The sequence below is a fragment of the Shewanella sp. c952 genome, from assembly GCF_019654975.1.
Taxonomy (GTDB): Bacteria; Pseudomonadota; Gammaproteobacteria; order Enterobacterales; family Shewanellaceae; genus Shewanella.
Window position 1 is genome coordinate 1 of the sequence record NZ_BPEW01000020.1, and the last position, 57,671, is coordinate 57,671.

Here is a 57,671-nt window from a genome sequence, read left to right on the forward strand (position 1 = left end):
TCTATTCTTTTATGACTAGAATGTGTTATGAGCTTTTCACTTAGCCAGCTAAGCTTTATCGCTCAAGCCTTGTACTAGAAGCATTATTCCTTACGGTAAACAACCGAACAAAAACTAAGCTCGAAAGATCAACAGCCCCTAAATCATACGCACAAAAAAAGCACCATATGGTGCTTTTTTTTGATTATAAAATAATTCGATGTCCGTACTGCGATTATTTTATCTTCTTAATTTTTGCCGGTGAGGCATTTTTCACTTTCACGCGACGGCCTTGCATGTTTTTCTCGGCAATCACTTGAGCACCAGCATTATCGCTACGTTGTTGCTTCTTGGCGAAGCTACGACGAGTTTGCAGCTGTTTGATAAGTAAATCACGACTACCCACTTCGTAACCCGGAACCGTTACGCGACGTAGCTTTTGACCAATCAGTTTTTCAATGTCAGCTAAGGTGCGTTCTTCTTCACGGCTCACAAATGAGATGGCAACGCCAGATTTACCCGCACGGCCAGTACGGCCGATACGGTGAACATAATCTTCTGCAAGGAAAGGCAGGTCGTAGTTGACCACATATTCAAGGCCTTGAATATCGAGTCCTCGAGCAGCAACTTCGGTTGCAACTAGCACGCGCATTTTGCCTTCTTTAAATTCACGCAATGCACGACGTCGGCTACCTTGCGCTTTTTCACCGTGTACTACCGCCGTTGGGATCCCGTCTAGATTAAGCTCTTTCTCGAGTTTATCTGCGGCATCACGGGTGGCAGTAAACACCAATACTTGTTGCCAGTTTTTCTTACCGATAAGCTCTGAAAGTAGCTCGCGCTTACGGCGTTGCTCTACTGGGTATATGACTTGGCTAACGGTATCAGCAGTGGTGTTCTGTTTGTCAGCAGTGATGACGTTAGGTTTTACCATCATCTCACTGGCAAGCTTTTTCACAGGAGCAGAGAAGGTGGCTGAGAACATTAAGTTCTGACGCTTGCTATTCACTGCTTGTAGAATTTTTTGGATATCGGCACTAAAGCCCATATCGAGCATACGGTCGGCTTCGTCGAGCACCAAAAAGTCAACATTTGAAAGGCTAAGGTTACAGGCAACGATATGTTCAAGTAAGCGACCAGGGGTGGCGATAATAATATCGGCACCGCGCTTTAACTTAGTTGCTTGGCTATCCATCTTAACGCCGCCAAAGATAGTGACCACATTCACTTCTAAATACTTGGCGTAATCATTAATGTTGTCCGCAATCTGTGAAGCGAGTTCACGAGTTGGGGTCAAGATCAGTGCGCGGGTATTTGAGCGTTGCGTCGCGCTTGGGTTATCGAGCATTTTTTGCAAGATAGGTAGCGAAAATGCAGCCGTTTTACCAGTACCGGTTTGGGCGCTAGCTAACACATCCTGACCACGGCGAACTGCTGGAATTGCCTGCTGCTGAATAGGTGTCATTTTTTGATAACCACATTCAGAGATGGCGCGCAAAATCTCGGGAGCAAAACTAAAAGATTCAAATCTCATGATGAGGGTCCTGTAATCAACTATTCAACCGCTAGCGAACGGCGCTAACTTCTATCTTCCATTAAAATGGAGGCGGCGGAGTATAGCAAACTTTCGGTTAAAACCTGCACTTATTTTCTAAGTTACCGCAATTGTAATCAACAAAAAAGCAGCGCCTAGGCGCTGCTTTATCGAACCACGGCATTATATCGCTGCGGTAACCTTGTTAAGCCAAGTCAGTTCAGCGCCTTGCATGTGTGGAGATAGCTTTTCTCGTACTTGCTGGTGGTATTGGTTGAACCACTGAATTTCAGCGCTAGTCAGTAGGCTCTTATCTATCAGTCGAGCATCCATAGGGATAAAGGTCAGTACTTCAAACTCTAGCATGTCGCGTTCGCAATTGGCTAAGGTGACTGATGGACGCACAGCGACTAAGTTTTCCAGCCGTATACCGAACTCATTGGCGCGGTAATAACCTGGCTCATTTGATAACACCATGCCAGGCAGTAAAGCGACAGCACTTCTATGTTTAGCAATACCTTGCGGCCCTTCGTGAACGCTAAGGTAGTGGCCAACACCATGACCTGTACCATGATCGAAATCGAATCCATGTTGCCATAGATATTGGCGAGCGAAAGAGTCTAACTGTTGCCCTGATGTGCCCTGTGGAAACTTAGCTTGATCAATGGCGATATGACCTTTAAGTACCAAGGTAACCATCTTGCGTTGTTCATCCGTCACCTCACCAATGGCAATGGTACGAGTGACGTCGGTAGTTCCATCTAGATACTGAGCGCCAGAATCGACCAGATAGATACTGTTCATGGTCATCTGTGCTGGCGTGCCATCGTTATGGTTGTAATGACACATTGCAGCGTTGGCACCTGCGGCTGATATAGTATCGAAGCTTGGCTCTTGATATAGCGGATCTTCTAGGCGGAAGCTTTCTAGTTTATCGGCAAGTTGCCCTTCATCATATAAACGTTCAGCCTGTACTTCGCTATCGAGCCAAGCTAGAAAACGGCTAACGGCGACACCATCACGAATATGGCAGGCTTTCATGCCGCTAAGTTCAGCGTCATTTTTTTGCGCTTTAGGCAGCGCAACCGGATCGGCACCTGCAATAAGCTCAGCTCCGGCATTTCTTGCGGTGATCTGTAACCAAGCATTTGTAGTATCTGGACTTGCGAGCACTTTGGCGCCTTTAAGCTTGCCTAGCTCCGCTTCAAGTTCAGCTTCGGTTTTAAAGCTAACCCCGCTACCGACATGTTGCTCAATACCTGCTGGCAATTTAGTGGTGTCAGTAAAAAGCACCATATCGCCGTTGGCATGTAGCAAGGCAGTACCTAAAACAACGGGTAAACGTGGCACGTCTTTACCACGAATATTGAGCAGCCAACAGAAAGAATCCAGTGCCGCGATAATCGCCACATCAGCGCCAGCGGCTTTTATTGCAGCGCCAATAGTGCAGCGTTTTTCGATACTACTGCGGCCGGCACTTTGTTCGCTAAAGGCCATGATAGGTTCACTTGATGCTTGTGGTCTATCGCTCCAGTTAAGGTCAATGGGATTGTCTTTTACGGCAACTAATTCTATCTGCGCTTTGCTCAAGGTATTACGAGTGTTATTGAACCAAGAGAGGGTATGCAGTCTTGCATCAAAACCAACATTGGCATTGGCACTGAGTTTCTCTGTCAGCCATTGGGCTTGAGGTGTGTCATGCAAGCTTAGGTACTCAAACAGCTCAGCATCTACTTGTTGACGAACCTGCACCGTATAGCGACCATCGACAAAAATAGCTGCTGAGTCTTTTAACACAATGAGCATACCAGCAGAACCGGTAAAACCACTGCTCCATAACATGCGTTCATTATGGGCTGGAACATACTCTCCCAAATACTCATCTGCACGAGGAATAATAAAAGCATCGAGATTGGATTTTTCCATCTCAGTTCGAATTGCACTGAGGCGTGCGGCAATAGTATTTGACATGATGACTCCCAACTAGCACTTGATCAGCAAAAGGGTATTGGCTGAAGGTGATGAATTTTAGTTCTACTTTAGCGCGGAGGTTATCACAATCTAATATCGCTAGGGGAGTGGCTTACTCGCTTATTTGTATCATCTTTTTTACTGGCTTGTAGCATTGTCTGTGACTATAAGCCTATATTCAGAGGCTTACCTAGTGAGTTAACACTTAATTCGTGCCACTATGTCGCAACAAATTTTAGATAAATGTTACAGCTTCGCGTATTTAATGCGTTGTTGAAGGATAATAAAAAGCTTATGCCATTTAATGTATGGGTACTAACGTTGGCACAGGCTTTTGCCATGAGTGCCACGCCAATGATGATGTTGTTAGGCGGCATTATCGGCGCAGAGATCGCGCCATCACCAGAACTGGCAACCTTGCCGATAGCCTCTATGGTAATTGGTGTTGCATTGTCTATTGTACCAGTGTCCAAATTTATGCAGGCTTTTGGTCGTAAACCCGTCTTTATTTCTGGTGCATTAGTGGCAGCAAGCTCTGGCATGTTGGCAGCTTTTTCGACGTCACAGCAAAATTTTTTTCTATTTTGTTTAAGCGGCATGATGCTAGGTTCTGCAGGTGCTGTGGTGCAGCAATATCGTTTTGCTGCGATGGAGTCGGTGTCTGAAACCTTGGCAGCTAAAGCGGCTTCAAGAGTATTACTGGGTGGGCTGGTCGCAGCCATTATTGGACCTGAATTGGCAGTATTAGGTGACATCTTGTCAGAGCAAACTTATGTTGGCGCTTTTTTCTTTCTAACCATGGTGAGTTTGATTGCTGCGACTATTCTATGTTTCTATCGGGAAGCAAAAATCGAACGTAAAGCAACGATGGAGTTCACTGCTGCCACGGGTCGGCCTCTTGGTGTAATCTTGTCACAACCACGAATTTGGGTGGCTATTGCGGGGGCAACCTTAGGCTATGCCATGATGAGCTTTGTGATGACTGCCACTCCGCTGCATATGCACCATATCGAGCATCATTCGCTTGCCGATACCAAATGGGTTATTCAAAGCCACATTATCGCTATGTATCTGCCTTCATTAATCAGTGGCGCATTAGTGGTACGCATAGGTGTATCTAAGATGATGTTGCTCGGCTTACTTGCTTATGTGATCACCATTGTCACCGCGCTGCTTGGGCATGATCTACTTAATTATTGGGCCGCATTGGTATTACTTGGTCTAGGTTGGAATTTTCTTTTTGTGGCGGGCACCGCTTTGCTACCTCGCTGTTATAACAAGGATGAACGCTACAAAGTGCAAGCGTTTAACGATAGCTTTGTTTTTGGCGCACAAGCGATGGCGTCACTGAGCGCAGGTTGGGTGATTTATGTTCTAGGGTGGGAGATATTGCTAATCAGCTGTTTACCACTGATTGCTGCCTTACTGTTACTCATCGCTTGGTGGAAACTATCCAAAAGTCGCATGTTACAAAAAGATGGCTAACTAACCTGGTATTAGGTTTGTTGTGGTAAGCTATTTAATCGATATTTGTGAATGTCTTAGGAGTAGTTGGTGCAAACTTTAACGGTGGATATAAGTGGTTCAAAAGCCTTATTTGAGATCGAAACTCAAGGGCGAGTTGAGCAATATAAGATCGGTGCCAGCGATACGTTCAATATAGACAGTTTAAACACTCAAATTGCTGAGTTAGAGCAAGACTACGATCTCAATGGCTATTCGCTGGGTATTGCCGTTCCAGGTTTAGTGCAAGACAAGCAATTAGTCGCCTGTAAGTCATTACCCGGGCTTAATGGTTTGTCAGCTGAGCAGTTGGTGACACGGGCTAAACGGATCATCATTGCTAACGACAGTGATGCCGCAATGCGAGCATTGCTTGAGCCCAAGCAGCAGTGTGAACTGCTAGTAATGTGTGATACTGGTATTGGTATGTCGATTGCGATTAACGGTAAGCCTTTTACTGGGGCTGCGGGGATAGCTGGAGAGCTTGGGCATTGCAGGGTAATGACGGAATCAGGGGAATTTAGTTTAGAAAGGCTTGCGAGTGGCGAATCGATTGTGGCAAGAAACCTCAGTAGCAGCGCCGATCTATATCGCGCAGGCAGCTACTTAGGCATGGGACTCGCGTGGACTGTTAACCTTTTTAATCCGTCGCGAGTCTATCTTGCTGGCAGCATGATGAATAATCTTGATTACTACAAAGGCTGCGTCGACACATTAAAACAGATGGCATTAAGAGCGCCGTTGGCCAGCGCCAAGATTAATCGCGTCGATGACCGTGAAACCATAGTATGTCGCGGGCTAAAAGCGATGTTAGCTAACTAAAGACTAAATCGAAACATTTTTAAGGAGCGCTAGTCGCTCCTTTTTCATTGCTAATAAGCGATGTTTTCTGCGGTTAAACTAGACTTTCCGATAACTATTTATCAATTACCAGCAATTCTCAGTGAACTTCTGTATATTTTATGCTAGAAAGTGTGGCAGATATTTTAAGATCGATCTTCCTGTTTAAATATTGCAGAAGTAAGGGCATAAGATGGGGAGAGGGCTTCATTTATAATAAGCGCTGAACGCCGTGAGTGCGGAGTGACTTCGCCGCTTAGAGTTAACTTTTAAAGTAAGGGTAAGCAGATGACAATAGGTGTAGGCGGTTCTACCGCAGAACAAGAGCTAGCAAAGCTCACAGACATGACTCAAGGCGCAGCGCCAATTAGCCGTGATGAGTACTCAGCGCGTATCGCAAACGCGCAGTCAATTATGCAGGCTGAAGGTATTGCCGCTATTTATGTCAATGCTGGCACTAACCTATACTATTTTACTGGAACACGCTGGTATGCCAGCGAGCGTATGGTGGGAGCGATTATTCCTGCTAGCGGCGCTGTTGAATATATCGCGCCAGCATTTGAAGTTGATACCTTAAATGGTTACATGACGATTGAAGGTAAGGTAAATACTTGGCAAGAAGATGAAAGCCCTTACGCACTCTTTGGTGATATTCTGGCTCAAATGGGCATTAGCTCTGGTGATATTGGTATCGATGAGTCTGCAGCATTCTTTATTTTTGATGGTGTTCGTCAAGCGCACCCACAGTTTAATTACGTCAATGCAAAACCTGCGACAGCGGGTTGCCGAATGATTAAATCTGCGACAGAGCTAAGTCTATTACAACGCGCTAAAGATATGACGTTAGAGGTACATAAAGCTGTGGCGCGTATTCTTCGCGAAGGTATTACCACCACTGAAGTTGAAGCCTTTATTAATGCGGCGCACATTAAGGTTGGCATCCCTGCGGGATCGTATTTCTGTATTGTGCTGTTTGGTGAAGACAGCGCTTATCCTCATGGTGTTAAGTCTCCTAAAGCACTTGAGTTAAACGATACGGTATTGATAGATACCGGCTGCCAGCTATTTGGTTATAACTCGGATATTACCCGTACGTACGTTTATGGTGAACCAAGTGCGCGCCAACGTGAGTTATGGCAGTGTGAGCAAGATGCGCAAATAGCAGCATTTGAAGCGGCGCAGTTAGGTGCAAGCTGTGCCAGTGTCGATCGTGCTGCCCGTGATGTGCTAGAGGCTAAAGGTTTTGGTCCTGGTTATGACGTACCGGGTTTGCCACATCGTACAGGGCACGGTATTGGCTTAGATATTCATGAATGGCCATATTTAGTGCTTAACGATCAGACTCCACTCGCAGCAGGGATGTGTTTTAGTAACGAACCTATGTTATGTGTGCCTGGCGAGTTTGGTGTACGCCATGAAGATCACTTCTACATGACAGAGCAAGGCCCTGTTTGGTTTACTAAGCCTGCTCACTCTATCGATGATCCTTTTGGCTATGAAGCTTAGAGTGGACTGAAAAATATGACACAAAAAAGCCCGAATGGTTATCCGTTCGGGCTTTTGTTTAAAGTGGCTTCGTTAATCGATACTGATGAGCTCTACATCGAAAATCAGCGTTGAACCACCACCAATTTTACCAGCACTGCGATTGCCGTAAGCCAATTCACTCGGAATGAAAAAGCGCGCTTTCTCGCCAACAACCATCAGTTGCACACCTTCTGTCCAGCCCTTGATGACACGATTCAATGGGAAGCCAATCGGTTCGCCGCGCTCAACGGAGCTATCAAATACAGTACCGTCGATTAAAGTGCCATGGTAGTGAACGGTTACCGTATCACTTGCCTTGGGATGGACAGTACCATCGCCCGCCGCCAATACCTGATATTGCAGCCCTGATGCGGTGGTCGTTACGCCTTGCTCTAATTTGTTTTTAGCAAGAAAGGCATTACCCAATTCAATATTTTCTTTAGCAGCTTTTTGGTTATTCATTGAAGTAAAAAAGTAAAAAATTACACAGGCGATGACGACTACGGCGAGGATCATTTTCATTATGGTGTCATTTGATTAATAGAACGATGGAGCCATCATAACCAATCTAAATCTTAAGTTACATCGTCGCCATCTCAGATTGCTGTATAGAGATAGAACTTCGCATTTGCACGCAGCATATTAAGATAAAAAACTTCCGTTCTTATATAACTATATGCTTAATATTTAAACTGAAAGCTGGTGAAATACTAAATAGGGTTTAGACTGAGTATTCAATAGTTGTTAGCCACTCTGGTGATTGAATTTTCTTGCTCAAGGAAGAATATATGTCAAAGTTGATCGTTATTAGTTTTTCTTTCTTTACGCTGTTTAGCGTGATGTTTTCATCGGCTGCATCTGCAAACCCTAATGACTCTGAGTATGCTCAAACACCATCGTTTGAGTCATATTTCTACGCTGGCGCTAAAGTTGGTCAAATGCATTATCAAAATGCCTGTGAAGACTGGAGTATTAGTTGTGAGGCTAACGATACGGGTTATGGTGTTTTTGCTGGGTACCAGTTTTGGCAACACTTGGGATTTGAAACTGCATATTTAGATTTAGGTGAAGCGGTTGCGGATTATTCTGAAAGTGGTGTTGATAACCGATATGTCGGAACAATGAAAGGCTGGGAGCTTTCAGCTATCACTCGTATGAACTTGAGTGAGAACTTTGAACTGTTTGCTAAAGCCGGCAGTTTATACTGGGATGGTGACAATCAAGGTCCGCTGAATACCACATCGGACTCGGACTGGGCGCCAATGGTAGGTATTGGCTTAGAGTACGCAATGACACCATCTTGGATTGCGCGAGTTGAATATCAATACATAGACTCGCTTGGAAGTGAGCTTATTGGTGGTAGCAATGGCCACTTGACGACTTTAGGTATTAGTTATCGTTTTGGAAGCAGTCACTCTAAGACAAAATCTGCGCCGCAACCAATGGCAGAGCCCGCGATTGTTGAGCCAATAATTCCCGCTGTTATTACCTTACCGGCTCTTGCTGTGACCACTCTGTTTGAATTTGATAGCAGTGAAGTTAGCGAGGTCGCACCTTTAACGTCAGTACTAGAACGTTTGTTACAACAGCCTACAACCATCGCTAATATAAAAGGCTACACCGACTCCAAAGGTAATGTTGAATACAATCAAGCTTTATCAGAACGACGGGCTCAAGCCGTTGCTGATTACTTTATTTCGCAAGGTGTTAAGCCTCAGCAAGTTGAGGTGCACGGTTATGGTGAACAATCTCCTATTCTCGATAACAACAGTGAAAATCATCGACATGAAAATCGTCGAGTACTTATCTATATCCCGCCTATGACCTTGCCTGCAAAATAAGGACTGATAACCATGAAAATGTTGCAATCGATTTACAGCTATTTTTTGTTGATGAGCCTACTTTTTATTGCTGGTTGTGGTGGAGATGACGATGGCTTTCCAACAGGGCAATGTGGCGGGCCAGATAATCCGTGTGCTGCCTATGCTGTTGGGCTGGAGGTTACGCCTAAGTTAGCAACGTTAGCAGTCGCAACTCAAACCCCATATAAGGCGGTGGCCACATATAGTGATGGTGTGCTGCTCGATGTGACAGATGAGGTTATGTGGTCTAGCTCTGAAAACGTGATTGCGACAATATCTAATGTTGGAGTTGCTATAGCAACTGCTGCAGGGCAGACACAGATAACCGCAACCTTGCCGCCAGAGCAACAGGGTGGGAAAACGCTTGTCGATTCAGGGATTCTGAATGTGACAGACGCAAAACTTACAGCGCTAAATATAGAGCCTGGTCAAGCCGAAACTCTTGTGGATATGCAGCAAGCTTTTTCGGTGCATGCACTTTATGCTGATGGCCATCAACAAGATGTTACTCAAGATGCAACTTGGTCGGTTGATGATGCCAGTATTGCGACAATCTCCAATGAGCCAGCAATGCAAGGCGTGGCCAAAGGGCTTAATGTTGGCGTTACCAGTATCAAGGCATTATGGGCTGAACAAACCGCAACAGCAGTATTGGCAGTGCTAAGTGCGCAGCCAAGCCAGCTCATTATCAATCCAATCGATCAAAGTTTGCCAAAGGGAACAAGTCTGCAGTATCAAGCTCACCTGTTATTGGATAACGGTTTAAGCCTTGATGTCACGCAGCAATCTCTATGGCGTTCAAGTAGTGCTGAAATCGCGAGTATTGACGACGGTGCTTTTTTAACGGCGAGTCAACTGGGGGTGACGAATGTTAGTGCGAGTTTAGTCTTTGCCGATATCAGCCTAAGTGCAGCGACAACTGCCACCGTGACAGATGCTGCAGCTGAAAGCTTGCTAGTAACTCCTAGCAATGGCGCGTTCCCACAGGGTACCAAGGGGACTTATATCGCGACAGCATATTTCTCTGACGGACAAGTGAAGGATGTTACCCGAAATTCACTGTGGTCAACGTCAAATGACAGTGTTATTGCTATTGAAGCTCAAGGCTCTCAAGCGGGGGATGCAACTGCACTGAGTGTTGGTGCAACTGATATTATGGCGACCTATGGCGAGCTTACCAGCACTGCTAATGCAGAGGTGACAAACGCGACGCTTGCAGCAATTCAACTATCGCCGCTCAATGAGCAAGTGCCTGCTGGAACGAGTGTGCAATATCAAGCAAACGGTATATACAGTGATGGTAGCGTTAGAGACCTGACCCAATTAGGCTACTGGCAGAGCAGTGAGACGAGTGTTGCCAGTATAGGGTTGACGGGCGGGCTTTCGGGGAGAGCTGACACTTATGTTGCTGGTAGCACGCAAATCAGTTTTACCTATATGGGGGTTGAGCAAGTAACGGGGTTAACTGTTACTGCAGCAACAATGACGGCGTTACAGATCTCGCCGATTAATGAGCGAGACCCTATTGGAACCGAAGGTCAATATAGAGCAATTGCGTTTTATTCAGATGGTCATAGCCAAGACGTTACTCAAGATGCTAGTTGGGTGTCAGATGCGCCGAATATCGTCAGTATTGTTAATACTGGCGCTAATGGTGGTTTTGCCTCTGGGCTTGCCGTTGGCAGTACTAATATTTCCGCTAGCTATGGAGGTATAAACACCGGAAGTGCATCTGCAGCATCGGATAAATCAGTTGGTGTAGCATCTCCAAATAGTGCCACGGTGAGCAATAAAACTCAGGCAACTGTCACCTCTGCTATTTTGCAGAGCTTGGTTATTACGCCAAGCAATGCCTCAATTGCGAAAGGAAATTATCAACAATATCGTCTTTATGGCCTCTTTTCTGATGGTAGTAGTAAAGAGGTCACCCCTTATGCGTTTTGGCAAACAAGTGATGCCAAGATAGCGCAAATTTCGCGTTTCGGTCGAGCACATGGGCTTGCTACTGGTGAAGTACAGATTGCAGCTCGTTATCTGGGGATGAAAATCACAGCAACACTAACGGTTACAGATGCTGTGATTACATCATTACAAGTTGCACCTGCTGTCAGTACACTCATTTCTGGTTATCAGCTGCAACTGGTTGCGACGGCTTATTATTCTGATGCGCACAGTAGTGATGTGAGTGAGTTGGCAAACTGGGTGTCGACTCGGTCTGATATTGCAGAGGTCGGCGCAACGGGCAACATTGGCGGGCTTGTCCATGGACTCGAGCAAGGCAGCACTCAGATTGAAGTTAGTTTTGATGGGATGCAGGCCGATGCGAGTGTTGATGTCACTAGTGCCATTTTAGAGTCTGTCAGCTTAACACCAACTGATGCATCAATTGTCGCTGGCAATAGCCAACAATATAGCTTTATTGGTTTCTTTTCTGACGGGACCCACCAGGATTTAACTCAACAGGCGAGTTGGCAATCGAGCGCTTTAGATATTGCAACGATAGACAAGCAAGGCTTAGCCACAAGTTATAAAGAGGGGGTCAGTGAAATTAAAGCCTCCTATATTGGTTTTTCTTCTATAGCTAGCCTAAGAGTGACTCAAGCGACTGTTACCGCTTTGCAAATTACACCTAATAACGTGGTCGTGCCATTAGGCACTAAAGGGCAATATCAAGCCGATGCTTTTTACTCGGATGGTTCAAGAAGTGATGTGACCAAACTAGCCATTTGGAGTGTTAGTGACCCTAGCGTTGTCAGTATGACGCCTGCTGGAACTGGTGCGGGACGTGCTGAAGCGGCTAAGGTTGGTACTACTGAGGTTCAAGCCGTGTTTGACGGGGTAAGCAGTACTGCGAAGGCAACCGTTAGCAATGCGATTATCGAACAGCTAATCGTCTCTCCGAGCAGTGCATCGGTATCGCTGGGTCTAACTCAAGCTTATCAAGCTGTGGGAATTTTTTCAGATGGAACTCATAAAAATCTAACTCGACAATCAAACTGGTTTAGCTCTGTTGCGAGTATTGCGACGGTTAGTCGATTGGGAGTTGCTCATACATATGCGGTTGGCGAAGTTACAATCACTGCAAACTATGCCGGCCTGATGGGCACTGCAGCATTAATGGTCAGCGCTCGGTCGTTAGACTATATAAAAATGACACCGACGCTAGTAGAGGTTCCTTTGGGCACTGAAGGACAGTTCACGGCTCGTGCTTATTACACCGATAAGTATTCTGAAGATATAACCCAAATAGCCACTTGGAGAAGTGCTGATAATGCTGTTGTTCAAGTTGCAACCGAGGCGCCTAATGCTGGCTATGCCAAAGGTGTCGGAGTTGGGCAAACAGCAATAACGGTCGAGTACAAGGGGCGCACAGACACTGCGGTGGTAAGGGTTAATGATGCCGCGGTGGTTGAACTCAATGTTTCTCCGCACGATAAAACGATACCTGCAGGTTTAGAACAAGCTTATCAGGCATTTGCTGTCTTCTCTGATGGTAGCAATAAGGATGTAACTTTAGCATCGAGTTGGCAAAGTTCTGTGCTCAGTGTGGCATCTATTGATGCCGAAGGAATCGCGCACACGATTGTTGAAGGCCAAACAGGAATAAAGGCAAGTTACCGAGGAAAAACTGCAACAACGACCTTATTTGTCACAGCCGTGGAGCTGTTGGAAATACAGGTGACGCCGAGTATTTCGCAAGTCAATATTAACGAACAGCAGCAATATACAGCGCGTGCTTTCTACAGTGACGGTCATAGTGAGGATGTGACTCAGCTGGCGACATGGAGTATCGGCGATGAGATTATCGCTCACGTTGTAACTGCAGGCAAAGAAGGTGGCTTAGTTTCGGGAGAAAGTCATGGTCGCACCTCTGTCAAAGCCAGTTTTAAAGCTATTAATGGCTTGGCTTTGGTAACCGTTACTGATATTGAATATTTGGGCGTTAATATTGAACCTGCAGACAGTAGCATAAAGATTAATGATACCCGGCAGTATATTGCCTATGCTGTTTATGAAAATGCGGCAGGTGATCTTTCAACTAAGAATGTCACGCTATTGAGTGATTGGTACGTCAGTAAACCCAATATTGCTGCTATTTCTGAGCGAGGGCTTGCGACGGGTCATGAGGTGGGCAAGACTGATGTATTTGCGATTTATAACAACATTGAAGGCCAAGCTAATTTAACGGTTATAGATACCTATGTGGTGAGAGTTAAAGTATCACCAGAGCATTTAAAAGCACCGGTGGGATCAAAAGGGGGTTATCGCGCAAGGGCTGAATATAGTCATGGTTTACCACCTGAAGATATAACTGAAAAAGCGAGTTGGGTCTCTAGTGATCCTGATATCGTCCATATCGTTGCTTCTGGCTATAAAGGCGGTAGAGCAACTGCTGTTGCTGTTGGTTCAAGTGATATCACCGCGACATATCAAGGTGTGAGTGATACGACTTTAGGCACAGTAACGCCAGCCGTTTTAGTCAGCGTAGAGATAACCCCTAAAGTTGATTCGCTTTACACTCAGAGCTATTTTCAGTTTACGGGGCTTGCGCACTATTCGGATGGAAGTACCAGCGATATCACTTTAGATGCGAATTGGAAGAGTGATGATCCAAGCGTTATTGAAATTGATACTGGAAATATTAATGCTGGCCGCGCCATAGGTTACGCAGAGAGTAACAGCGCGACTATTAGCATGAGTTATCAAAAGTTAACCGACAGTATGGAACTGCTTGTTAAACCTGTTGAGCCAACAAAAGTTGAGATTATTCCAAGTAGCATGACAATTGCTAATGGCAGTTATCAAGAGGTACAAGTAATGGTCACTTTTACCGACGGTTCAGTGTTTGATTATGCTGATTATGTTGATTGGAGTTCAACGGACAACGATGTTGCATTTGGGGCGAAAAGTATTGTCACGGCCTCAGGTGTTGGCACTGCTACTGTTACCGCAAAATTTGGCGCTATTACCGGTAGCGCATTAGTGACAGTAACGCCTAACAACTAGACATTATGCCGGGGTTACTTCAGTGGTAACGTGCTTTTTCTAGGTAGATTAAATGCAGCATTAAATACATTGCTGCATTTTTTGCTCTAAATATTATGGTTAAAAAAGTGCTCTAATAATAGATAGACAGTTGTTAGGTTGACGAGAATACTTAACCAAAGCACTATTTTAAATGAGGTTTTTGCTGACTTATGCCTTAATGTCTGCTGCGCCAGTAACGCTCCAGGCCAACCGCCGAGCAGTGCTAAAAGGTGCAGTCTAGACTCTTGTATACGCCAGCTTTGTTTTTTTGCTGCTCGCTTATCCAGTGCGTAAGCGATAAATGTAATGCCAGATGCCGCTAGAAAATAAACTGCGGCAGCAAGTGGTATTATACAATCAGTATAAAGATTTGATCGCTCAGCGAGAGTTTAGCGGCTTTGAAGCAAGGCGATGAATGAAGAGCATAGTTATTCTACGCTTAAGTTCATTAACACAGCATCAAAGCCTCTAAAACTCGCCTGTAAGGAGTGTTTTTGGCTTCCTACTTCTGCGTTGAATAAACTCATAAGGGAATAACCATTGTGTCATTACTCACTTTGGATTAGCCTGCCTTGAATTAGTTCGCCAAAAACACTCTGAGTAGATCAACTTCTTATACTGATTGGTATTATCGTCATGTAGTACAGAATGAAAATGCCGATAATCGCTAAAACGGCAAATAGACTCACAAGATTTAGTCGGCTACTGGTTGTTCGGCGCTGGTGGTGTTTATTTGCATTTTGCATCGACTAGAGCTCTACACACTTCTAATTTGAATTCCCGCGGAATGGTCAAACTTTTAAGGTAATTGGTATTATTCATAATATACCCATCATATACGGACTTCGACAGTTTAACTGTACTCGTTATAATTAGTGCCATTTAATTGGGTTTATGCTGTCATCGAAATAACTAAGTAGCAAAGGGGAATTTAATGTTAAATATGGATTTAAGCCAGCGAGTCGTTATTAGCACCCAAGAGCAAGCTTGGTTAGATAGCCCGTCTCCAACGGTATTTCGTAAGCCATTGGAGCGCGCAGCAGCAGAAAGTGGCCATACAACCAGTATCGTTAAGTATCAAGCTGGCGCCAGTTTTAACAGCCACTCCCACCCTTATGGTGAAGAAATATTAGTGTTAGAAGGTATATTCTCCGATGAAGAGGGTGATTATCCCGCAGGCACTTATATTCGTAATCCGCCAGGAAGCAGTCATGCGCCATTTAGTAAAGAGGGCTGTGTGCTACTGGTAAAGTTAAACCAGTTTGATAAACGTGATTTACACAAAGTGCGGATTAATACTTGCACCCATGAATGGCGAGCGGGTATCGGTGGTTTACAGGTGATGCCGCTGCATGAGTTTGAGCATGAACATATCGCGTTAGTTAAATGGCCTGCGGGCGAGCGCTTTCAAGCGCATCGTCACTTTGGCGGTGAAGAAATTCTAGTGCTGAGCGGCGAGTTTAGAGATGAACATGGCGCTTATCCACAATACACATGGCTTAGAAGCCCACATCAGAGTGAGCATTTTCCGTTCGTTAAACAAGACACTATCATCTATGTAAAGACAGGCCACCTTTATCCTAAAGGATAATGAGCGTTAACACTTCTCGTCGCTGCAACACTCTTCTTGCAGAAAAGCGACTAACCCGTCTAAACAATCAAATTGAGGGATACAGTGCAGTACTCTTCCCTCTCTTTGCTGCTTAACAAGCCCCGCGGACATCAAGCTTGAAAGGTGATGTGACAAGGTTGAATTTGGGATCTGTAATGTCTCTTGTAGTTGTCCAACCGGCAAACCTGCGTGACCTGCTTTTACTAGACAACGGAATAGCGACAGTCTTGTAGGGTGGCCAAGTTCTTTTAATGCCTTTGCGGCAACGTCAATATCCATAATGTTAACTCAGTGTCAGTGTTGCCATTGTCTTTAAGCGCAGAGTTAGAATCCTGATAAAGCTCGATTTCTCTGCGCTGCTATTATTTCGGTCATTACCGAAATAGTAGCAGGGTAAACACAGCCATTGAAGCCATATCCACAAATATTTTATTTTCTCGATGGTTTTTCTGAGATCCACAACTTAATGGTGCCCTGCACCACAGCTACGCCGTCGGTATCATACGCAGTTACTGGCACTAACATGTCACCAACAACCCATTGCTCAGGCTTTACTTCAGCAACACAAGTGATATCGCTGCCAGCTTTAGCGGTGTAATCAACGCTCATTCCCTTAGGGATCCAACGTAAGTGGCTTGGAATAGAGGCTTCAGCCATTGTGCCCATTGCCATCTCTAGGCCATTACATATTGCGATTACGTGCACAGTCTGAATATGGTTGTGGACTAATTTACGCTTTTTAATCAGGCAAACGCATTTATTCACTTTTAATTCACTGATAAAAGGTTTTACTGTACCGAAGTAAGGGGCCATGCGGCAGACCATGAGTGAAAATATCTTGTTGCCAAACGGTAAGCGAGTAATTCGCTTGTACAGAGACATCACCTTGGTGGGTTTATTGCTTTGCTTGTTATTCGTTGAATTGCTCATCTTCTTCCTTGTGAACTTTACTGGTCGGATGAGATTAACATTGAATTAACATCGATTACTAGCATCTTACTTGCTTCAAGAAAAAGATAAGCTTCGCTTCTCTGGTGTAGCGCAGTATAATTTTGGCAGAAAACTCTACTGAGTCGATTAAGGAATAAAGTGAACTATTTAAAGACCTACCTTAAAGGGATGGCAATGGGAGCGGCTGATGTCGTTCCAGGTGTTTCAGGTGGTACTATCGCCTTTATTACAGGCATATTAGATCAACTGCTTGATAGTATAAAAAAGATTAGACCTTCTTTATTTAGCGTTATTAAAGAGCAAGGCGTTAAAGCGGCTTTTATGCACATTAATGGTCCATTTTTGGTGTGCGTATTTGGCGGCATCTTAACCAGCATTATGACGTTAGCTAAGCTTATTACTTATCTACTGCACACCCATCCTATTCCCGTTTGGTCGTTTTTCTTTGGGCTAATCGTAATATCTGTGGTGCACATGCTCAAACAGGTTAAGGGCTTCACCGTTGGTCGTTTAGCCTTGTTCGCATTAGGAGTCGCTATTGCATGGGGGATTACTATGCTAAATCCTATTGCGCTAGAGATGACTTACCTCAATGTATATCTGGGTGGTTGTATTGCGATAACCGCGATGATTTTACCTGGGATCTCAGGCAGTTTTATTCTATTGCTGCTAGGGCTTTATACTTCGGTTATGGGGGCTGTAAAGGGATTTGATATTGCCATTATGGCAACCTTTGCAGCAGGTGCTGCCACTGGCCTACTCAGCTTTAGCCATGTGTTATCGCTATTATTGCGCAAGTATCACGATGCAACTTTAGTATTTTTAACTGGGCTAATGCTTGGAACACTAGGCAAAATTTGGCCATGGAAACAAGTCCTGACTTTTCGTGAAAACTCAAAAGGTGAGATGGTGCCACTGGATGAACGTATATTGTCGCCTTTGCAGTATGAACATATTACCGGTCAGCCAGCATTGTTAAGTTATGCCATCGTCGCCATGTTATGTGGCATTTTATTGGTATGGGGACTCGAGCAGTTCGCTAATAAAAACCGTCCCTAGCAAAAAAGCAAGTTGAGAAGATAAACGCCAGCATCCAGCTGGCGTTTTTTTTGGGATAAACCCAGCAGAAATGCTGATAGTTGTCATACTGAATTATAAACTTGTACAAGAAAGTGATCCTTGTACAAGTATGCTGCGTAATGACTTTAAAATTAAGGGAGTAATACTATGAGCCATTTTAATTCAGACAAAATTCAAATCGGAATAAGTGCATGTTTATTGGGCGAGAAGGTTCGTTTCGACGGCGGCCATAAAGCCTCAAGCTATTGCCGCAAAGAGATCGCTGAACATTTTGAATATGTGCCCGTTTGCCCTGAAATGGCAATTGGCATGGGTGCACCAAGAAAGTCGATACGCCTTGAAAAAGATGGCGATATCATATTTGTTAAAAGTGCAGATGGTTCTATAGATGTTACCGACAAACTTAATGAGTTTAGCGATAAGAAAGTGGCACAACTCGATTTCCTCGGCGGCTATATCTTGTGCGCAAAATCTCCAACGTGTGGAATGGAACGTGTAACCGAATACAAGTTTGGTACCAATAATGGTTGGAAATCAGGTGTTGGGGTTTACGCGCGTAAACTGATGGAACGTTATCCGTTGTTGCCCGTTGAAGAGGAAGGGCGATTACATGACCTACCAATTCGCGAGAACTTCTTTACCCGTGTTTATGCTTATCATGACTGGCATTGCTTGCAAGCATCTGGTTTTACCAAGAGTAATATTCTCGATTTTCACGCTCGCTATAAATACATGTTGATGGCTCATAACCCAAAGCTTTACCGCGAGCTCGGTCCTCTGTTAGCGGACATGAGTGGTGACTTGAACAAGATCGCTGATACCTATTTCACTCACTTCATGCAGATCTTAAAGGTCAAAGCGACTCGAAAGAACCACACCAGTGCGCTGCAACATATGCAGGGATATTTTAAAAAGCACCTGTCGAGCTCGCAAAAGGCAGAGTTAACAGAAGCAATCTTAAAGTACAACCAAGGGCTACAGCCTATCTTGGTGCCAATGACCTTAATTAACCATTATTTGCGTGAGTTTCCAACGCCGTATATTGAAAAGCAGGTTTACCTTAACCCGCATCCACAAGAGCTCAAGCTACGCTACGCGTATTAATGGATTAGCGAGTGATTGTCATCTGGATAAAGTCAGTAAACATCAGTGGGGAGGGATCATGACTCAGCTTAAGGCAGAAACAACAGCTGAAGCCTGGTTTAGTATCGGTGAAGCGGCAGAGCAAACAGGGGTAAACCCTGTGACGTTAAGAGCTTGGCAGCGACGTTTCGGTATTGTAATCCCCAAGCGTACAGCCAAAGGTCACAGACTATATAACCAAACACACATAGATCAAATTGTAGAGGTTCTAGGTTGGCTCGATAAGGGCGTTGCGATAAGTAAAGTGAAGCCACTACTGAAAGGCGCCGCTTCTGGATCCCAGCAAACCTTTACCAGTTCGACTTTAGTCAATGCTGATGAGCAAGTGAGTTTCTGGCAGATGAATATTAGCTACTTGAATCAATGCTGTATCGGCCTTGATGGCAGTGGATTACATCGCAAACTTAGCGAACTGACAGCCATCTACCCATTTAATGTACTAGAAACTTGCCTGTTTTTACCTTGGCTAGCTGATTTTAGCAAAAGTTCAGCAATAAGCTGTGAGGATAAAATTGTTCAAGTGTGGTTGGCAAGAGAGTTAGCGGATGCTTTCTCTGCAAGGCGTTTAGCGTTATTGGAGGGTAATAACCCTGCAATATTACTGCTGAGCTTTGGCGATGTGGATGGCTGGCAGCCAATGCTGCTGTCAGCAGAGCTCAGTGCGAACAATATTAAACATCAGCAGCTTACGATTAGTGAGCTTGAGCAGGCCTCAAAGCTGATTGAGCGGATCGGTTGTCAACAAGTGTTGCTCGTTGCCCCGCCTAAATTTAACCCGGAAGATGCGCAAACCGTTCAGTTGTTACGAAAAAAACTGCTAAGTAAAAAACAACAAGTTGAACTGTACTTGTGGGGCATCAACGCCCCAAGTAATAACAGTCTTTTAGGGTTAACCAGTGTCTCCATGCAGCAGTTATCAAGCAATACATTAGCGGCAGAAACTGCAACTAAAATGAATAATGAGAGAGATGCAAATGACAGTTAAAGCTGTAAATACACTTGTATGGTTTCGTAATGACTTACGCGTACAAGACAATCAAAACTTAGTTGCTGCCTGTGAACATGCACAGCGTGAAGGTCACTCTGTTAGATCACTATTTATTGCGACTCCAATGCAATGGCAACAACATGACGTTGCTCCAATTCAGTTAGATTTTGTTGAAAGACAGCTTAACCAACTTGCGGCGTCGCTGGCAGCACTTGGGATCCCGCTAGATGTTTATCAGCTAGATAGCTTCCAGCAGATCCCAGATTATCTCGTGCAATACACAACTCAATGGCAGGTCGATTACGTGTTTGCCAGCTGCGAGCCTGAATATAATGAGCAGCAAAGAGATCTGGCCGTTGCCGATAAAGTCGAGCTGGTGCTCTGTCAGCAGCACTGTTTGATCGCGCCGTTAACCGTGCTCAACTTGTCGGCAGAGATGTACAAAGTATTTACCCCATTTGCTAAAAAATGGCGCGCAATAGCGAGTCGAAGCGCTATCTATACCATTGCTCCACCCACGCCTATTGGTGCGCCATTACTAATCAATGACAAAATCACCCTCCATTGCGACAAGGTATCCAGTGATGCTTGGGCGGTTGGCGAAGAGGCCGCACTCACACAATTACGTCAGTTTGCTTTGACAAAAATGGCAGACTACCAAGCAAGCCGAGACTTTCCTGCTATTGATGGTACCAGTCAAATTTCAGCTTATTTAGCGATTGGCATCATTAGCGCACGGCAGTGTGTTGTGGCGTTGCTTAGTCATTATCCTGATGCTTTGATTGATGATAAAAGTCCTGGTCGCTGCTGGTTAAATGAGATTATTTGGCGAGAATTTTATCGACATCTGTTGGTAGCATTTCCTCGATTATCAAAAGGGCAAAGCTTTAACGTCTTAGCTGACAACATTGCTTGGAGAAACAATGAGCTGGAGTTTAAAGCATGGTGTGACGGTAACACTGGCTATCCGTTGGTAGATGCCGCTATGCGTCAATTAAACCAAACTGGCTGGATGCACAATCGTTTGCGGATGGTAGTTGCCAGCTTTCTTACCAAACACCTACTCATAGACTGGCGTTGGGGAGAGCGTTACTTCAGACAGAAACTCATTGACGGTGATCTGGCGGCCAATAATGGCGGTTGGCAGTGGTCTGCTGGAACCGGTTGCGATGCGCAGCCCTATTTCAGAGTATTTAATCCTATATCTCAGTGCGAAAAGTTTGATCCAACGGGTAGGTTTATTCGTAACTACTTACCAGAGCTTGAAGCGGTAGATTTAAAGTTAATTCATAAACTTAAAATACCTAATCAAGCAGAACTTTTTTCAAATAAAAGCTATATTTACCCTATCGTCGAGCATAAATTTGCCCGCGAAAGAGCATTGAAAGAGCTAGCGGCAATGAAGCGCGGAGTTAGCCAAGTGGAAGTGGTAGATCTAGACAAGGAGATTTTCGGATGACAGCAAGTGCAGATTCACTAAACCACGACACTCTGAATGTTTTGCCAAACAAAACTAAAGATTCAGCTGTTCAAGTAGATGAGCGGTTGTTAGGCACCGATGCATTGCCGCTTGAGATTATAGAGCGCTTTGTTTCTGTGTATCAAAAATTAAACAAAGACAATCTCGAGCTGCTCAATGAGATCTACTCAGATGACATCCGCTTTAGTGATCCACTACATAAGATCGCCGGCCTCAATGCATTAACGGATTATTTTAAAACACTATATCAAAATGTTGAGTCGATAGACTTCGTTATCCATCAAGTGATCCGCGATGACAGCACCGCAGCATTGAAATGGACTATGAACCTTGTTCATCCCAAGTTAAACGCGGGTAATGGCATTAGTGTTGAGGGCGTTAGTTTACTGACATTTGATGGCAAAATTAACCAGCATCAAGACTATTTTGACTTAGGCGCTATGCTCTATGAGCAATTGCCGATAGTGGGTGGCTTGATTGGTTTTATTAAGTCTAAGGTTGCCAAATGAATCCTTCAGCCTCCGCCTCGCAGCAACAAAAAACAGTACTGATCACCGGTGCTAGCTCTGGTATTGGTTTACAGCTTGCCAGTGACTATCTGCAGCAAGGTTGGAAAGTATTTGCTTGTGGCCGTAATAAACAAGGGCTGGACAAGCTAGTTGGTGCAGAGAAACTACTGTTTGATATTAATGATATTGATGCGATAAAGGCTGAGGCTGAGCGCCTTCAAAATGGTGACTTTGCAAATCTGGACTTGGTGATTCTCAATGCGGGTACATGTGAATACGTAGACGATGCATTGCACTTTGACTCTGCATTGTTTGAGCGAGTTATCCGTACTAATGTTATCTCGATGGGTCACTGTATCAGTGCCTTTTTACCGCTGATGTCTGGCGGCAGCCAGCTGGCTTTAATGGGCTCAAGCGCTGTTTACTTACCGTTTCCAAGAGCAGAAGCCTATGGTGCTTCAAAAGCGGCTGTGCAATACCTCGCTAGTAGCCTTGCACTTGATTTAAAGCCACATGGGATTGGGGTAAGCGTTATCTGTCCTGGTTTTGTGAAGACACCATTAACAGATAAAAATGACTTTGCAATGCCGATGCAACAAACGCCGCAGCAAGCATCTATTGCTATTCGAAAAGGCTTAGCGAAGGGTCAGCAAGAGATACACTTTCCACTTCGTTTCACTCTACTTTTAAAATTTATCTCACTATTACCACGAGGGGTTTGGCAAAAGTTAGTGCAACCAAAGCATGATGAATCATCAGCTATTGATACAAACAACTCACAACATGATGTTAATGAGCATGGCCAAAGTAGCCGCTCAAATACCCCTACAGAGAATAGGAAGGTGCGCTAATGGAAACGATTGATAACAGTAATCGTAAAAGAATTGCCATTGTAGGTTCAGGGATCTCAGGCCTTACTTGCGGACATATTTTATCGCAAAAACATGATGTGAGTGTATTTGAAGCTAATGACTATATCGGTGGTCACACCGCCACCATCGATGTTGAAAAAGACGGTAAACAATACGCCATTGACAGTGGTTTTATCGTCTTTAATGACCGAACCTACCCAAGGTTTGAGCAGCTTTTAGCCCGCTTAAACGTTAACGCTTTGGCGACAGAGATGAGCTTTAGCGTGCACAACTCACTGACCCAGCTTGAATATAATGGTAATACGCTAACAAGCTTGTTTGCGCAAAAACGTAATATCTTTCGCCCACGCTTCTGGCTATTTATTAGAGAAATTTTACGTTTTAACAAGCTGTGTAAACAAGCATTTGTCGACGACAGATACGATTACCAAACACTCGGTGATCTGCTTGAAAAAGAACGCTTTAGTGAATTCTTTAGCCTGCACTATATCCTGCCTATGGGCGCTGCTATTTGGTCCTCAAGCATCGATGACATGAAGGCATTTTCATTACGTTTCTTCATTCAGTTCTTTCAAAATCACGGCTTGCTAAACATTACCGACAGACCGCAGTGGTACGTATTAGAAGGTGGTTCACGTAGCTATATACCTGACCTTATTGCACCGTTTAAATCTGCAATTCACCTTAATAGCCCGGTGAGCGCAATAGTGCGCAGTGACGATGGCGTCAAGCTGCAGGTCAATGACCAATGGTTAGAATTTGACGAGGTGGTACTTGCCTGTCATAGCGACCAAGCACTCGGCATGCTGAGTGATGCCAGTGAAGATGAAGTTAACGTATTAAGTCAGCTTGCTTACCAAAATAATGAAGTGGTTTTGCACTGCGACGAGTCTTTATTACCAAAGCGCAAGGCTGCTTGGGCCAGTTGGAATTATCGCTTAGATGGCGATACTCGCAAACAAGCGTCGGTCACTTATAACATGAATATTTTGCAGCGCTTGCCCAGCGATGCGCCAACCTTCTGTGTAACGCTTAATCAGTCTGAACTTATCGATAAAAGCAAAGTGCTGCGGGTATTTAACTATTCGCACCCAGTATTTAATGAGCAAACGATGCAGGCTCAGTCGCAGCGAACGCTGATTTCTGGCGTGAATAACACCCACTTTGCGGGAGCTTACTGGTACAACGGCTTTCATGAAGATGGTGTGCATAGTGCCTTTGATGTGTGTGAATCATTTGGGCTGCAGCTATGAGCATTCAATTAAATAGTGGTGTTTATAAAGGCGATGTTAAGCATCGCCGCTATAGCCCGCGTAAGCACGATTTTGACTACCAAATGGCAATGTTGGTGCTTGATCTAGATGAAGTTAACTTGATCGAACAGATGAGCTGGCTCTTTTCTGCAACAGGTTTTGCTCCCTTGCGCTTTAATCCAAATGATTACTTGAGAGCGACCAATCGAGACTCAGTCGGTTCAGCTAAAGTGAATGATTTAAAGGTAAAAGTGCTTGAGAAAATAGCAGTGCTTGGTGCAAAAACAACCTGTAATCGAGTGGTATTTGTCGGCCAGGTGCGTCACTTCGGGATCTACTTTAGCCCGATAAACTGCTTCTTTTGTTACCAAGGTGATGAGCCTAAATATATGTTGGCGGAAGTCAGTAATACCCCTTGGAATCAACGTCACTATTACTTGGTTGATTTAGCGAACCCACAACCGAGTGATAAGGCCTTTCATGTATCGCCGTTTATGGACTTAGACATGAAATATATTTGGCGCATTCAACCGCCCAACTCATCAGTGAAAGTGGGTATTGAAAACCGTAGTAGTCAAAAGTTATTTGATGCCAATTTGTGCTTGTTTAGGCGAGAGATGTCTCATCAGAGTTTACGGAAAATGTTACTGCAGTTTCCATTGATGACACTGCGAATTGTGCAAGGGATCTATTGGCAAGCACTGAAAATTTTTATCAAGCGAGTGCCTTTTATTGGGCACCCCGGTAAGTCAGCGGAGAGATAATAATGGAAAATATAGCAACTAAGAAAAATCTGGCGAGCGCGGGTTTACCGGATAATTTAGCCAAAAAGCTGTTTCTAAGTGTATTGCCTGCGCTAGCTGATGGGCACTTGAGTCTTATTGATGGAGACAGCAGTTATGAGTTCGGTAACAAAGACTCTGATCTGCATGCCACCTTGGTAGTGACTCATCCACGATTTTACCGACAGATATTACTGTCGGGCTCTATTGGTGCAGGAGAGGCCTTTATTCAGCACCACTGGAGTAGCCCAGACTTGACCAAAGTGGTGCAGATTTTCGCTAGAAATTTACCGCTACTCGATAAGCTTGAGCAGAAATTATCTTGGTTAACCACGCCATTTAGTCGACTTGGGCATCTGTTTAACCGTAACACTCAAGAGGGCTCAAAAAAGAATATTCTAGCGCATTACGACTTGGGTAATGACATGTACCAAGCGTTTTTAGATAAAGAGATGCTCTACTCTAGCGCGTTATATCCACACGCCGATGCCTCGCTTGATGAGGCGCAGCAACATAAGCTTGAAACTATCTGCCAGCGATTGGATTTAAAAGCGGGGCAAACTCTGCTTGAAGTCGGCACGGGTTGGGGAGCATTAGCTATTTACGCGGCAAAACACTATGGCGTTAAAGTGACCACTACTACGATTTCAGATGCACAGTTTGAATACGCCAAAAGCCGAGTCGAACAAGAGGGGTTAGCTGAGAGCGTTTGCTTGCTCAAAGATGATTACCGAATACTAACGGGTGAATACGACAGGGTGGTGTCCATCGAGATGATTGAAGCTGTGGGGCATGAGTTTTTGCCAGGGTTCTTTAAGAAACTTGAATCACTATTAAAGCCCAATGGTCGACTACTTATTCAGGCCATTACCATTGCTGATCAACGTTATAATAGTTACCGAAAAAGTGTCGACTTTATTCAGCGCTATATTTTCCCCGGTGGCTGCCTACCGTCAGTGACCCGCATGACGAACGAGTTAACCAAGCATACTGATTTTGTCACTTGGTCTGTTGATGACATGGGGCTCGACTACGCCAAGACCCTGAAAGATTGGCAGAATAACTTTGATGCTGCACTGCCAAAGATCAAAGCGCTTGGCTATGGCGATGACTTTATCAGAATGTGGAAATTCTACCTTAGTTACTGTGAAGGCGGGTTCCTTGAGCGCACGACCAGCACGGTGCATCTGGTTGCCGTTAGACCACAATATCGAACTGAGCTATAGCGTTAAGATGCTACTCGCTCGAATAGGAAAACTCACCACAACACAGCTGAATCTGATTAATTTACTGATGTTTCAAGCTGTGTGGTGGTTATCTATCTTGTACCAGAACAGCGCAATAGCAATAAGCTCAGGGTTATTGCTGCTGCACTTTGCATTATCGAGTCATAGGCAATCAGATCTGCTGAGTATGGTTAAAGTGGTTGCTTGCGGGGTGATTATCGACTCGCTTCTTACCTATATGCAGCTGTTTGAGTTCCAACAAATGCCATACTGGCTCGGGCTGCTTTGGTGCCACTTTGCTATAAGTCTGCGCTATAGCTTAGCTTTTACTCAAAGACTGCCTTTTTATATCAATGCGATCCTTGGTGGTGTATTTGGTTGTATCAGTTACCTCGCCGGAGCACGCTTTGATGCGGTTGTGCTGCCACAAGAGTATTTAGCCAGTGTAATGATCCTATTTAGTGTCTGGCTCGTAATATTTCCTATATTTGTTATTGTCAGCAGGCAACGTTAAAGCGTCAACCCGGCTGATATACCCTTACAGGAAGGTTATCATGGGATCCTCTCTCCTTTTTCGAGCTGCAATATGTTTTGCGGCCGCAATTAGCACTAACTCTGTGGCTCAACAGGGCTTTGATGAACCGCAGTTGCGCACTGTTGGCTCAACAGAGCTGCAGGCCCTACCTGCTAGCTCCCGGCTCGTTAACAGCAAAAACTCTGCGATGAACTCAACAGCAGAGCTAACGTCTCTCAAGGAAGTGGGCAGAGGTGAGATGGAATGGTGGTGGTTCACACTTTACCGAGCTCGTCTACTAACCGTAGATGGTGAATACCATCAAGGTACTTATCCAATGGTACTGGAGATTGAGTACTACCAAGATATCCCCAGTAAGCGCTTACTCGAAGCGACAGTCGACCAATGGCAACATTTGCAATTGGATCAAAGCCGTCAACTTCAGTGGCAAGCATCGCTTAGTGAACTATGGCCCGACGTGAACGAAGGAGACACCTTGAGTCTGCAAGTGCTAAGCCCCGAGAGTAGCCAGTTTTATTTTAACGGTAAGCCGTTAGAAGAGTTGATGCCGGAAGGCTTTAGCGAAGATTTTCTCGCGATTTGGTTATCATCTCAAACCAGCCGACCTGAATTACGTAAACAGCTGTTAGGGGAGATCGCATGCGAATGTTAAGCAGCATCAATCAGTTTAAATCGAGTGTGCGGATCTCAACTCGCGTTAGCACTTTGCTTAAAGCGTTTGCTATTTTCGGCACGGCTTTACTACTGAACGCCTGTAGCAGCCGTGATATAGAAGATTACCAAGACAGCACACCCGCGCTAGATTTGAAACAGTTCTTCAATGGGCCGCTAACGGCTCATGGAATAGTGCAAGATTATAGCGGTAATGTGGTGCGACGTTTTACCGTTGAGATGATCGCTAAATGGGACGGTGATGTCGGTGAGATAAAGGAGTGGTTTGTCTATGATGATGGTGAGAAACAGATCCGTATTTGGAATATCACCAGCCTCGGCAATGGCAATTACACCGGTACTGCAAACGATATTCTTGGCGAAGCTACTGGCCGTGCCGTAGGTATGGCATTGCAGTGGGAATACGAAATGATACTGCCGGTCGATGGCAGCGAATACCAAGTTCGCTTTGATGATTGGATGTTTTTAGTGGATGAAAATACCATTATTAATCGCACCGATATTATTAAGTTTGGGATCACCATGGCTGAGGTGACCTTGGTGATCGCTAAACAAAGCGATACAGAGTAACGAAATCATTGATCTATTTTGGGCTAATCAATCCTCAATCAGTAGACACATTTTCTGGCAAAACATGGCTAACTTTTTTTAGATATTTCATTTATGCTGCTAGCACTCGTCTATTTAAAAGGAATTTTTTAATGAAACATTTAGCAGTTTTATCTTTGTTTATACTGTTGTCAGCATGTGGCTCTAATGCCAGTTACTCGGTTTCAGCTAGTTCAGATGATGATGTGATGGGCTCACGGCAAGCGCCGATGATGAGTGACAATACCCCGATTATTAATGACGATCTGGTGAAGGAAGCTGACAAGAAAGAGCAGGCTAGTAAAGCAAAAGAATAGAGCACTACAGCGTGAGCGCTCTAGCTTATAGCTGGTAATTAAGAGCTTTTACGACTGTTGTCGACCTGCTTCTTATCGTAATACTCAAAGGGGAATATGTTTCTAATTCTTTGAGTAATGTCATCGCCGACATTGGCTGATACATGCAATCTGACACCATTGAGTTTTTCAGCTCTAATGGTGCAGGTCAGTTTGTTGGCTTTGGCGATAGCGCGGCACTCTTTTTCAAACTTCTCGGGGATCTTACCTTTGTGGGAGCTTAATCTGCCTTCTTTAAAGTGCATTTCAAAAACGGTTAACCCCTTCTTACCGCTGAAAATTAGTTTGTAGACAATGAAGATACCGATAGCTATAAAAGCGATTTTGAGTAGCGTTGGCGTCATATCTATTCCTTCTATTTTAGGGACTGTAGATCTTCCACGGTTGTTTTAGCCGCAGTTTATTGGCTATTTTGACAAGGCGGAGGCTATGCTGTTTAGTTATTCTCCACAAATAGTCTACAACACAGTATAAATAGCCAAGAAACGCGGCCCTTTGGGTTCGATTCTATGCACCTATTCTTTTATGACTAGAATGTGTTATGAGCTTTTCACTTAGCCAGCTAAGCTTCATCGCTCAAGCCTTGTACTAGAAGCATTATTCCTTACGGTAAAGAACCGAACAAAAAATAAGCTCGAAAGATCAACTGCTCCTAGTCCTATCACCTAAGATACTCTGGCTGATTGTTTTTTTAAAGTGGGCAGAGCACAGTTTGCCAAGATTTGTAATTTTTAATCAATAGGATATATTAATGCTAATTGCATTATGCAATTCAGATAGTTAATACAGTGTGTATTAGCGGCCAAGGAATGATGGCTGGCTATTCTTTTCGGTAAAGGATGACAATATGAGCGTTTCCAACGCAAAAAGGTGGGCAGAGCTGTGTCAACAGCAGGCCGAGTTAATTGATAATCTAACTCGTGTTTTCCCCGAGCGCAGTGATGAACATGCAAATTTGAGTGAACATTGGCGTGAAGTCGGTCGGAAGATCACCGATGGTGAAGTTGTTTTAATGCCAAAACTTAGATAGTTGAATATGATTCAACTAATAAAAAACCGCCTGCAGGCGGTTTTTTATGGGTGGGGGAAACAAGGTAAAAGTAGTATTAGAAAGCGTAGCTTGCTGAGGCTAATACTGTGCCATCGTTTCTCCAAGGCTCAGACGAGTCGATGATATTGTCTGAACTTAGGTTGGTATCTAACCAAGCTAGAGACAGCGCTACGCCGCCAAGTTCTGTGGAGACACCAATAGAGTAATCGGCGTAGTCTTCACCCCAATCATAGTCAGCTCCATCGCCATAGCTGTAACCTACGTGAGCATCAATACTCCAGTTTTCAAAAATCTCATAGGAGTAGTTAAGCTCGGTATAGTTTAACGCGACATCTGCATTGGAATAATCATTGGTATACCACTGCGCAAGATGGAAATCGCCATAGTATAAGCCGACTGAAGCTTCTAAATACTGTGAGCTTTCATCTTGTCCTGGGTAAGTGTAGTAGGTCAATGTAACGTCATATTCCCACTCTTCATCGGCACCGAAAGCCCCTGCATATCCGGCATAAATATCAACTTCTACATCGGCATCGTAGCTAGCATCATCAACATTACTTGCCCACACACCAAGGAAAATACCATTTTCCATGCTGTAATCAACACTGCCCTGAACGGCAAAATCACCCGCAGTCTGAGATACGCCACGGAAGCGATAATCATTGGTGACTCCAATTTCACCAGAGAACTCTGCTTGAGCAAGTGGTGCAATTAGCGCTGTTGATAAGGTTAGACCGACAACTTGGGCAATCCGTTTTTTATTTAATTTCTTATACACGGTAGTATCTCCATTTTACTATGTTGACTTAGACGCTCCATTATTATGTTTTAAGCATCTTATGGTTTTGCCAAACAGCAGCGTTTGCTACGACCTCATGGCTAAAAATGATTTCAGCGCCTAGTCGGCTCGAAAATCACATACACTTTGCGACAATCTTCAAGTACCTCCCAGGTACCCTCAAACCCCGCTGGGATCACAAATCTATCACCTGTTTTTACGGTGGTTTGGTTACCATCGTTGTCGGTGACGACACTCGCCCCGGATAGAATTTCGCAGTATTCATGTTCGCTGTAACAGACTTTCCAGCGGCCAATATCACCTTGCCAAACTCCTGCATGAAACTGGTCGCAATCACTTGAGTAATGGTTTTGCAGCTGCTGTTCAGGGTCGCCCTGAAGCAGTTTTTCTGCAGCTAGCTTGTAACGTTCTACGGCAGTATTGATGGCCGAAAAATCAATAATTGAATCAATGCCTATGCTCATCGGACTCTCTATTTCCTTTACTTGCATGAGTTATGTTGCTGGGTGATAACAACGACAAATGCGCAGCGTTAACTGCGCATCAATCGGTTATTTCATTGTTGGCATAACAAACTCTGCTTTGGCTTGCTTACTTGGTTGAGGCCAGCGAGCGGTAATCGCTTTACGTTTGGTGTAAAAGCGTACTCCATCTGGGCCATGCATATGCAAAGGACCAAACAGTGAGCGCTTCCAACCACCAAAACTATGGAAAGCCATTGGAACAGGGATTGGTACGTTCACCCCAACCATGCCCACTTGCACGTGATGGCAGAAATGACGCGCCGCTTCACCACTTTGGGTAAAGATGGCGGTGCCATTACCAAACTCATGGTCATTGATGAGTTGCAACGCTTCGGCGTAGTCTTTTACGCGCACAATGGCGAGGACTGGGCCAAAGATCTCCTCTTTATAGATAGTCATCTCAGGGGTGACATGGTCAAACAAACAGCCACCTAAGAAATAACCTTGTTCATGGTCAGCAACAGTTAGCGCTCTGCCATCGGCAAGTAATTTGGCACCTTCGTTGAGACCCGTTTCAACATAGCTGGTCACTTTTTCTAAGTGTTGCGCCGAGATAAGAGGGCCCATATCCATCTCAGGTGTTACGCCGTTTCCGACCTTTAGTGATTTTATTTGTGGCAGTAGCTTTTCAACAAGGGCATCGCCAGAGTCACCAACCGCTAGCACCACTGATATCGCCATGCAACGTTCGCCAGCACTACCGTAGGCCGCACCCATAAGTGCGCCAACGGCTTGGTCAAGATCGGCGTCAGGCATTAATACCATGTGGTTTTTAGCACCGCCTAAGGCTTGAACACGTTTACCGTGTGCTGAAGCGGTGGCATAAATGTATTCTGCAATAGGGGTTGAGCCAACAAAGCTAACCGCATGCACATCTTTGTGCGTTAGCAGGGTATCTACCGCTTCTTTGTCGCCATTAACGACGTTGAATACCCCATCAGGTAATCCTGCTTCGGTAAGTAGTTCAGCCATACGCATTACTGAGCTTGGGTCTTTCTCCGATGGCTTCATGATAAAGCTATTACCGCAGGCTATCGCAATTGGGAACATCCACATGGGTACCATCACTGGGAAATTGAACGGTGCAATACCTGCAACAACACCCAATGATTGGTTTAAGGTCCACGCATCGACACCGCCGCCGACCTGCTCTGTATGCTCACCTTTCAATAGGTGCGGAATACCACATGCAAATTCAACCACTTCTAGACCGCGAATGATCTCACCTTTTGCGTCATCCAGTACTTTGCCGTGCTCACGAGTGATCAGCTCTGCCATCTCATCCATATTGGCTTCGACCAGTGCTTTGAATTTGAATAGCACTCGTGAACGGTTAAGCGGAGTGACTTTTGACCAAGACTCATGGGCCTTTTTTGCTATCTCTACAGCACCAGCAACATCTGCTGCACTGGCTAATGAGACACTGCCGCGCTGCTCGCCTGTTGCTGGTTCAAAAATTGCTTGTGTACGTTGGCTAGGCGCAGTGTGGCCGCCATGAATGTAATGGTTAATCGTAGGCATAACGCAAAATCCTAATTGTAATTCCCTGTAGGGAGCCAATGGTGTGAATAGGTTTTAATGGACTAGCCTGATGCTGTTATCACGCAAATTCGGACAATTAAGGCAACAGGCTATGGGATTAACCGACAGCGCTAATCGCATCCGATAAGGTATTAATGATGGTATCGACCTGTTGTTTATCGATGATCAACGGCGGTGATATGGCAATAATGTCGCCCGTTGCGCGCACTAAGGTGCCACTAGCAAAGCAGTGCTCAAAGATGCCAAAGCCACGCTTGCCTGCGCCTTTGTCGCTAGGGGCAAACTGAATACCACCGACTAAGCCTGTGTTGCGGATATCGATGACATTGGGCAAGCCTTTTAAGCTGTGCACCGCATCCTCAAAATAGCCTTCAAGTTCGCGGCTGCGTTCAAACAGCTTTTCGTTTTCATAGATATTTAGGGTGGCAATAGCGGCTGCGGCTGCCACTGGGTGACCTGAGTAGGTGTAACCATGAAACAGCTCGATGGCGTTTTCAGGTCCTTGCATGCAAGTGTCGTAGATAGCGTCGTCAATCAACACCGCACCCATAGGAATTGCACCATTGTTGAGTGCTTTTGCGGTAGTGAGCATATCTGGAGTGACGCCCCAGCGCTGACTGGCAAAGGCATCGCCAACACGGCCAAAGCCAGTGATCACTTCGTCAAAAATCAATAAGATGCCGTACTTTTTAGTGATCTCACGTAATTTTTGCAAATAGCCTTCTGGTGGCAAAATAACGCCAGCAGAACCTGACATAGGCTCAACAATCACCGCCGCGATGTTCTCGGCACCGTGCAGGGCGACTAACTGCTCAAGCACTTCTGCTTTTTCTGCACCAGTCTTTGGCATGCCACGGCAAAAGGCATTTTCTTGCATATCAAGCGTATGGGGTAGATGGTCAACACCTTGTAGTAGCTGCTGATTAAAGGTCTTGCGGTTGTTACCAATACCACCGACTGAAATACCGCCAAAGCCGACGCCGTGATAACCAAGCTCACGGCCAATAAAGCGTGTACGAGTGGCTTCACCATTGGCGCGATGATATGTCAGGGCAATTTTAAGGGCGCTATCAACAGACTCAGAACCTGAATTGGTAAAGAAGGCTTTATTCAGCCCTTCCGGACTTATCTGTGCTAAACGTTCAGCTAGTTCAAAAGCAAGCGGGTGACCCATTTGGAAAGAGGGCGCGTAGTCCATCTCGTGGATCTGCTTGCTAACGGCTTCAGAGATCTCTTTTCGTCCATGACCAGCATTGCAGCACCAAAGTCCTGCAGTACCATCTAATATGGGGCGACCAGCAGTGTCTTTGTAATACATGCCCTCGGCATGAGCCAACATTCTGGGGTTAGACTTAAATTGTCTATTGGCCGTAAACGGCATCCAGTAATTTGATAAAGACGGTGTTTCGCTGTGGTGGTGCGTCTGTGAATCTGCCATATCATCTACCTTGATTCAGTTTAATTATTGTTGTTTTTTAGGGGCTGTTGATCTTTCACGGTTGTTTTTGCCGAAGTTTATTGGCTATTGTGACAAGGCGGAGGCTATGCCGTTTAGTTCTTCTCCACAAATAGTCTACAACACAGTCAAAATAGCCAAGAAACGCGGCCCTTTGGGTTCGTTTCAATTCTTTTATTACTTCGTTACGAGCTTTTCGCTTAGCCAGCTAAGCATCATCGCTCAAGCCTTGTACTAAAATAATTGAATTCGAACAAAAACTAAGCTCGAAAGATCAACAGCCCCTAGTAAGTGTTGCTTTTTTAATCGAGCGGTTGATATTTGCTATGCTATGTCAGAAATAATGAACATGAAAGCTTTTTGTGCATTTATTTATAGCAAAAATGAACTTTTTGTAAAATATATTGAAATTTAGGGGCGGTTAAGCGTAATCTTGCTCAACACCTTATTGGGTTCTATTGCCGTTTATAGGCAAAAAGAGCACATTTAAAGCGATTCTAATAATTACATACAGCGTTAAGAGGTCATCATGAGCACACCCGAAAACCGCAGCCAGTGGCAAGCACTCGCAGATTCAATCGCTATTAATGGTTCAGCGTTCATCGCTGGCGAATATGTTGAGTCACAATCGAACGCGACCTTTGACTGCATTAGTCCGATAGATGGCAAAGTGTTGGCTAAAGTGGCGAGCTGTGATGAGGCTGATGCTAATATTGCAGTTAGCAATGCCAGAGCAACATTTGAAAGTGGTGTGTGGGCAAACCTGCCTCCTGTTAAGCGTAAACAGGTTATGATCCGTTTTGCCGATCTGCTCGAAGAGCATGTTGATGAGTTAGCGCTGTTAGAAACCCTTGATATGGGCAAACCTATTCAATACTCCCGTGCCGTGGATGTTGCTGGCGCTGCGCGTTCTATCCGCTGGTCAGGTGAAGCGATAGACAAGATTTATGATGAGATCGCGCCTACTGCCCATAACGAGATCGGTATGATCACTCGTGAGCCTGTCGGTGTTGTAGCTGCAATTGTGCCATGGAACTTCCCGCTATTAATGGCATGCTGGAAATTGGGGCCTGCATTGGCAACGGGTAATAGTGTGGTATTAAAGCCTTCTGAAAAATCACCACTAACCGCTATACGTATGGCAGAGCTTGCCATTGAAGCGGGGATCCCTAAAGGCGTGCTCAACGTACTGCCGGGTTTTGGCCATACCGTTGGTAAAGCCTTAGCGCTGCATATGGACGTTGATACCTTAGTCTTTACCGGTTCGACCAAGATAGCCAAACAGCTGATGGTTTACGCGGGTGAGTCAAACATGAAACGTGTTTGGTTAGAGGCGGGTGGTAAGAGCCCGAATATCGTATTTAATGATGCCCCCGATCTTAAAAAGGCCGCTCAAGCCGCAGCGTGCGCCATTGCGTTCAACCAAGGCGAAGTATGTACAGCAGGCTCGCGTTTATTAGTTGAAGCCGGCGTTAAAGATGAACTTATCGGCCTGATTGCTGAAGAGTTACAAGCTTGGCAGCCGGGTCATCCACTCGATCCAAATACCACATCGGGCGCGGTGGTTGATAAGCAGCAACTCGACAATGTGCTGGGTTACATTCAATCGGGCAAAGATGAGGGCGCGAAGCTAGATTTTGGCGGCTGCCAAGTGATGCAAGACAGCGGCGGCGTCTATGTTGAGCCGACTATTTTCTCCGGTGTTGATAATAAGATGACCATAGCGAAAGAGGAGATCTTTGGCCCAGTGTTATCGGTGATCACCTTTGATGGTATGCAACAAGCGATTGAGATAGCAAACGACAGTATCTATGGTTTAGCCGCTGGCGTGTGGACCGCTGATATTAGCAAAGCCCACAAAACCGCCAAAGCCTTGCGCAGCGGCATGGTATGGATAAATCATTATGACGGTGGTGATATGACCGCACCATTCGGTGGCTATAAGCAATCGGGTAACGGCCGCGATAAATCGCTACATGCGTTTGATAAGTACACCGAGATTAAAGCGACTTGGATCGCGCTGGATTAAATCTTGAGCTTAGCCATAAGGAAAGCCAGCCTCATTAGAGACTGGCTTTTTGTCATTATTCCATGGTCTGGTTGGCACGTTGCAGAAGCAAAATAGTTACTGCGAGCACTTAATTAAACGACGACGGCGCTTTTCCAACAGTTGTCAATTTATGCAAACCAGCTAATTTTAAGCAGTACTTTTTGCCAAATTTCCCTCTATTTCCCGATAGAGTTAGCTAGTTACGTCTTCGAGCACATTGTTTTGGCTTCATCCATTTTACCTTTTGTTTTTCCGCAATAAGTATTGAAAGTGCTTTTGCAGAAGTAGGGTAAGTTAGTATCAGTTGATATTGAGATGGAAGCTGGCTATGTTATTGATTTATAGTGGCTGGCTAATAACAGAATGATGAACTTTGTATCTAACTTAGGGGTATTTGTATGCCCTCATATTTTTGATAATTCACGTCCTGTACTATATGTAGTTCATGAAGATAATGAATGGCAATGCTTATGTGGTCAAGATGATCATGATGAACACGGTCATCTTGTTGGGATGGGACATTTGGTCGAGAGAGACTCTACAATTGATACTTTGCATGACTTACCAGATGGTTGGGAAGCAGAGAGACACTCTGTGAATGATAACTGGATCAGAGCTAAATCTTAGATAAGGGCAGGGCTGAGGATCCATTAATAAAGGCTGTGGAGGAATGGATTGAATAAATTTAATTATCTAAGCAAATTTAAGTGGTTTACTTTATTTGTGTTCATTTTGCTAATGACCTTAGTTTTGTCATTTATAACCAGCGAAATTTTTAGCCTATTAATCTTTATTATAGGAGGTACCATCATTATCTTTTTGTCTTTTTATGCTGACAATAATAGATGGGAATGGCCTCCTCGGTGGAAGAAGTAAACAAGCTGTAAATTTGACTTAAAGCCCCTTGTGGGGCTTTATTTTTTGGCTACTTTTAAGCTAACTCCGAGTTGAAGCAGCTGCTTCTAATCCTTTCTCATTATAAGGTCTTGATTGGCAGTTTTATGTTTATATTATCTAAATAAACTCTGCGGAATAGTCAGCCAATTTACTTTGGATCTGATGCTGGCCTCGTTCGGAATGCCTACCGAAAGTGATTGAGTTTTGTGTTTATTACCGCTGACAATTATGGCGTGACGATATTAAATACCCCTTTGGGTTTATCTAGTTTGGAGAAGAAACTGGCTAAATCAATCTTACTACCCTCAATTTCTAACTCATCTGAGAACAACACATCTTTTACGCCAGCATTACCAATAATCAGGTCGATAAACAGTTCGTGACTGATATTAAGCGTGGCATTAGCGGTAGAAGATTTAGGGGCGAGCTTATGGTGCAGCACAGCATTTTTCAGTGTTAGCACATAGTTGTTATCAAGGTCGGTAAAGTAGATATTAAGCTCAAACTCCTCACCAAACGCCTCAGGACCAATCACTCTCGATGCCATTGACTGCATAAAATTCTCGACTGGCGATCGCAGTAAGATCTGTTTCATTGACGCGAGATCGATTCCTTTCTCTGGTGCTCCGTGACGTAGCTCGAATGCCGCGCTCAGGTACACGTCACGCCAAGGTGCTGACTCAGCTTGATATCCAAGTTGGTCATAGCTTGAAGCCAACAACTCTTTAGCGTATCTGTTGCTATCATCTGCCACTACAAGGTGGTTGATGAGCTCTGCCGCCCAGCGATATTCGCCGTCTGCTATGGCGATTTCAGTCTGCTTGATAATATTGTCTGCGCCGCCCATTAAGGCGACATACTTTTCTGCTGAGTCGACTGCTGGTAGCGGATCTAAGTGAACAGGGTTGGCGTCGTACCAACCTAAATAAGCTTGATAAACTGCTTTCGCATTGTGTTTAGCGGTGCCGTAATAACCGCGACTAGAGAAAGTATTTGCCAGCACCGGCGGCATCTCAATCGCTTCGGCTATCTCTGCTGGAGTAAGCCCAGCATTAAGCATGCGCACAGACTGGTCGTGAATATATTTATAGGTATCGCGCTGAGTTTCTAAAAAGTGATTGATTGGCTCTTGCCCCCAAATGGGCCAGTGGTGACTACCAAAATACACTTTGGTATCGCGTTGGGCATTGAGCGCTTTATCAATCGAGTTGCTCCATGTTAGCGCATCGCGAACCTTTGCTCCGCGCAAAGTATACAAGTTGTGCATGTTTTTAGAGACCAGTTCTGCGCCGCAATAAGCCTGTTGCTCAGGTAGGTAAAAAGTAAACTCCGCTGGCGCCTCACTGCCAGAGACTATTTGAAACTCAAATGGCACGCCATCGATGAGCTGTGCTGAGTCATGCTCAATAACAGTAGTGGGGCTTAGAATTCCAAACTGACCAAAAGCGGGCTCTTTACCTAAACCGGAACCAATATGTCCCCTTACTGAGCGAGGAAGTTGTTTGCCATACATGTACATAGCGCGGCGACTCATTGCGGTGCCAGCCATTACATTTTCGCTGGTGGCTTCATGCATAAAGCCAGCGGGTGCGATTATGTCTATCTCATCCAGGGAGCGATTTTTTGGGGTATTATTTTCAAGTAAGCCTAGCGCGCCGCCAAAGTGATCCATGTGGCTATGGGTAAATAAAATGGCGCTAATCGGTCGCTGTCCTAGTTGTTGGTTAAGAAACTCAAATGCAGTTTTGGCTGTTTCAGCGGTGGTTAGTGGGTCAACCACTATCCAGCCTGTTTTGCCTGCAATCACTGTCATATTGGCTAAATCAAAGCCTCGCAGTTGGTAAACGCCTTCGGTGACTTTAAATAGGCCATCAATGTTGTTTAATGTTGCTTGGCGCCAAAGGCTTGGGTTGACGCTGTTTGGGGCTTCTCCAGTAATGAAGTCATATCCAGGTCTATCCCAAATTATCTTTCCCTGCGGGTCAGTAACAACCAATTTTGGCATTTTGGCAATGAAGCCGCGTTTAGCGTCTTTAAAGTCCTGGGTGTCGCTAAAGGGAAGCTTTTCTAACAGCGCTTTATTTGCATCGATGGTGTGGCTACTTGCCGCGGTAAAGCCATCATCATCAGCGCCGCCTTTATCTATATTAGCTTGATTTGGTTGGCATCCTGTTAACAGTATTACGGCTAAACTTCCAGCCAACAACGGCAAAGATATGCCAGAGGTGAAGAGGTAAAAACATCGTGAAGAATGACTTGGCATAATGACTCACAGGCTAGGGAATTAACAATTAACCGTAAGTTATTACAAGTTGGCAACTAGTTAGTTATCATTTCTCGCCAATTTGGCTTATGAATTTGAAATTATCCTCTGGATTGTAGGCGATAATTTAGCGGACTAAGGCCGTTCCACTGGCTAAAGGAGCGGCTAAAATTACTGACACTGCTATAACCTAAGGTGTCAGATAATATGCTAACGGGCATTTGAGTATTGACTAGGTAATGATGGGCTAACTCTTGACGTTTTAACTTCAACAAAGTTCTAAACCCAGTCCCTTCAATTTTGAGGTAACGGCTTAAACTGCGCTCACTGATGTTGTACATTTGCGCAATTTTTAGGGCGGTTGGCTCGCCATTAACCAATAGTGCATGGATCCCTTGGCTGGTTTTCTCTTGCCAGTTTAGCGCATGCATCTTATTAAGATACTGCCTAACAACTTGTTCATTGTGTTGTGCTAAGTGGCGATTTTTACTGATGACGGTTTGCTCAAGCATGGTGCGGTCCATCCACATACAGTTACTTTCTGCAGCCATAGTCACCGGACAGCCAAACATATCTAACCAAGCTTGCTGTGACTTAGGTGCAGCTCTGAGCAGGTCAATTTTACGGACAAAGTGGCTATGACCAATCATCTGTTTACCGTGCAACATCAAGCTTGCGAAAAAGGCATCAATCGCTAGCTCGCTGATTTCAACACCATTCAGTGGAATTATTGTAAACCCTAGTAACTGCGGGGTACGTTGTAAGCTAATCACCGCTGAATTACTCACTAGAGCAGCATAGTCGGGCAAGGTCTCAAAGGCTTGGGCGAGGGTATCACTGCTTAGCATTAGTGCGCCAAGGGCGCGAAAGTTTATTGGGTAAGCATATTGGCCGACGGTAAGCCCAAAAGCCGCAGAGCCAGACGCTTGCTCTGCCGCCTGCCAAAGCAAAGTCATTTTATCAATTGCCACCCGTGAGTCGGGTTCGGCTTCTAGCAGTGATAGAGATAACCCTGCTCGTTTAAATAATGCATCAGCGTCTATATTACTTGCACTGAGAGCCCGGGCAATCGCTAACGACCAAGCGGCAATTGTGCTGTATTTTGCGGTTGTCATAGCTCATGCCCTTTAATGGTTAGCCGATGTTATGTCTTAATCTGTATGGTGATTGTAGCGTTAAAATCTATAAAATTGATATGGTTATAATTCATTCGCTTAGGTAGTCTGGGTGGTGGTAATGGCATAAAAATGGAAAGGTATAGGTGTTATGGCTATAAGGCAGTTAACAGAGCAAGATTGGCGCGAATATAAGCGTTTACGCTTGGCATCTTTACAAGATGCCCCCGACTCATTTGGATCGACTTTTGAAAAAGAGCAGCTGTTCAGTGAAGCGACATGGCGTGCACGTTTAACGCCAGCAGCAGTTACTGCGCAGTTGCCATTAATTGCATCTGTAGATGGCACTGCGGTTGGCTTGGCATTTGGTGTACTGCATAACAGTGGTGATAGCTGCGCTCATGTATATCAAATGTGGGTAGCTAACAGTGCTCGCGGTCGAGGCATTGGTAAGCTGTTGCTGCAAAAAATACTTGATTGGGCTGCACATTTGAATATTGATGAGGTGAACTTGCTGGTGACGGTTGATAACGTTGCGGCTATCACGCTTTACCAAAGGTTAGGTTTTCAAGCCCGGCCAGAACTTGAACCACTTAGAGATGGTTCAAAGATCATGGTGCAGGCGATGGTCTATAAAGTTGGGCCGTTAATCCCTAGTGACTAGAAAGGGTAGTGGTTAAAGATATCGTCTATCATTTCAGCTAATGGCGCGTCTCCATCGCAGGTTCTGCTGTATGTGCGCAGACCTGAGATCTGGATCTGAATATGGCAAGCTAACTTCTTAGCATCTTTATCTTTGCAAATGTCACCTAGATCTTGGGCTTCTATAATGAGTTTTTCAAACTCATGTTCCATCGCTTTCAATGAGTCTTTTGCAGCTTGTAATAGCTCCTGCTGCTCATTGGTTAGTTCAGCAATGGTTTTAGCTAGCATGCACAAAGGGCTTGGCGCGCAAGCTCGCTGTTCAATAATCATTCTTTTCATAAAGGCTTTTAGCGCCTCAATTGGCGAGCTAGCCTCTGCACGAGATTGCGCGAGTTGTTCGATACCAGCTTGGGTATAACTTGCTAAAGCTTCCTTAAATAATCCCTCTTTACTACCGAAAGTCGCGTAAATACTGCCGGGCCGCATATCGATGACATCCTGTAAATTACGCATAGAAGTAGCATGAAAACCTTTCTCCCAATACAAGTCTTTTGCTTTTTCAACAACCTGTTCTCGATTGAATTTTGCATTCTTTGCCATATAGCCATCACACCAATAAAAAGTTTGAACGATTGTTCAATTTTAACTTGAACGATCGTTCAAAGCTAGTTATATTGTTTTTAAAGAAAGCGATGTTGTTTTTTAATCGAGTAATCAGAGTGACGTAGTTGCTCTTGAATTAGTGAATCAAGTAATACTAACTTTAGGAATATCCTCATGAATGACTTTAAATTTCATACCGTTGAATCTGCACCAGCCGAGAGTAAAGCTATTTTAGAAGGCGCTGAGAAACAGATGGGAAGAATACCCGGCTTATATTCAGTGATGGCTGAGTCACCCAATATTTTGCAAGCGTATACGCAGCTGCACCAGCAATTCACCAGTTCGTCTTTTGATGCTGAAGAGCTCACCGTTGTATGGCAAACCATTAACGTAGAACATGAATGCCATTATTGTGTTCCTGCTCATACCGGTATTGCGCACTCAATGAAAGTGGACCCCGCTTTAACTGAGGCGTTGCGTAATCGTCAACCAATGCCAACAGCTAAGCTGCAGGCACTACAAGACTTAACGCTGAGTATGGTACGTAATAGAGGCAATGTTGAGCCCGCAGAGTTAGAGGCATTTTACGCGGCAGGTTACGAACAAAAGCAGGTGCTAGAGATAATCCTAGGCTTATCGCAAAAAGTGATCAGCAACTACGTTAATCATGTAGCCAAGACTCCGGTAGACAAAATGTTCGAGCAGTTTGCTTGGTAGCGGATAGTGGCATAAACAATGTGAGTCAACAGACAAAGCCTGTAGAGAAATCTGCGGGCTTTTCTGGTTATTAGCCAGAGGGGTAATATAGATAGTTTATTTACAACAGTATGTTACAGGTGCTAGCTTATAGTACAAATAAAAAGCACTATGAAAGCGCCTTGCTGTATCTAGCATGGTAAGCCATGAGAAACCATTATGAAAATCGAGGTATTACATTGTGAAGACCGCAGCGTATTTGACGCATTAGTTGCCGGTCTTCGCCAGCATAGAAATGAAAAAATCGGTGATGAGGACACTCAGCCATTGTCCGTTGTCGCCAGAGATGACGCCGGAAAGATTATTGGCGGAGTTACCGGCCGCAGTATTTACAAAAACTTTCTCATTGAAGTGGTGTGGGTCGATAAAGCGGCCCGTGGCAGCGGTCTTGGACGTCAGTTAATGCTACAGGCAGAAGAGCAGGCTAAGCAAAGAGGTTGCCTTGCGGCTCAACTTGATACTTTGTCTTTTCAAGCACCGCAGTTTTATCAAAAGCTAGGTTTTGAAGTTGTAGGAACTGTGCCAGAGTTTGCTGGCAGTCCAGCACGTTATTTTATGCTAAAACGATATGAATAGCTGGTCAGGTTAAGCTATTTAGATGGTATTTTTCAGCTTTATTTTGAGCAAGCTAACAGAGGCTTGGTAGCAAATTGAATCTTCCTGTTAGCTTAATCATTAGTTTTATACTGCAGTACTAAATCAATCGCTAGACTCATCCCCCAGCTATCTAGCTGCAATGATATTGATCTTTAAATACATAAAATCAATATCTTAATCTTACTTTGTACTTTCTGTGAGTTTACCAACTCCAGCAAAAAGCATTGCCATTTCTTGATTTTACAAAAAAAAAGACTAGACCGATCGGTTTGGGGTGGTTACTATGTAACCAAATTAATGGCTGAGAGCGACTCTATGGCCGTTTTAATCGGCTTTAAGCCTTTATTTATAAACGATGACTAGCAGGAGTAACTTTATGTTAGAACGATTTTTTGAAAAGACGATGACCGCTTACTTATTGGTAACAGGGTTTTTGACCGCAACAGCCTTCTCTACCTTTTTAGCTCCAGAATGGAGCATGCAGAATCTGTTTGCTTATGACGAATCCATGATGGTAAATAAGCAATACTTACAAGCAACCTATCAGCACTGGGGAGTGATGGTTGGATCTATCGGTGTACTGCTGATGTTTTCTGCTAAGTATAAGCAACTTCGCACCTCAACCATGATCTATAGTGCATTCGAGAAGTCTTTGTTTGTAGGATTGTTTTTATACAATGTATTTATTAATCAATATGAATGGTTTTATGGCTGGAGTGGTGTATTTGCCCTAGATGCTTTTGTGACCCTCTATTCATTAGTTTATGTTTACTACTATATCAATCGTGACAAATCTAAAGTTGCAGCCCATTTACGTTAATCATTAATAACTGAGTTAACCCCGTTTAGATAAAAAGCCCATAGGATTCTCCCTATGGGCTTTTTACTTTTAACATTGCAGCTTGAGTTGCTATTGAATCCCCCCAGCAAAGATGATCAAAATTTAATCTTATTTTTGATGTTAATTTACCTACTTGTGTAGACCGGTCGGTTTGCTGGTGTTAAAGTTTAACCATATTCACATATGAGGCAGACATCATGGCAACGACAAACTTTAGCTTTAATCTTAAAACTATCATTCATGCACAGGAAAGTGGCATTAACGACCTGCCTGCACTTTTTAGCCGTTTAGGTGCAAAGCGAATCGTACTATTCACCGATAACGGATTAGCATCTTTAGGCTTTGTGGCAAAGTTTGAAGCTATTTTTGCAAATCAGACCGATGTCGGCATTGCAGGGATTTTCGCCGATATAGAGCCAGATGCTGGTTGCGACAATATCAATGCTGCAATTGAATTTACTCGTAGTGTTAATGCTGATGCGATTTTGTCTGTTGGTGGTGGTAGCGTTATTGATGCATCCAAGGGGGTGAAGTATGCGATGCATAAAGGGCTTGATGATATTCGAACTGTGATAGCGGGTGGCGGTCATATGGATGTCTGGCCTAACAATCGCAATATTACAGTGCCTCATATTGCGGTGCCAACGACAGCTGGAACGGGGGCTGAGGCATCACCTATTGCTGTATTTTTTAATGAGCAGGAAAAAATTAAAGCCAGCCTAGTCGCATCTGGTCTTGAAGCAGATATCGCCGTACTCGATCCTGTGCTGACTACCAAGCTGCCAGCAGCTTTAACTCGTTCAACAGCAATGGATGCACTGACACATGCTATAGAAGCCGTAGTTTCTCCATTAAGTAACCCCTTTACCGACGCATATAGCATACAAGCAATTAAGTTGATTACTCATAACCTACCTATCGTGCTTGGACAGCCGGAAAACCTAACGGCTAGAGCTGAGCTTTTACAGGCCAGTACAATGGCTATCTCAGCTTTTTATTCATCATTGGGCGGCATTCCTATCCACAACTGTGCTCACGCATTTGGTGCGATTTGCCATATTCCACACGGCGATGCCAATACAGTGCTTATGCCAATTGTGATTGAAGCGCTGCCAGAGTTCTATTTAGCAAACGCTAAGAAACTTCAGGCAGCTCTCTCATTGCAGGTATCTGACACTGATGAATCTGCTTTAGCTGCAGTTATCGACTTTCTAAAATCTCTGCAGCAAACAACTGCAGCAATGACAAGCTTTGCTGATTGGACGATTGATGCTGTTGCACAAGCAGAGATTGTTGATGCGATCCGTAAAGATATCTGCTTTCAGTTTTACCCTATTACTGACGCTAAGATTGAGCAAATCATTACTGCCGCAATATAGATAAACCGAGAACTTTTCAATTTTATGCGGAGTAAATGATGGCGAATTCCAATATCAAAATGGCAGTCAGCGCAGCATTGTTACTGAGTTCATCACTTGCTGTGAGTGCTAGCCAGATGGATCCACAGAAGCGGTATTCATCATTTGCGGATAGCCATCAAAATGCACTGCTAGGCGACCCGAAAGCTCAAGTAGCTATTGCGCAGATGTACTTAAAAGGAGATGTAATTACAAAGGATGCAAAGCAAGGTGCGCAATGGCTGCAAGTTGCAGCTGACAACGGCGATGCCGAAGCACAAGTACAACTCGCACTGCTGTATGCCAGTGGAACTGGCGTATATAGAGACAAAGCACTTGCTGTTGCTTGGTTAGGAAAAGCAGCCAAGCAGAATAATTCACATGCCCTCGACTTATTACATTGGATGTCACAAGCGGCGCACTAATTATCGACGACTAAATACTGTAATAACTTTAGTTTTACTGAGAGGTAATCGTATGAAAAATTTTAATAAATCTTTGCTGGTAACGGCAATGGCTAGCGCTTCTTGTGGTGTGTATGCAGCAGCTGAAACAGACAAGCCTAATATCTTAATCATTGTTGGTGACGATGTTGGTTTTGCGGATACTGAGCCCTATGGTTCTGAGGTCAACACACCTAACTTAATGGCGCTTGCAGATGAAGGGGTAAAGTTTACTAATTTCCATGCTTCACCAACCTCTTCTGTAACTCGGTCAATGATGTTAACTGGTGCTAATAGCCACGAAGTTGGGTTAGGCACTTTTGATTATGCCGTTTACCCTGATGCTATTGGTAAACCTGGCTATGAAGGCTACCTGACTCGAGGCGGAGTCACAGTGTCGACTTTGCTTAAAAATAGTGGTTATCACACCTATTTGGCGGGTAAGTGGCATTTGGGGCATGAGGATGGATTCTTACCTGATGATCGCGGTTTTGAAGAGAGTTACGGCATTCTTGCAGGCGGTTCAAATCACTTCAACCGTAATATGATGTTTCCTGCTAAAAATGCCAATACTGCCAAAGCACTCCAAAAGGGCGAGATCCCCGTAGTGGAAGAGGAGCCGCTATATCGCAATGGTATGGTGGTTAAAGATCTCTATAAAGGAGAGTACTCCGATCAGGTTTATACCAACGAAATTATCAAGATGATTGATAGAAATAGGGCTGACGGCAAACCGTTTTTTGCCTACGTACCTTTCACTGCAATTCACTTGCCCTTGCAAGCACCAGAAGCGGCCTATCAAGATAAGATTGACTACTACGTAAAACATGGCTGGGACGATATTCGTGAAGATCGTTTCAATAAAATGAAGCTGATGGGCGTGATCCCTAAAGATGCCACTATTTCGGAGCGTAATAGCTTAAGCCGGCCTTGGGATTCGTTATCTGCGCAAGATAAAGCTTGGTACGGTAAAAAAATGGCTGTCGCGATGGGCATGATGGAGCTGCAAGATCAGCAGATAGGTCAGATCACCGATTACCTTAAAGATATAGGCGAATATGACAATACCTATGTTATCTACCTCGCGGACAATGGCCCTGAAGCTGCTGATGTGACGGGGGAAAATATTAGTGATCTTATTCGCACTTGGACAGGGCATCACTTTGATAATTCGACCGAAAATTTAGGTAATGCAAACTCTAGTGTGTCCCTTGGTCCTGAGTGGGCGAGTGCTTCAACTGGCGGACTTTCTTGGTATAAAGCTTATACCGCAGAGGGTGGGATTCGGGTGCCGTTTATTGTTAAACCCGCAAAATCGATGCTAGGAAAAAAAGGAGCATTAGCAGCTGGAACTCAAACAAATAGCATGTCCCAAGTTAAGGACGTCGCGGCAACAGTTCTCGATATTGCAGGGGTCACTCACCCAGGAACCCAATATCAAGGCCGTAAAGTTGCGCCTATGAGTGGTGTCAGTTTACTGCCATTTTTTGAAGGCAAAAACACTGAAGTGCATCATGCTGATAATCCAATACCGTTTGAACTCTTTGGCAGTGGGATCTTGCTAAAAGGTGATTACAAAATTATCCGTATCTCGACGGGTATGGGGGGAGATAGCCAGTGGAATCTGTATAACACTAAGCTCGATCCTGCTGAGCAGAATGATTTAAGCACTGAAATGCCTGAGTTATTTAAACAGATGTTAGCGGACTATAAAGCTTACTCGACTAAGCAGAATATTGTTCCAGTTGATGAGAAGTGGAACCCGTTCGAAAACGTGAAATAAGACCTGAGCTAGCAGCGCTTGATATTAAGTGCTGCAAGTTTGGTTGCTATATTAAGGTGGTCATACATGAATATAATCTCAGCTCCTCAATTTAATGGTAAAGCTCATAGTAAATTTCAAGCACTTGCAAAACCTATTGGTGCGATATGCAATATTGATTGCAGTTATTGTTATTACTTAGGCAAACAACAATTGCTTGGATATTCTGCAAATGATAAGCCCGTTATGACAGATGCAATGCTTGAAAACTACATTAAGCAATATATAGAGGGGCAGAATACTGCCGAGATTATTTTTTCATGGCATGGTGGTGAGCCTACTCTATTAGGCATTGATTACTTTAAGAAGGTGGTTCAGTTTCAAGATAAGTACTGTCCGCCGTACTCAAGGGTTAGTAATGACTTACAAACTAATGGCACCTTGTTAAACAAAGACTGGTGCCAATTCTTTAAAGCTAATGACTTTATAGTGGGGGTGAGTATTGATGGACCTGAAGCATTGCATAATCATCATCGGACCAATAAAGCGGGTCGAGGTACTTTTGATAAAACTATGCGCGGTATTAACTTGCTGCATGAGTATGGGGTTAACTTTGCCACACTTACCTGTGTTAACGACGTCACGAGTTTACAGCCGTTAACGGTTTATCGTTTTCTTCGCGATGAGGTTAAATCACCACAAATACAGTTTATTCCAGTTGTCGATAAAGAGGCAATCTCGACCAATGGCAAGTGGCTTGAACTAGGCCACCAAGCCATTATTCCAGTGCAGGGAAATGTCGCTAAGTGGAGTGTTTTACCTGAGGATTGGGGCACGTTTCTTATCGCAATTTTTGATGAGTGGTACCAACATGACTTTGGTAAAGTGATGGTGCCTTACTTTGAAAACTTTATTGGTGTTTGGATGGGAAATGACAGCACCATGTGCACCTTAAGTGAGTTATGTGGAAAAGGTTTGGCGGTTGAACCTAATGGTGATGTTTATGCTTGCGACCATTATGTTTACCCTGAGTTTAAGTTGGGTAATATCAAGCAAAATAACCTAGCAGAGATGGCATTATCTCAGACTCAGCAACACTTTGGTTTTGCTAAACAGAAGTCATTACCTAAACAATGTCAGCAATGTGACTTTTTGTTTGCATGTCATGGAGAGTGCCCAAAAAACCGCATTGCTAGAAGCATAGATGGCGAGCTTGGTTTGAATTACTTGTGTAGTGGATGGCTGAGTTTCTTTACCCATATCGATCCGATACTGTCTACACTGATTGAACGCAACGGATATGCATTGGAAAGATAATGATTATTGGTAGTGATTCGTATATTGCAATAGCCATGTTAATGGCGTTGCTTAGCTTATGGAAAACCTATTCAGGGCCGGCATTGGCCGGTGCGCTTTCATATAGTTACCCTGAAATGCTGCTGTTTAATGTAATTCCAGCACTGATAGCAGGTTTTAAAGGTTGGTATTATGGGCCGTTGTTTTTTCGAATCTTACCGCAGCGCAGTACACCAGGATTTAGGCCTAAACTGCGTCGATTCCTAGTGATTTGGAAGCGATATGGTCAGCTAGCAATGGCATTTTTGGCACCTGTGCAAGTGGGGATCCCAAGTTATACATTGTTATCTAAAAGACTGAATCAAAGCGCAAGCAAAACTTTTAGCTTATTGTTCGCTTCGATATTGATATGGAGTAGCTTGAGCTACTTTGGCTTTCTCTACCTTGATTTTGAACAGTACATATCAATAGAGAGTTTAATTCCCTTTTACTCAGAGCAAAATTCTTAAAATTGAAAACTGTTTAATTGATAGATCTATTATTTCAGAGCCGTTAGCGTTTCGGTCATAGCGTTGTCTAAAATCGAGCGATTACGTAACATCGCCGTCATTAATGTCGCGCCTAACCATAGGCTAAAGAGTGTACGTGAAAGAGATATAGGATCGGCAATACTAAACTCTCCCGCCTCATTACCCTCTATAAATAGCTCCGCCATACATTGAATAATTTTTTCCACACCGTCAGCCATGGTTAGCTGCATTTTATTGGGCGTGCCAGCCATCTCTCCAGCTAATTTCACCACTAAACACTTTATATGGAAGTCACGGCTTAATTTGGATTCACCCCAAAACTCAAAATAAGCTTCTACACGGGCTTTACGCGACATAGATTCATCGTTAAGAAAAGTCTGTAGTTTGGCTAAGTGTTCTTCAAAATAGTCATTGAGTAATATCTCACCAAAATGTTCTTTCGACTTAAAGTAATGATAGAAAGATCCCTTGGTGCCCTCGGCTTCATTGATTATTTTCATCAATCCCACGCCTGCAAATCCATGTTCATTAATTAGCTTGAAACCAGCATTGAGCATGGCTTGTCGTAGATCTTTCATTACTTTATGCCTGTGACCAAATCTTGATGTAGAGTTTAACGGCTAAACATACCAACCGTCCAGTCTAGTTAGTGTAGAGAGCTGAGTTAAGAAAAGTGACACAGAGAAAGGGTGTTGAACGACGATAAGCATTAGTTATCTGGCTAGCCATAGATGTAAAAGCTAACAGCGGCACAAGCCGCTATTAGCAAAGAGCATTTAGAACTTAAAAAATATCTCTGAATCTATGATACAGCATGCCCATAGCAAGTAACGGCGAACGTAGGTGAGGACCACCTGGGAATGTCATGTGAGGGATCTGTGCAAAAATATCAAACCGTTCAGCTTGAGTGCTAATGGCTTCTGCAATCAGTTTGGCTGCCATATGGGTAGCATTTACGCCGTGGCCTGCATAAGCCTGAGCGTAGAAAATATTTTTCGCATCTGGCAAGCGGCCTATTTGTGGGAGTCGGTTTGCGCCTATTCCTATCATACCGCCCCATTCGTAATCGATACGTACCCCCTTAAGCTGCGGGAATACTTTTTCAAGGTTAGGTCTAAGGGCTGCTTCTATATCTTTTGGGTCTTTACCTGAATAGGTGCACAAACCGCCAAATAGTAGACGGTTATCTTCTGAGAGATGGTAGTAGTCGAGGTCGACTCTGAGATCGGCAAAGGCCATATTCTTTGGAATGATGCTGTCGCATTGCGCTTGGGTTAAAGGTTCCGTGGCAAGTATATAAGTGCCTGCTGGTAGCACTTTGCCACCAATATCACTTTCCAGTTCGTGACCAAGGTAAGCATTACCAGCTAGCACTAAATATTGGCAATTAACTTCACCATGTGCTGTTATCACTTTCGGTTTATCACCTTTAATGATTTTCTCTGCCGCGCTGTACTCAAACATCTTAACGCCTAGGCTGCGGGCAACCTTGGCTTCACCTAATGCTAAATTTAAAGGGTGTAGGTGACCGCTAGCCATATCAACTAACGCGCCTTGATAGAAGTCTGAGCCTATGACTTCACTAACGCGAGACTTGTCGAGCAGGGTCATGTTTTTGCCGTAACCAATCTTGCTCAGGTGCTCAAGATCTGCTTCGAGCTCATGCATATGTTTGGGCTTTATCGCCAAGTCGCAGTAACCCATCTGCAAATTACAATCGATGTTATGCTGTTTGACTCGCTGCCTGACAATATCAACAGCTTCAAAGCCCATCTGCTCGATGCTGTTTACTCCTTCACGGCCGATGATGTTTTCGAACTGTTCAATATTATGACCAATGCCGCGGATAAGCTCTCCGCCATTGCGCCCTGAGGCTCCCCAGCCAATCCTTTTCGCTTCGAGTAGCGCGACAGAAAAGCCTTTTTGCGCGAGTTCTATCGCAGTATTAATGCCACTAAAGCCACCACCTACAACACATACGTCAACATCGATTACCTCTTCCAATCGCGGTGATTGGTGTAGCTCTTTTGCTGTGGCAAAGTAATATGAGGCAGGGTATTGCTCACTATGCACCGGGCTTTTAGTTGACATATTTTCTCCAAACATGTGTTTTTATTGTAAATTGGACTTGGGACAGTATACTCAAGACTGTGTAAATAAATTATTTACAGATGTTCGTTATTTTTAACACGCTTTCCTGTAGAATACAAACACGCCCGATAAAATGAACAGTACTTATTTGATCAAGCTGTACTGCGTTAGAACCGGAACGTGCGTTTTGATTGTTCTGCATGTTGTTGGAGGCATAGAACGACAACTTCAATTAGGGGAAAGAATTTGGATATTGGAGCAAGCCTTAAAACCGTTAGAAAAGAGAAAGGCTTATCACAGCGCGAACTTGCTAAGCGCGCAGGTGTAACTAACAGTACCATCTCGATGATTGAGAAAAATAGCGTTAGTCCGTCAGTGAGTTCTTTGAAAAAAGTACTATCTGGATTACCTATGTCTTTGGTGGAGTTTTTTTCCATTGAAGATGAGACTGTCAGCGAACAGAAGGTGGTTTATCGTAGTGATGAACTTTTGGATATCGGTGATGGTGTTTTGGACTTCAAATTAATTGGACGAGATTTTCCGAATCGCGCCATGTCTGTGATGAGTGAGACTTACCCTCCTGGTGCTGATACAGGCATTGAGATGCTTAAGCACGAAGGGCAAGAAGCTGCGATGGTGATTGAAGGGAAACTCGAGCTCACCGTCGGCGAAGAGGTCTTTGAACTTAACGAAGGTGATAGCTATTACTTTAATAGTGAACTACCTCATCGTTTTCGCAATCCGTTTGATACGCCTTGCCGTATTGTTAGCGCGACCACCCCAGCTAACTTCTAATCGTATAAGAAAACCATTATAAGACCTTACCAGCTAGATACTTATTTAGCTGGTGGCTTTTGGTCGCTTTTTTTACACAAATGTCCAGTGTTCTTTCTAAATCACAGCGTTCCATGTGTAAATAATATAAAGCATGGCGGCGCTATTTGTGTGAAGCGTGTCAACAATGGAAAACATGAGTAAAGCACTCAACTATTGCCTGCTAAAGCCACTGTTTTACTAGTAAAACAAACCATCATACCTTTAAGTTGTTGTAATTTATCATTGTTTGTTTTTAGTTCGATATTATTTACATTCCTAGCTGTTAATCTATTGCCTAGTTTCAAAATTAAGTGTACTGTGTGAAAAAATGAACATTTGAGTGTAATTTGTTCATTATAAAAAAATTCGTAAATCAAGATTAAAAATTACTATAAAAACCATTGAAAAAACTCTGAATACGAAGGATTGAAGGTGTTATATGTCGGAAGTAGGGCTCGCGGTAGTAGGTGTGACGGCATGCAATCAACAGTTAGGTTTGCATCCATTTAACATTGTTGGCGAAAAGTACTTATTAGCTATAGCAGATGCCACTCAAGCTTGGCCTCTGGTTATCCCTTCGCTGGGACATTGCCCTGCAGAAGTCGTGTTATCAAGGCTCGATGGCATTCTGTTTACCGGTTCCCCCTCAAACATTGAACCTCATCATTTTGATGGACCTGCAAGTGCAGCGGGAACGCATCATGACCCTAAGCGAGACGCCACAACTTTACCGTTAATTCATGCCGCTATTAAGGCGGGTGTACCAGTACTTGGTATTTGTCGTGGTTTTCAAGAGATGAACGTTGCCTTTGGTGGCAGTTTGCACCAGAGGTTGCATGAAGTCGGTGGCTTCATTGAGCACCGTGAAGACAAAACCGCACCCGTTGAAGAGCAGTATGGTTTATCCCATGAGGTCAAGATAGAACCTGGGGGACTGCTTCACGATGCATGGGGCCGCAGCTCCGCAGAGGTGAACTCTGTGCACACTCAAGGCGTAGACCGTTTGGGTGTTGGGTTGCGGCCAGAAGCATATGCAAATGATGGATTAATTGAAGCGTTTTCAGTTAAAGACGCAAAGAATTTTGCATTAGGTGTTCAATGGCATCCAGAGTGGAAAGTGTTAGATAACGCTTTTTATACTGCAGTTTTTAAGGCCTTTAATCAGGCATGCCAGCGCCGTGCAGCGAGCAGAGTAAAATAATAATGAAAAAACTAATTAGCTATTTAAAAGACGAAAAGATCACCGAAGTTGAATGTGTTGTTTGTGATATGACCGGTATCGCTCGTGGAAAAATTGCCCCTGTGGGTAAGTTCATTGATGAAAAAGGCATGCGTATGCCAGAAAGCGTGCTGTTGCAGACGGTGACTGGCGATTATGTTGAAGATGAAGCTTATGACGCTTTATTGGATGCTGCAGATATCGATTTTGTTTGTGTGCCTGATGAGAATGCCGTTTATAAACTGCCTTGGACGATTGAAGCTACGGCGCAAGTGATTCACGATACCTACGATAAAATGGGTAATCCGATAGAGCTGTCTCCACGCAACCTACTTAAGAAAGTACTTAAGTTGTATGAAGATAAAGGTTGGAAGCCGGTTGTAGCCCCTGAAATGGAGTTTTATCTTACCCGCATTAATGAAGATCCCGATCAGCCGCTTATTCCGCCTGTTGGTCGCTCAGGTCGTCAAGAGTCTGGGCGTCAGTCCTTCTCAATTGATGCTGCCAATGAGTACGATCCGCTATTTGAAGATATGTATGACTGGTGTGAAATCCAAGGTTTAGATATCGATACCTTGATCCATGAAGAGGGCACAGCGCAAATGGAGATTAACTTCTCCCACGGTGATGCACTGTCGCTTGCTGACCAAGTGTTTGTATTTAAGCGTACTTTGCGTGAAGCGGCGCTGAAGCACAATGTCTGTGCCACCTTTATGGCAAAACCTATCACTAATGAGCCTGGCAGTGCGATGCACTTGCATCAAAGCATTGTTGACATTAAATCAGGAAAAAACATTTTCTCTAACGAAGATGGTAGCAAAGGCCCATTGTTCTACAGCTACATTGGTGGCTTACAGAAGTTCATTCCTGAATTGCTGCCACTTTTCGCGCCAAATGTGAACTCTTTCCGCCGCTTCCTACCAGGCACATCGGCGCCAGTTAATCTGGAATGGGGCGAAGAAAATCGCACCTGTGGTCTGCGTATTCCTGAGTCTTCACCACAAAACCTACGTATTGAGAATCGTATTGCTGGCGCTGATGCCAACAGTTACCTATCGATAGCTGCAAGCTTATTGTGTGGCTATATGGGTATGGTTGAAGATGTTAAACCTATGACGCCAGTTCAAGGGCGAGCTAACGAAACCCGTAGCGGAATATCGCTGCCACTCACCCTTGAAGAAGCGCTGGCTGTTATGGCAGAGAGCTCAGCTTGTCGTGAGTATTTGGGAGAAATCTTTACTAACGGCTATGTGGCCGTTAAACAAGCCGATTTAGAGAACTATCGCCAAGTTATCAGTTCTTGGGAACGTAAATTCCTACTGTTAACCGTTTAGAGCGTGTCGCTACAGTTATCGATTTTGGGGATTGATAGCTGCAGTGGTTTAAAGCAAAAGTTGAGATTTATAAAAAGGAGTCATTCATATAGATAGTGCTATAAAACAAAGCATTATCTATATGAAAGCTGTAAAGCAGTAGCAACTGCCGGTGCGGTTTTTCAGGTGTAGCATTGGTTAACAATAAGAACTAAGTCGATTAATCGGCAAACAATGCAGCAACAGCAGAGAAGGTATCTCTGCTGCTACGCTAAATAGGAGATAGCATGAAGCTTATAAAAAAGGTGACCACTCTAGCACTCGTCACAGCAAGTGTTTTGGCCAGCAGTGTCACTTACGCTGAAGAAGTGGTTAGAGTATATAACTGGTCTGATTATATTGCCGAAGATACGCTTGAAAACTTCCACAAAGAGACAGGTATTCGCGTTGTCTACGATGTGTTTGATAGCAATGAAGTGGTTGAAGCCAAGTTACTTTCTGGTCGCTCAGGTTACGATATCGTCGTACCATCAAATAGCTTTTTAGCTAAACAGATTAAAGCGGGTGCTTTCCAAAAGCTTGATTCGAATCAATTATCAAATCATAAGAATCTAAGCCCTGAGCTAATGACTCAACTGGAATCTGCTGACCCGGGCAATCAGTATTCAGTGCCATACCTGTGGGGTACCAACGGTATTGGTTACAACGTCGATAAGGTCAAAGCGGCACTGGGCGAAGATGCACCGGTTGATTCATTAGAGCTTATCTTTAATCCTAAATATGCCGAGAAACTGTCTAAGTGTGGACTATCGCTGTTAGATAGTGCTGATGAGATGATCCCAATGGCACTTATCTATTTAGGGCTTGATCCAAACAGCACTAAGTCTGATGACTTTAAAAAGGCAGGCGAAGTACTGGCTAAAGTGCGTCCATACATCACTTACTTCCACTCTTCACGCTACATTACTGACTTAGCCAATGGTGATACTTGTGTCGCATTTGGTTACTCTGGGGATATTTTCCAAGCCGCAGCTCGTGCTGAAGAAGCTGAAAATGGCCAAGTAATTGAGTACTCAATTCCAAAAGAAGGCTCAAACCTATGGTTTGACATGTTAGCGATACCTGCAGATGCAGCTAACGTGAAAAATGCCCATACCTTTATCAACTATCTGCTTCGTCCAGAAGTGATTGCGCCTATTAGTAACTATGTTGCTTATGCGAACCCAAATGTTCCCGCGCTACCGTTGGTAGATGAAGAGGTACGTACTAACACCTCAATTTACCCAAGCAAAGAGGTGCTAGATCGCCTTTACGTCGGTAATGTGCGTCCAATGAAATCACAGCGTGCCTTGACTCGCGTGTGGACCAAAGTGAAATCGGGTTATTAATCAAATATAGGGCAAGGTATTACCTTGCCCTTTTTGATCAACAGCAAAAATAGACACAATTTTAAAAGGTAAGCCTGTGACCTTAATGGCTTATCTGTTGGAGAAGTAATATGGCTAGTACCTTGGGCGTCACCAATAAACCGATTACAAAGACGCAAGGCGAAGTGCTACTTCAGATCGATCGAGTAAGTAAGCTTTTTGATGAAGTGCGCGCAGTAGATGATGTGTCACTGAATATAAAGAAGGGCGAGATATTCGCACTTTTAGGCGGCTCAGGCTCGGGAAAGTCAACTTTACTGCGTATTCTCGCAGGTTTTGAAAAACCGTCCGAGGGGCGTATTTTCCTCGATGGCGAAGATATTACCGATATGCCGCCCCATGAGCGCCCTATCAATATGATGTTCCAGTCCTATGCACTGTTTCCCCATATGTCAGTAGAGCAGAACATCGCCTTTGGTTTAAAACAGGACAAACTAGCAAAAGCCGAGATTGCTGAGCGTGTGCAGGAGATGCTAAAGCTGGTACATATGGAAGCCTATGCTAAACGCAGACCGAATCAATTATCTGGCGGGCAGCGCCAACGTGTGGCATTGGCTCGCTCGTTAGCCAAGCGTCCCAAATTGCTTCTGCTGGATGAGCCAATGGGCGCGCTTGATAAGAAGTTACGTACGCAGATGCAACTAGAGGTGGTTGATATTCTTGAGGCTGTGGGTGTGACTTGTGTGATGGTGACCCATGACCAAGAAGAAGCGATGACCATGGCCGGGCGGATCTCTATTATGAATGATGGCTGGATCGCACAAACTGGCACGCCTACAGACATCTATGAAAGTCCAAGTAGCCGCATGGTTGCTGAGTTTATTGGCAGCGTTAACTTATTTGAAGGTGAGATTATTGAAGATCAAGCCGATCACCTGATGATCGCTAGCGAAGGTCTGTCGCAGAATATTTTCATTGATCACGGAGTGTCGACCAGTGTTGAAGACAAGACCGTTTGGGTCGCAGTGCGCCCAGAGAAGACGCGTATTACACGTGAGCAGCCTCAAGGTGAATATAACTGGTCTAGTGGAGTCGTGGAAGATATCGCTTATTTAGGCGGGATCTCGGTGTATTACATCCGCCTACCAAATAAGCAGTTAATTCAAACCATCATGACTAACCGCGAACGTCGCTCCGACCCTCCTACGTGGGAAGAAGCTGTTTTCATTAGCTGGGAGGCCACCAGCGGAGTGGTCCTTAGAACATAAGGAATCGATCATGAAAAAGCCGTTAAAGTTTCGATTACCTAAAGGCCAATGCTGGACCATAGGCGTTCCCTATTTTTGGCTACTACTGTTTTTTGCACTGCCCTTCGCGATTGTACTCAAGATCAGTTTCTCTACTCCGATTATTGCAATACCGCCTTACGAGCCGTTATTTCAATACGCAGAAGAATCGCTAAATATTATGCTCAATTTGGGCAACTACCTGCTCATTCTTGATGACTCGCTGTATTACAACGCTTATTTAGGTTCGCTGAAAATGGCGACAATCTCTACCATAGGTTGTTTGCTGATTGGTTACCCGATGGCGTACGCCATTGCGAGAGCGCCAAAGAGTAGCCAAACCTTGTTGGTGCTGCTGGTCATGTTACCGTCGTGGACCTCTTTTCTCATTCGTGTTTACGCCTGGATGGGGATTCTGAGTAACAATGGTGTCATCAATAATGTATTGATGTGGACTGGGCTTATCTCTGAGCCGCTACAGATCTTAAACACCAACACCGCGGTCTATATTGGTATTATTTATACCTATCTACCGTTTATGATTTTACCGCTGTATGCAACCTTGTCACAGCTAGATATGAGCCTAATTGAAGCCGCGTCAGATCTTGGTTCACGTAGCTTAAATACTTTTTGGAAGGTGACGCTGCCGTTATCTAAGGGCGGCGTTATTGCAGGTTCAATGCTGGTGTTTATTCCTGTGGTTGGTGAATTTGTGATCCCT

General features: G+C 44.3%; 52 protein-coding genes (1 of these 52 running past the window's edge). 36 read left to right on the plus strand and 16 right to left on the minus strand.

What is annotated here, in order from left to right; translation table 11 throughout:
• Positions 1–214: 214 nt before the first annotated feature.
• Both K5R16_RS13685 and K5R16_RS13690 read right to left on the minus strand, forming a co-directional pair.
• A complete protein-coding gene (locus K5R16_RS13685; RefSeq protein ID WP_220738121.1) occupies positions 215–1,513 on the minus strand; it encodes a DEAD/DEAH box helicase in 1,299 nt (432 codons plus the stop codon).
• Between the two features lie 183 nt (positions 1,514–1,696).
• A complete protein-coding gene (locus tag K5R16_RS13690; protein WP_220738122.1) occupies positions 1,697–3,484 on the minus strand; it encodes an aminopeptidase P family protein in 1,788 nt (595 codons plus the stop codon).
• A gap of 294 nt (positions 3,485–3,778) precedes the next feature.
• Between K5R16_RS13690 and K5R16_RS13695 the strand changes: the two genes are divergently transcribed.
• The 3 genes from K5R16_RS13695 to K5R16_RS13705 all read left to right on the plus strand — a co-directional run bounded on the left by K5R16_RS13695 (position 3,779) and on the right by K5R16_RS13705 (position 7,333).
• Positions 3,779–4,969, plus strand: a complete 1,191-nt coding sequence (locus tag K5R16_RS13695; RefSeq protein ID WP_220738123.1) for an MFS transporter — start codon at positions 3,779–3,781, stop codon at positions 4,967–4,969.
• A 69-nt stretch (positions 4,970–5,038) separates the two neighbouring features.
• The gene (locus K5R16_RS13700; protein ID WP_220738124.1) at positions 5,039–5,809 is read left to right on the plus strand and encodes an ROK family protein; all 771 of its coding nucleotides are present in this window, start codon (positions 5,039–5,041) and stop codon (positions 5,807–5,809) included.
• 306 nt (positions 5,810–6,115) lie between these two features.
• Positions 6,116–7,333, plus strand: a complete 1,218-nt coding sequence (locus tag K5R16_RS13705) for a Xaa-Pro peptidase family protein (protein WP_220738125.1) — start codon at positions 6,116–6,118, stop codon at positions 7,331–7,333.
• Between the two features lie 72 nt (positions 7,334–7,405).
• On the opposite strand, the gene K5R16_RS13710 is transcribed toward K5R16_RS13705, so the two are convergent.
• Positions 7,406–7,876 (minus strand): FKBP-type peptidyl-prolyl cis-trans isomerase, encoded by a 471-nt coding sequence (locus K5R16_RS13710; RefSeq protein ID WP_220738126.1) that lies wholly within the window; start codon positions 7,874–7,876, stop codon positions 7,406–7,408.
• A gap of 266 nt (positions 7,877–8,142) precedes the next feature.
• Here K5R16_RS13710 and K5R16_RS13715 point away from each other — a divergent pair, with 266 nt between their 5' ends.
• A complete protein-coding gene (locus K5R16_RS13715) occupies positions 8,143–9,195 on the plus strand; it encodes an OmpA family protein (RefSeq protein WP_220738127.1) in 1,053 nt (350 codons plus the stop codon).
• A 12-nt stretch (positions 9,196–9,207) separates the two neighbouring features.
• Complete coding sequence (locus K5R16_RS13720) at positions 9,208–14,223, plus strand: Ig-like domain-containing protein (protein ID WP_220738128.1); 5,016 nt, start codon at positions 9,208–9,210, stop codon at positions 14,221–14,223.
• Positions 14,224–14,309: 86 nt separating this feature from the next.
• Here K5R16_RS13720 and K5R16_RS13725 read toward each other — a convergent pair whose 3' ends face one another.
• Positions 14,310–14,597 (minus strand): DUF1294 domain-containing protein, encoded by a 288-nt coding sequence (locus tag K5R16_RS13725; protein ID WP_220738195.1) that lies wholly within the window; start codon positions 14,595–14,597, stop codon positions 14,310–14,312.
• Between the two features lie 581 nt (positions 14,598–15,178).
• Between K5R16_RS13725 and K5R16_RS13730 the strand changes: the two genes are divergently transcribed.
• Positions 15,179–15,835, plus strand: a complete 657-nt coding sequence (locus tag K5R16_RS13730; RefSeq protein ID WP_220738129.1) for a cupin domain-containing protein — start codon at positions 15,179–15,181, stop codon at positions 15,833–15,835.
• Positions 15,836–15,841: 6 nt separating this feature from the next.
• Here the strand turns inward: K5R16_RS13730 and K5R16_RS13735 are convergent, their stop codons facing one another.
• Positions 15,842–16,135: a helix-turn-helix transcriptional regulator gene (locus K5R16_RS13735; protein ID WP_220738130.1), complete on the minus strand. Its 294-nt coding sequence runs from the start codon at positions 16,133–16,135 to the stop codon at positions 15,842–15,844.
• Positions 16,136–16,285: 150 nt separating this feature from the next.
• The gene (locus K5R16_RS13740) at positions 16,286–16,786 is read right to left on the minus strand and encodes a hotdog fold domain-containing protein (RefSeq protein WP_220738131.1); all 501 of its coding nucleotides are present in this window, start codon (positions 16,784–16,786) and stop codon (positions 16,286–16,288) included.
• 159 nt (positions 16,787–16,945) lie between these two features.
• On the opposite strand from K5R16_RS13740, the gene K5R16_RS13745 reads away from it, so the two are divergent.
• The 13 genes from K5R16_RS13745 to K5R16_RS13805 all read left to right on the plus strand — a co-directional run bounded on the left by K5R16_RS13745 (position 16,946) and on the right by K5R16_RS13805 (position 28,252).
• On the plus strand, positions 16,946–17,866 hold the full coding sequence (locus K5R16_RS13745; RefSeq protein WP_220738132.1) for a DUF368 domain-containing protein: 921 nt from the start codon (positions 16,946–16,948) through the stop codon (positions 17,864–17,866).
• Positions 17,867–18,034: 168 nt separating this feature from the next.
• Entirely contained in the window at positions 18,035–18,991 is a 957-nt protein-coding gene (locus tag K5R16_RS13750) for a DUF523 and DUF1722 domain-containing protein (RefSeq protein WP_220738133.1), read from the plus strand.
• 58 nt (positions 18,992–19,049) lie between these two features.
• Positions 19,050–20,015, plus strand: coding sequence for a MerR family transcriptional regulator (locus tag K5R16_RS13755; protein ID WP_220738134.1), 966 nt, complete (start codon positions 19,050–19,052; stop codon positions 20,013–20,015).
• A complete protein-coding gene (gene phrB / locus K5R16_RS13760) occupies positions 19,999–21,477 on the plus strand; it encodes a deoxyribodipyrimidine photo-lyase (protein ID WP_259649880.1) in 1,479 nt (492 codons plus the stop codon). The genes K5R16_RS13755 and phrB overlap by 17 nt, the downstream gene beginning before the upstream one ends.
• Positions 21,474–22,007, plus strand: a complete 534-nt coding sequence (locus tag K5R16_RS13765; RefSeq protein WP_220738136.1) for a nuclear transport factor 2 family protein — start codon at positions 21,474–21,476, stop codon at positions 22,005–22,007. The genes phrB and K5R16_RS13765 overlap by 4 nt, the downstream gene beginning before the upstream one ends.
• The gene (locus tag K5R16_RS13770; RefSeq protein WP_220738137.1) at positions 22,004–22,858 is read left to right on the plus strand and encodes an SDR family NAD(P)-dependent oxidoreductase; all 855 of its coding nucleotides are present in this window, start codon (positions 22,004–22,006) and stop codon (positions 22,856–22,858) included. The genes K5R16_RS13765 and K5R16_RS13770 overlap by 4 nt, the downstream gene beginning before the upstream one ends.
• The gene (locus K5R16_RS13775) at positions 22,858–24,132 is read left to right on the plus strand and encodes an NAD(P)/FAD-dependent oxidoreductase (RefSeq protein ID WP_220738138.1); all 1,275 of its coding nucleotides are present in this window, start codon (positions 22,858–22,860) and stop codon (positions 24,130–24,132) included. Before K5R16_RS13770 ends, K5R16_RS13775 begins: the two co-directional genes overlap by 1 nt.
• A complete protein-coding gene (locus K5R16_RS13780) occupies positions 24,129–24,896 on the plus strand; it encodes a DUF1365 domain-containing protein (RefSeq protein ID WP_220738139.1) in 768 nt (255 codons plus the stop codon). Before K5R16_RS13775 ends, K5R16_RS13780 begins: the two co-directional genes overlap by 4 nt.
• 2 nt (positions 24,897–24,898) lie before the next feature.
• Positions 24,899–26,140 carry a cyclopropane-fatty-acyl-phospholipid synthase family protein gene (locus K5R16_RS13785; RefSeq protein ID WP_220738140.1) on the plus strand — a complete coding sequence of 414 codons (1,242 nt, stop codon included), beginning with the start codon at positions 24,899–24,901 and terminating at the stop codon, positions 26,138–26,140.
• On the plus strand, positions 26,106–26,654 hold the full coding sequence (locus K5R16_RS13790) for a DUF2878 domain-containing protein (RefSeq protein WP_259649881.1): 549 nt from the start codon (positions 26,106–26,108) through the stop codon (positions 26,652–26,654). Before K5R16_RS13785 ends, K5R16_RS13790 begins: the two co-directional genes overlap by 35 nt.
• A gap of 40 nt (positions 26,655–26,694) precedes the next feature.
• Positions 26,695–27,327, plus strand: coding sequence for a chalcone isomerase family protein (locus tag K5R16_RS13795; protein WP_220738141.1), 633 nt, complete (start codon positions 26,695–26,697; stop codon positions 27,325–27,327).
• The gene (locus K5R16_RS13800; RefSeq protein ID WP_220738197.1) at positions 27,321–27,917 is read left to right on the plus strand and encodes a DUF3833 domain-containing protein; all 597 of its coding nucleotides are present in this window, start codon (positions 27,321–27,323) and stop codon (positions 27,915–27,917) included. Before K5R16_RS13795 ends, K5R16_RS13800 begins: the two co-directional genes overlap by 7 nt.
• A 131-nt stretch (positions 27,918–28,048) precedes the next feature.
• Positions 28,049–28,252 (plus strand): hypothetical protein, encoded by a 204-nt coding sequence (locus K5R16_RS13805; protein ID WP_220738142.1) that lies wholly within the window; start codon positions 28,049–28,051, stop codon positions 28,250–28,252.
• Between the two features lie 38 nt (positions 28,253–28,290).
• Here the strand turns inward: K5R16_RS13805 and K5R16_RS13810 are convergent, their stop codons facing one another.
• The gene (locus K5R16_RS13810) at positions 28,291–28,635 is read right to left on the minus strand and encodes a DUF3634 family protein (protein ID WP_220738143.1); all 345 of its coding nucleotides are present in this window, start codon (positions 28,633–28,635) and stop codon (positions 28,291–28,293) included.
• A 503-nt stretch (positions 28,636–29,138) separates the two neighbouring features.
• Between K5R16_RS13810 and K5R16_RS13815 the strand changes: the two genes are divergently transcribed.
• Positions 29,139–29,321: a hypothetical protein gene (locus tag K5R16_RS13815; protein ID WP_220738144.1), complete on the plus strand. Its 183-nt coding sequence runs from the start codon at positions 29,139–29,141 to the stop codon at positions 29,319–29,321.
• Positions 29,322–29,397: 76 nt separating this feature from the next.
• On the opposite strand, the gene K5R16_RS13820 is transcribed toward K5R16_RS13815, so the two are convergent.
• From K5R16_RS13820 to K5R16_RS13835, 4 genes are all read right to left on the minus strand, one after another.
• Positions 29,398–30,120 (minus strand): TorF family putative porin, encoded by a 723-nt coding sequence (locus K5R16_RS13820; RefSeq protein ID WP_020914179.1) that lies wholly within the window; start codon positions 30,118–30,120, stop codon positions 29,398–29,400.
• A gap of 113 nt (positions 30,121–30,233) precedes the next feature.
• Positions 30,234–30,605, minus strand: a complete 372-nt coding sequence (locus K5R16_RS13825) for a cupin domain-containing protein (protein WP_220738145.1) — start codon at positions 30,603–30,605, stop codon at positions 30,234–30,236.
• Between the two features lie 87 nt (positions 30,606–30,692).
• On the minus strand, positions 30,693–32,186 hold the full coding sequence (locus tag K5R16_RS13830; protein WP_220738146.1) for a CoA-acylating methylmalonate-semialdehyde dehydrogenase: 1,494 nt from the start codon (positions 32,184–32,186) through the stop codon (positions 30,693–30,695).
• A 118-nt stretch (positions 32,187–32,304) separates the two neighbouring features.
• Positions 32,305–33,645 (minus strand): aspartate aminotransferase family protein, encoded by a 1,341-nt coding sequence (locus K5R16_RS13835; RefSeq protein ID WP_220738147.1) that lies wholly within the window; start codon positions 33,643–33,645, stop codon positions 32,305–32,307.
• Between the two features lie 547 nt (positions 33,646–34,192).
• On the opposite strand from K5R16_RS13835, the gene K5R16_RS13840 reads away from it, so the two are divergent.
• Positions 34,193–35,692, plus strand: coding sequence for an aldehyde dehydrogenase (locus tag K5R16_RS13840; protein ID WP_220738148.1), 1,500 nt, complete (start codon positions 34,193–34,195; stop codon positions 35,690–35,692).
• 1,144 nt (positions 35,693–36,836) lie between these two features.
• On the opposite strand, the gene K5R16_RS13845 is transcribed toward K5R16_RS13840, so the two are convergent.
• Together K5R16_RS13845 and K5R16_RS13850 are read right to left on the minus strand one after the other, a co-directional pair.
• Complete coding sequence (locus K5R16_RS13845; RefSeq protein WP_220738149.1) at positions 36,837–38,873, minus strand: alkyl/aryl-sulfatase; 2,037 nt, start codon at positions 38,871–38,873, stop codon at positions 36,837–36,839.
• A gap of 101 nt (positions 38,874–38,974) precedes the next feature.
• Positions 38,975–39,988 carry an AraC family transcriptional regulator gene (locus K5R16_RS13850; protein ID WP_220738150.1) on the minus strand — a complete coding sequence of 338 codons (1,014 nt, stop codon included), beginning with the start codon at positions 39,986–39,988 and terminating at the stop codon, positions 38,975–38,977.
• 151 nt (positions 39,989–40,139) lie between these two features.
• Between K5R16_RS13850 and K5R16_RS13855 the strand changes: the two genes are divergently transcribed.
• Positions 40,140–40,652, plus strand: coding sequence for a GNAT family N-acetyltransferase (locus K5R16_RS13855; protein WP_220738151.1), 513 nt, complete (start codon positions 40,140–40,142; stop codon positions 40,650–40,652).
• Here the strand turns inward: K5R16_RS13855 and K5R16_RS13860 are convergent.
• Complete coding sequence (locus tag K5R16_RS13860; protein WP_220738152.1) at positions 40,649–41,233, minus strand: TetR/AcrR family transcriptional regulator; 585 nt, start codon at positions 41,231–41,233, stop codon at positions 40,649–40,651. The two genes, K5R16_RS13855 and K5R16_RS13860, sit on opposite strands and share 4 nt — an antisense overlap.
• A gap of 177 nt (positions 41,234–41,410) precedes the next feature.
• On the opposite strand from K5R16_RS13860, the gene K5R16_RS13865 reads away from it, so the two are divergent.
• The 8 genes from K5R16_RS13865 (at position 41,411) to K5R16_RS13900 (ending at position 48,837) form a co-directional block, all read left to right on the plus strand.
• On the plus strand, positions 41,411–41,953 hold the full coding sequence (locus tag K5R16_RS13865; protein ID WP_220738153.1) for a carboxymuconolactone decarboxylase family protein: 543 nt from the start codon (positions 41,411–41,413) through the stop codon (positions 41,951–41,953).
• Between the two features lie 198 nt (positions 41,954–42,151).
• On the plus strand, positions 42,152–42,568 hold the full coding sequence (locus K5R16_RS13870) for a GNAT family N-acetyltransferase (RefSeq protein ID WP_220738154.1): 417 nt from the start codon (positions 42,152–42,154) through the stop codon (positions 42,566–42,568).
• A 397-nt stretch (positions 42,569–42,965) separates the two neighbouring features.
• Positions 42,966–43,409 carry a hypothetical protein gene (locus K5R16_RS13875; RefSeq protein ID WP_220738155.1) on the plus strand — a complete coding sequence of 148 codons (444 nt, stop codon included), beginning with the start codon at positions 42,966–42,968 and terminating at the stop codon, positions 43,407–43,409.
• Positions 43,410–43,627: 218 nt separating this feature from the next.
• Entirely contained in the window at positions 43,628–44,809 is a 1,182-nt protein-coding gene (locus K5R16_RS13880) for an iron-containing alcohol dehydrogenase (RefSeq protein ID WP_220738156.1), read from the plus strand.
• Between the two features lie 38 nt (positions 44,810–44,847).
• A complete protein-coding gene (locus K5R16_RS13885; protein ID WP_220738157.1) occupies positions 44,848–45,252 on the plus strand; it encodes a tetratricopeptide repeat protein in 405 nt (134 codons plus the stop codon).
• A gap of 52 nt (positions 45,253–45,304) precedes the next feature.
• Positions 45,305–47,053: an arylsulfatase gene (locus K5R16_RS13890; protein ID WP_220738158.1), complete on the plus strand. Its 1,749-nt coding sequence runs from the start codon at positions 45,305–45,307 to the stop codon at positions 47,051–47,053.
• A gap of 66 nt (positions 47,054–47,119) precedes the next feature.
• Positions 47,120–48,349 carry an anaerobic sulfatase maturase gene (locus K5R16_RS13895; protein ID WP_220738159.1) on the plus strand — a complete coding sequence of 410 codons (1,230 nt, stop codon included), beginning with the start codon at positions 47,120–47,122 and terminating at the stop codon, positions 48,347–48,349.
• Positions 48,349–48,837: a hypothetical protein gene (locus tag K5R16_RS13900; RefSeq protein WP_220738160.1), complete on the plus strand. Its 489-nt coding sequence runs from the start codon at positions 48,349–48,351 to the stop codon at positions 48,835–48,837. Before K5R16_RS13895 ends, K5R16_RS13900 begins: the two co-directional genes overlap by 1 nt.
• A 29-nt stretch (positions 48,838–48,866) precedes the next feature.
• Here the strand turns inward: K5R16_RS13900 and K5R16_RS13905 are convergent, their stop codons facing one another.
• Together K5R16_RS13905 and K5R16_RS13910 are read right to left on the minus strand one after the other, a co-directional pair.
• Positions 48,867–49,436 (minus strand): TetR/AcrR family transcriptional regulator, encoded by a 570-nt coding sequence (locus tag K5R16_RS13905; protein WP_220738161.1) that lies wholly within the window; start codon positions 49,434–49,436, stop codon positions 48,867–48,869.
• Positions 49,437–49,641: 205 nt separating this feature from the next.
• Positions 49,642–50,949: an FAD-binding oxidoreductase gene (locus K5R16_RS13910; RefSeq protein WP_220738162.1), complete on the minus strand. Its 1,308-nt coding sequence runs from the start codon at positions 50,947–50,949 to the stop codon at positions 49,642–49,644.
• A 246-nt stretch (positions 50,950–51,195) separates the two neighbouring features.
• On the opposite strand from K5R16_RS13910, the gene K5R16_RS13915 reads away from it, so the two are divergent.
• The 6 genes from K5R16_RS13915 to K5R16_RS13940 all read left to right on the plus strand — a co-directional run.
• Positions 51,196–51,744 (plus strand): cupin domain-containing protein, encoded by a 549-nt coding sequence (locus K5R16_RS13915; RefSeq protein ID WP_020914162.1) that lies wholly within the window; start codon positions 51,196–51,198, stop codon positions 51,742–51,744.
• A 460-nt stretch (positions 51,745–52,204) separates the two neighbouring features.
• A complete protein-coding gene (locus K5R16_RS13920; RefSeq protein WP_220738163.1) occupies positions 52,205–52,966 on the plus strand; it encodes a gamma-glutamyl-gamma-aminobutyrate hydrolase family protein in 762 nt (253 codons plus the stop codon).
• 2 nt (positions 52,967–52,968) lie between these two features.
• A complete protein-coding gene (locus K5R16_RS13925; RefSeq protein WP_220738164.1) occupies positions 52,969–54,318 on the plus strand; it encodes a glutamine synthetase family protein in 1,350 nt (449 codons plus the stop codon).
• A 266-nt stretch (positions 54,319–54,584) separates the two neighbouring features.
• A complete protein-coding gene (locus K5R16_RS13930) occupies positions 54,585–55,685 on the plus strand; it encodes a polyamine ABC transporter substrate-binding protein (protein ID WP_220738165.1) in 1,101 nt (366 codons plus the stop codon).
• Between the two features lie 110 nt (positions 55,686–55,795).
• Complete coding sequence (gene potA, locus K5R16_RS13935) at positions 55,796–56,932, plus strand: polyamine ABC transporter ATP-binding protein (protein WP_220738166.1); 1,137 nt, start codon at positions 55,796–55,798, stop codon at positions 56,930–56,932.
• Positions 56,933–56,942: 10 nt separating this feature from the next.
• Positions 56,943–57,671 carry the 5' portion of an ABC transporter permease subunit gene (locus tag K5R16_RS13940; protein ID WP_220738167.1) on the plus strand. Its footprint extends 177 nt past the window's final position, so the window shows 729 of its 906 coding nt (coding positions 1–729); the start codon lies at positions 56,943–56,945; the stop codon falls past the right edge of the window.

Bases quoted from the DNA above. Each gene is read 5' to 3' on its own strand.
- K5R16_RS13685 (WP_220738121.1), bottom strand. From the start codon at position 1,513: ATGAGATTTGAATCTTTTAGTTTTGCTCCCGAGATTTTGCGCGCCATC.
- K5R16_RS13690 (WP_220738122.1), bottom strand. From the start codon at position 3,484: ATGTCAAATACTATTGCCGCACGCCTCAGTGCAATTCGAACTGAGATG.
- K5R16_RS13695 (WP_220738123.1), top strand. From the start codon at position 3,779: ATGCCATTTAATGTATGGGTACTAACGTTGGCACAGGCTTTTGCCATG.
- K5R16_RS13705 (WP_220738125.1), top strand. From the start codon at position 6,116: ATGACAATAGGTGTAGGCGGTTCTACCGCAGAACAAGAGCTAGCAAAG.
- K5R16_RS13710 (WP_220738126.1), bottom strand. From the start codon at position 7,876: ATGAAAATGATCCTCGCCGTAGTCGTCATCGCCTGTGTAATTTTTTAC.
- K5R16_RS13715 (WP_220738127.1), top strand. From the start codon at position 8,143: ATGTCAAAGTTGATCGTTATTAGTTTTTCTTTCTTTACGCTGTTTAGC.
- K5R16_RS13720 (WP_220738128.1), top strand. From the start codon at position 9,208: ATGAAAATGTTGCAATCGATTTACAGCTATTTTTTGTTGATGAGCCTA.
- K5R16_RS13730 (WP_220738129.1), top strand. From the start codon at position 15,179: ATGTTAAATATGGATTTAAGCCAGCGAGTCGTTATTAGCACCCAAGAG.
- K5R16_RS13735 (WP_220738130.1), bottom strand. From the start codon at position 16,135: ATGGATATTGACGTTGCCGCAAAGGCATTAAAAGAACTTGGCCACCCT.
- K5R16_RS13740 (WP_220738131.1), bottom strand. From the start codon at position 16,786: ATGAGCAATTCAACGAATAACAAGCAAAGCAATAAACCCACCAAGGTG.
- K5R16_RS13750 (WP_220738133.1), top strand. From the start codon at position 18,035: ATGAGCCATTTTAATTCAGACAAAATTCAAATCGGAATAAGTGCATGT.
- K5R16_RS13755 (WP_220738134.1), top strand. From the start codon at position 19,050: ATGACTCAGCTTAAGGCAGAAACAACAGCTGAAGCCTGGTTTAGTATC.
- phrB (WP_259649880.1), top strand. From the start codon at position 19,999: ATGCAAATGACAGTTAAAGCTGTAAATACACTTGTATGGTTTCGTAAT.
- K5R16_RS13765 (WP_220738136.1), top strand. From the start codon at position 21,474: ATGACAGCAAGTGCAGATTCACTAAACCACGACACTCTGAATGTTTTG.
- K5R16_RS13770 (WP_220738137.1), top strand. From the start codon at position 22,004: ATGAATCCTTCAGCCTCCGCCTCGCAGCAACAAAAAACAGTACTGATC.
- K5R16_RS13775 (WP_220738138.1), top strand. From the start codon at position 22,858: ATGGAAACGATTGATAACAGTAATCGTAAAAGAATTGCCATTGTAGGT.
- K5R16_RS13780 (WP_220738139.1), top strand. From the start codon at position 24,129: ATGAGCATTCAATTAAATAGTGGTGTTTATAAAGGCGATGTTAAGCAT.
- K5R16_RS13785 (WP_220738140.1), top strand. From the start codon at position 24,899: ATGGAAAATATAGCAACTAAGAAAAATCTGGCGAGCGCGGGTTTACCG.
- K5R16_RS13795 (WP_220738141.1), top strand. From the start codon at position 26,695: ATGGGATCCTCTCTCCTTTTTCGAGCTGCAATATGTTTTGCGGCCGCA.
- K5R16_RS13800 (WP_220738197.1), top strand. From the start codon at position 27,321: ATGTTAAGCAGCATCAATCAGTTTAAATCGAGTGTGCGGATCTCAACT.
- K5R16_RS13805 (WP_220738142.1), top strand. From the start codon at position 28,049: ATGAAACATTTAGCAGTTTTATCTTTGTTTATACTGTTGTCAGCATGT.
- K5R16_RS13810 (WP_220738143.1), bottom strand. From the start codon at position 28,635: ATGACGCCAACGCTACTCAAAATCGCTTTTATAGCTATCGGTATCTTC.
- K5R16_RS13815 (WP_220738144.1), top strand. From the start codon at position 29,139: ATGAGCGTTTCCAACGCAAAAAGGTGGGCAGAGCTGTGTCAACAGCAG.
- K5R16_RS13825 (WP_220738145.1), bottom strand. From the start codon at position 30,605: ATGAGCATAGGCATTGATTCAATTATTGATTTTTCGGCCATCAATACT.
- K5R16_RS13830 (WP_220738146.1), bottom strand. From the start codon at position 32,186: ATGCCTACGATTAACCATTACATTCATGGCGGCCACACTGCGCCTAGC.
- K5R16_RS13835 (WP_220738147.1), bottom strand. From the start codon at position 33,645: ATGGCAGATTCACAGACGCACCACCACAGCGAAACACCGTCTTTATCA.
- K5R16_RS13840 (WP_220738148.1), top strand. From the start codon at position 34,193: ATGAGCACACCCGAAAACCGCAGCCAGTGGCAAGCACTCGCAGATTCA.
- K5R16_RS13845 (WP_220738149.1), bottom strand. From the start codon at position 38,873: ATGCCAAGTCATTCTTCACGATGTTTTTACCTCTTCACCTCTGGCATA.
- K5R16_RS13850 (WP_220738150.1), bottom strand. From the start codon at position 39,988: ATGACAACCGCAAAATACAGCACAATTGCCGCTTGGTCGTTAGCGATT.
- K5R16_RS13855 (WP_220738151.1), top strand. From the start codon at position 40,140: ATGGCTATAAGGCAGTTAACAGAGCAAGATTGGCGCGAATATAAGCGT.
- K5R16_RS13860 (WP_220738152.1), bottom strand. From the start codon at position 41,233: ATGGCAAAGAATGCAAAATTCAATCGAGAACAGGTTGTTGAAAAAGCA.
- K5R16_RS13865 (WP_220738153.1), top strand. From the start codon at position 41,411: ATGAATGACTTTAAATTTCATACCGTTGAATCTGCACCAGCCGAGAGT.
- K5R16_RS13870 (WP_220738154.1), top strand. From the start codon at position 42,152: ATGAAAATCGAGGTATTACATTGTGAAGACCGCAGCGTATTTGACGCA.
- K5R16_RS13875 (WP_220738155.1), top strand. From the start codon at position 42,966: ATGTTAGAACGATTTTTTGAAAAGACGATGACCGCTTACTTATTGGTA.
- K5R16_RS13880 (WP_220738156.1), top strand. From the start codon at position 43,628: ATGGCAACGACAAACTTTAGCTTTAATCTTAAAACTATCATTCATGCA.
- K5R16_RS13885 (WP_220738157.1), top strand. From the start codon at position 44,848: ATGGCGAATTCCAATATCAAAATGGCAGTCAGCGCAGCATTGTTACTG.
- K5R16_RS13890 (WP_220738158.1), top strand. From the start codon at position 45,305: ATGAAAAATTTTAATAAATCTTTGCTGGTAACGGCAATGGCTAGCGCT.
- K5R16_RS13895 (WP_220738159.1), top strand. From the start codon at position 47,120: ATGAATATAATCTCAGCTCCTCAATTTAATGGTAAAGCTCATAGTAAA.
- K5R16_RS13900 (WP_220738160.1), top strand. From the start codon at position 48,349: ATGATTATTGGTAGTGATTCGTATATTGCAATAGCCATGTTAATGGCG.
- K5R16_RS13905 (WP_220738161.1), bottom strand. From the start codon at position 49,436: ATGAAAGATCTACGACAAGCCATGCTCAATGCTGGTTTCAAGCTAATT.
- K5R16_RS13910 (WP_220738162.1), bottom strand. From the start codon at position 50,949: ATGTCAACTAAAAGCCCGGTGCATAGTGAGCAATACCCTGCCTCATAT.
- K5R16_RS13920 (WP_220738163.1), top strand. From the start codon at position 52,205: ATGTCGGAAGTAGGGCTCGCGGTAGTAGGTGTGACGGCATGCAATCAA.
- K5R16_RS13925 (WP_220738164.1), top strand. From the start codon at position 52,969: ATGAAAAAACTAATTAGCTATTTAAAAGACGAAAAGATCACCGAAGTT.
- K5R16_RS13930 (WP_220738165.1), top strand. From the start codon at position 54,585: ATGAAGCTTATAAAAAAGGTGACCACTCTAGCACTCGTCACAGCAAGT.
- potA (WP_220738166.1), top strand. From the start codon at position 55,796: ATGGCTAGTACCTTGGGCGTCACCAATAAACCGATTACAAAGACGCAA.